The sequence below is a fragment of the Dickeya oryzae genome, from assembly GCF_009372235.1.
GTDB lineage: Bacteria > Pseudomonadota > Gammaproteobacteria > Enterobacterales > Enterobacteriaceae > Dickeya > Dickeya oryzae.
The window spans coordinates 394,641-452,311 of record NZ_ML762920.1 but is presented as its reverse complement, the minus strand read 5'-3'; the positions used below and the strand labels follow the sequence as shown (position 1 = coordinate 452,311).

47 protein-coding genes (1 of these 47 only partly in view) are annotated in these 57,671 nt (G+C 54.4%); 31 read left to right on the top strand and 16 right to left on the bottom strand.

Annotated elements, in window-relative coordinates; genetic code table 11:
* Nucleotides 1-235: 235 nt before the first annotated feature.
* The 9 genes from FAZ14_RS01950 to FAZ14_RS01910 all read left to right on the top strand — a co-directional run bounded on the left by FAZ14_RS01950 (nt 236) and on the right by FAZ14_RS01910 (nt 7,754).
* On the top strand, nt 236-1,297 hold the full coding sequence (locus FAZ14_RS01950; RefSeq protein ID WP_016940836.1) for a malate/lactate/ureidoglycolate dehydrogenase: 1,062 nt from the start codon (nt 236-238) through the stop codon (nt 1,295-1,297).
* Between the two features lie 114 nt (nt 1,298-1,411).
* A complete protein-coding gene (hinT, locus tag FAZ14_RS01945) occupies nt 1,412-1,762 on the top strand; it encodes a purine nucleoside phosphoramidase (protein ID WP_016940835.1) in 351 nt (116 codons plus the stop codon).
* Nucleotides 1,763-1,768: 6 nt separating this feature from the next.
* On the top strand, nt 1,769-2,167 hold the full coding sequence (locus FAZ14_RS01940; RefSeq protein ID WP_016940834.1) for a YcfL family putative periplasmic lipoprotein: 399 nt from the start codon (nt 1,769-1,771) through the stop codon (nt 2,165-2,167).
* Nucleotides 2,168-2,188: 21 nt separating this feature from the next.
* Complete coding sequence (gene lpoB / locus FAZ14_RS01935) at nt 2,189-2,782, top strand: penicillin-binding protein activator LpoB (protein ID WP_038926163.1); 594 nt, start codon at nt 2,189-2,191, stop codon at nt 2,780-2,782.
* On the top strand, nt 2,760-3,614 hold the full coding sequence (locus FAZ14_RS01930; RefSeq protein WP_153507966.1) for a phosphotransferase: 855 nt from the start codon (nt 2,760-2,762) through the stop codon (nt 3,612-3,614). The genes lpoB and FAZ14_RS01930 overlap by 23 nt, the downstream gene beginning before the upstream one ends.
* Nucleotides 3,615-3,671: 57 nt before the next feature.
* On the top strand, nt 3,672-4,697 hold the full coding sequence (gene nagZ, locus FAZ14_RS01925) for a beta-N-acetylhexosaminidase (RefSeq protein WP_016940831.1): 1,026 nt from the start codon (nt 3,672-3,674) through the stop codon (nt 4,695-4,697).
* Between the two features lie 33 nt (nt 4,698-4,730).
* Nucleotides 4,731-5,273, top strand: coding sequence for an alpha/beta hydrolase YcfP (ycfP, locus tag FAZ14_RS01920; protein ID WP_016940830.1), 543 nt, complete (start codon nt 4,731-4,733; stop codon nt 5,271-5,273).
* Between the two features lie 290 nt (nt 5,274-5,563).
* Nucleotides 5,564-6,871 carry an NAD(P)/FAD-dependent oxidoreductase gene (locus tag FAZ14_RS01915; protein WP_016940829.1) on the top strand — a complete coding sequence of 436 codons (1,308 nt, stop codon included), beginning with the start codon at nt 5,564-5,566 and terminating at the stop codon, nt 6,869-6,871.
* A 343-nt stretch (nt 6,872-7,214) separates the two neighbouring features.
* Entirely contained in the window at nt 7,215-7,754 is a 540-nt protein-coding gene (locus FAZ14_RS01910) for a glycine zipper 2TM domain-containing protein (protein ID WP_016940828.1), read from the top strand.
* Nucleotides 7,755-7,833: 79 nt separating this feature from the next.
* Here FAZ14_RS01910 and FAZ14_RS01905 read toward each other — a convergent pair whose 3' ends face one another.
* Nucleotides 7,834-8,907, bottom strand: a complete 1,074-nt coding sequence (locus FAZ14_RS01905; protein WP_016940827.1) for a LacI family DNA-binding transcriptional regulator — start codon at nt 8,905-8,907, stop codon at nt 7,834-7,836.
* A 300-nt stretch (nt 8,908-9,207) separates the two neighbouring features.
* Between FAZ14_RS01905 and FAZ14_RS01900 the strand changes: the two genes are divergently transcribed.
* From FAZ14_RS01900 to FAZ14_RS01890, 3 genes are all read left to right on the top strand, one after another.
* Complete coding sequence (locus FAZ14_RS01900; protein WP_016940826.1) at nt 9,208-10,506, top strand: MFS transporter; 1,299 nt, start codon at nt 9,208-9,210, stop codon at nt 10,504-10,506.
* 62 nt (nt 10,507-10,568) lie between these two features.
* A complete protein-coding gene (locus FAZ14_RS01895; RefSeq protein ID WP_016940825.1) occupies nt 10,569-12,947 on the top strand; it encodes a glycoside hydrolase family 31 protein in 2,379 nt (792 codons plus the stop codon).
* A 243-nt stretch (nt 12,948-13,190) separates the two neighbouring features.
* Nucleotides 13,191-14,006 (top strand): arylamine N-acetyltransferase family protein, encoded by an 816-nt coding sequence (locus FAZ14_RS01890; RefSeq protein WP_153507965.1) that lies wholly within the window; start codon nt 13,191-13,193, stop codon nt 14,004-14,006.
* A gap of 41 nt (nt 14,007-14,047) precedes the next feature.
* Here FAZ14_RS01890 and yegD read toward each other — a convergent pair whose 3' ends face one another.
* The 3 genes from yegD to mfd form a co-directional block, all read right to left on the bottom strand.
* Nucleotides 14,048-15,397, bottom strand: coding sequence for a molecular chaperone (yegD, locus tag FAZ14_RS01885; RefSeq protein WP_153508156.1), 1,350 nt, complete (start codon nt 15,395-15,397; stop codon nt 14,048-14,050).
* 93 nt (nt 15,398-15,490) lie between these two features.
* The gene (locus tag FAZ14_RS01880; RefSeq protein ID WP_153507964.1) at nt 15,491-17,023 is read right to left on the bottom strand and encodes an EAL domain-containing protein; all 1,533 of its coding nucleotides are present in this window, start codon (nt 17,021-17,023) and stop codon (nt 15,491-15,493) included.
* 375 nt (nt 17,024-17,398) lie between these two features.
* Nucleotides 17,399-20,851 (bottom strand): transcription-repair coupling factor, encoded by a 3,453-nt coding sequence (gene mfd, locus FAZ14_RS01875; protein ID WP_194287056.1) that lies wholly within the window; start codon nt 20,849-20,851, stop codon nt 17,399-17,401.
* A 128-nt stretch (nt 20,852-20,979) separates the two neighbouring features.
* Between mfd and lolC the strand changes: the two genes are divergently transcribed.
* From lolC to cobB, 5 genes are all read left to right on the top strand, one after another.
* Nucleotides 20,980-22,185: a lipoprotein-releasing ABC transporter permease subunit LolC gene (gene lolC / locus FAZ14_RS01870; protein WP_016940820.1), complete on the top strand. Its 1,206-nt coding sequence runs from the start codon at nt 20,980-20,982 to the stop codon at nt 22,183-22,185.
* Complete coding sequence (gene lolD, locus FAZ14_RS01865; protein ID WP_016940819.1) at nt 22,178-22,885, top strand: lipoprotein-releasing ABC transporter ATP-binding protein LolD; 708 nt, start codon at nt 22,178-22,180, stop codon at nt 22,883-22,885. The genes lolC and lolD overlap by 8 nt, the downstream gene beginning before the upstream one ends.
* Nucleotides 22,882-24,129, top strand: a complete 1,248-nt coding sequence (gene lolE, locus FAZ14_RS01860; protein WP_016940818.1) for a lipoprotein-releasing ABC transporter permease subunit LolE — start codon at nt 22,882-22,884, stop codon at nt 24,127-24,129. Before lolD ends, lolE begins: the two co-directional genes overlap by 4 nt.
* Before the next feature lie 68 nt (nt 24,130-24,197).
* Nucleotides 24,198-25,124 carry an N-acetylglucosamine kinase gene (gene nagK, locus FAZ14_RS01855; protein WP_016940817.1) on the top strand — a complete coding sequence of 309 codons (927 nt, stop codon included), beginning with the start codon at nt 24,198-24,200 and terminating at the stop codon, nt 25,122-25,124.
* Between the two features lie 99 nt (nt 25,125-25,223).
* Nucleotides 25,224-26,054 (top strand): Sir2 family NAD+-dependent deacetylase, encoded by an 831-nt coding sequence (cobB, locus tag FAZ14_RS01850; protein WP_016940816.1) that lies wholly within the window; start codon nt 25,224-25,226, stop codon nt 26,052-26,054.
* A gap of 18 nt (nt 26,055-26,072) precedes the next feature.
* Here the strand turns inward: cobB and FAZ14_RS01845 are convergent, their stop codons facing one another.
* Nucleotides 26,073-26,312: a hypothetical protein gene (locus tag FAZ14_RS01845; RefSeq protein ID WP_016940815.1), complete on the bottom strand. Its 240-nt coding sequence runs from the start codon at nt 26,310-26,312 to the stop codon at nt 26,073-26,075.
* 255 nt (nt 26,313-26,567) lie between these two features.
* On the opposite strand from FAZ14_RS01845, the gene btuC reads away from it, so the two are divergent.
* From btuC to FAZ14_RS01795, 10 genes are all read left to right on the top strand, one after another.
* Nucleotides 26,568-27,569, top strand: a complete 1,002-nt coding sequence (gene btuC / locus FAZ14_RS01840) for a vitamin B12 ABC transporter permease BtuC (RefSeq protein ID WP_085930100.1) — start codon at nt 26,568-26,570, stop codon at nt 27,567-27,569.
* 154 nt (nt 27,570-27,723) lie between these two features.
* Nucleotides 27,724-28,275, top strand: a complete 552-nt coding sequence (locus FAZ14_RS01835) for a glutathione peroxidase (RefSeq protein WP_016940813.1) — start codon at nt 27,724-27,726, stop codon at nt 28,273-28,275.
* Nucleotides 28,276-28,277: 2 nt separating this feature from the next.
* Complete coding sequence (gene btuD, locus FAZ14_RS01830) at nt 28,278-29,048, top strand: vitamin B12 ABC transporter ATP-binding protein BtuD (protein WP_016940812.1); 771 nt, start codon at nt 28,278-28,280, stop codon at nt 29,046-29,048.
* Nucleotides 29,049-29,201: 153 nt separating this feature from the next.
* Nucleotides 29,202-29,666 (top strand): NlpC/P60 family protein, encoded by a 465-nt coding sequence (locus FAZ14_RS01825; protein WP_016940811.1) that lies wholly within the window; start codon nt 29,202-29,204, stop codon nt 29,664-29,666.
* A 44-nt stretch (nt 29,667-29,710) separates the two neighbouring features.
* Nucleotides 29,711-30,727 carry a lipoate--protein ligase gene (locus FAZ14_RS01820; RefSeq protein WP_016940810.1) on the top strand — a complete coding sequence of 339 codons (1,017 nt, stop codon included), beginning with the start codon at nt 29,711-29,713 and terminating at the stop codon, nt 30,725-30,727.
* A 329-nt stretch (nt 30,728-31,056) separates the two neighbouring features.
* A complete protein-coding gene (locus tag FAZ14_RS01815) occupies nt 31,057-31,791 on the top strand; it encodes an EAL domain-containing protein (RefSeq protein ID WP_016940809.1) in 735 nt (244 codons plus the stop codon).
* A 254-nt stretch (nt 31,792-32,045) separates the two neighbouring features.
* Nucleotides 32,046-33,497, top strand: coding sequence for a protein adenylyltransferase SelO (locus FAZ14_RS01810; protein WP_153507963.1), 1,452 nt, complete (start codon nt 32,046-32,048; stop codon nt 33,495-33,497).
* A gap of 340 nt (nt 33,498-33,837) precedes the next feature.
* Nucleotides 33,838-35,541, top strand: a complete 1,704-nt coding sequence (gene ldtD, locus FAZ14_RS01805; RefSeq protein WP_153507962.1) for a L,D-transpeptidase — start codon at nt 33,838-33,840, stop codon at nt 35,539-35,541.
* A gap of 199 nt (nt 35,542-35,740) precedes the next feature.
* A complete protein-coding gene (gene mepK, locus FAZ14_RS01800; protein WP_038903990.1) occupies nt 35,741-36,289 on the top strand; it encodes a peptidoglycan L,D-endopeptidase MepK in 549 nt (182 codons plus the stop codon).
* A gap of 112 nt (nt 36,290-36,401) precedes the next feature.
* Nucleotides 36,402-37,040 carry an MBL fold metallo-hydrolase gene (locus tag FAZ14_RS01795; RefSeq protein ID WP_038926177.1) on the top strand — a complete coding sequence of 213 codons (639 nt, stop codon included), beginning with the start codon at nt 36,402-36,404 and terminating at the stop codon, nt 37,038-37,040.
* Between the two features lie 94 nt (nt 37,041-37,134).
* Here FAZ14_RS01795 and FAZ14_RS01790 read toward each other — a convergent pair whose 3' ends face one another.
* From FAZ14_RS01790 to pncB, 5 genes are all read right to left on the bottom strand, one after another.
* Entirely contained in the window at nt 37,135-38,325 is a 1,191-nt protein-coding gene (locus tag FAZ14_RS01790) for an amino acid aminotransferase (protein WP_038926178.1), read from the bottom strand.
* Nucleotides 38,326-38,811: 486 nt separating this feature from the next.
* Nucleotides 38,812-39,930, bottom strand: a complete 1,119-nt coding sequence (locus FAZ14_RS01785) for a porin (RefSeq protein ID WP_276529258.1) — start codon at nt 39,928-39,930, stop codon at nt 38,812-38,814.
* A gap of 557 nt (nt 39,931-40,487) precedes the next feature.
* Nucleotides 40,488-41,597 (bottom strand): porin, encoded by a 1,110-nt coding sequence (locus tag FAZ14_RS01780; protein WP_276529257.1) that lies wholly within the window; start codon nt 41,595-41,597, stop codon nt 40,488-40,490.
* A gap of 292 nt (nt 41,598-41,889) precedes the next feature.
* Nucleotides 41,890-43,290, bottom strand: a complete 1,401-nt coding sequence (gene asnS, locus FAZ14_RS01775) for an asparagine--tRNA ligase (RefSeq protein WP_038903995.1) — start codon at nt 43,288-43,290, stop codon at nt 41,890-41,892.
* Nucleotides 43,291-43,476: 186 nt separating this feature from the next.
* Nucleotides 43,477-44,682, bottom strand: a complete 1,206-nt coding sequence (gene pncB, locus FAZ14_RS01770; RefSeq protein WP_016940800.1) for a nicotinate phosphoribosyltransferase — start codon at nt 44,680-44,682, stop codon at nt 43,477-43,479.
* Between the two features lie 660 nt (nt 44,683-45,342).
* Here pncB and pepN point away from each other — a divergent pair.
* Nucleotides 45,343-47,958: an aminopeptidase N gene (gene pepN, locus FAZ14_RS01765; protein ID WP_153507961.1), complete on the top strand. Its 2,616-nt coding sequence runs from the start codon at nt 45,343-45,345 to the stop codon at nt 47,956-47,958.
* A 103-nt stretch (nt 47,959-48,061) separates the two neighbouring features.
* On the opposite strand, the gene ssuB is transcribed toward pepN, so the two are convergent.
* Genes ssuB through ssuE form a run of 5 tightly spaced genes read right to left on the bottom strand, consistent with a single transcriptional unit; the run spans nt 48,062 to nt 52,374 of the window.
* Nucleotides 48,062-48,850, bottom strand: a complete 789-nt coding sequence (gene ssuB / locus FAZ14_RS01760) for an aliphatic sulfonates ABC transporter ATP-binding protein (RefSeq protein ID WP_038903998.1) — start codon at nt 48,848-48,850, stop codon at nt 48,062-48,064.
* Nucleotides 48,847-49,638: an aliphatic sulfonate ABC transporter permease SsuC gene (gene ssuC / locus FAZ14_RS01755; protein WP_016940796.1), complete on the bottom strand. Its 792-nt coding sequence runs from the start codon at nt 49,636-49,638 to the stop codon at nt 48,847-48,849. The genes ssuB and ssuC overlap by 4 nt, the downstream gene beginning before the upstream one ends.
* Before the next feature lie 11 nt (nt 49,639-49,649).
* Nucleotides 49,650-50,798, bottom strand: a complete 1,149-nt coding sequence (gene ssuD, locus FAZ14_RS01750) for an FMNH2-dependent alkanesulfonate monooxygenase (RefSeq protein ID WP_153507960.1) — start codon at nt 50,796-50,798, stop codon at nt 49,650-49,652.
* A gap of 31 nt (nt 50,799-50,829) precedes the next feature.
* Nucleotides 50,830-51,789 (bottom strand): sulfonate ABC transporter substrate-binding protein, encoded by a 960-nt coding sequence (locus FAZ14_RS01745; protein WP_153507959.1) that lies wholly within the window; start codon nt 51,787-51,789, stop codon nt 50,830-50,832.
* A gap of 30 nt (nt 51,790-51,819) precedes the next feature.
* A complete protein-coding gene (ssuE, locus tag FAZ14_RS01740) occupies nt 51,820-52,374 on the bottom strand; it encodes an NADPH-dependent FMN reductase (protein WP_038926186.1) in 555 nt (184 codons plus the stop codon).
* A gap of 459 nt (nt 52,375-52,833) precedes the next feature.
* Between ssuE and pyrD the strand changes: the two genes are divergently transcribed.
* Together pyrD and FAZ14_RS01730 are read left to right on the top strand one after the other, a co-directional pair.
* Entirely contained in the window at nt 52,834-53,841 is a 1,008-nt protein-coding gene (gene pyrD, locus FAZ14_RS01735) for a quinone-dependent dihydroorotate dehydrogenase (RefSeq protein ID WP_016940792.1), read from the top strand.
* Nucleotides 53,842-54,117: 276 nt separating this feature from the next.
* Nucleotides 54,118-54,672 (top strand): cell division protein ZapC, encoded by a 555-nt coding sequence (locus tag FAZ14_RS01730; RefSeq protein ID WP_016940791.1) that lies wholly within the window; start codon nt 54,118-54,120, stop codon nt 54,670-54,672.
* 117 nt (nt 54,673-54,789) lie between these two features.
* On the opposite strand, the gene FAZ14_RS01725 is transcribed toward FAZ14_RS01730, so the two are convergent.
* Entirely contained in the window at nt 54,790-55,893 is a 1,104-nt protein-coding gene (locus FAZ14_RS01725) for a YcbX family protein (protein ID WP_153507958.1), read from the bottom strand.
* Nucleotides 55,894-56,077: 184 nt separating this feature from the next.
* Here FAZ14_RS01725 and rlmKL point away from each other — a divergent pair, with 184 nt between their 5' ends.
* Nucleotides 56,078-57,671 carry the 5' portion of a bifunctional 23S rRNA (guanine(2069)-N(7))-methyltransferase RlmK/23S rRNA (guanine(2445)-N(2))-methyltransferase RlmL gene (gene rlmKL / locus FAZ14_RS01720; protein ID WP_038926188.1) on the top strand. It continues 530 nt past the right edge of the window, so the window shows 1,594 of its 2,124 coding nt (coding positions 1-1,594); its start codon is at nt 56,078-56,080; the stop codon falls past the right edge of the window.

Below are 57,671 nucleotides of genomic sequence, written 5' to 3'. Positions count from 1 at the left end.
CGTTTCCCCTCGCAGGATATTCAGCAGTAGGATGATTGATGCTGCCGCGTGTCATGTAACCGTTGGCATTAACATCACCGACAGCGCGATAACCAACGCCGCCCTGAATAACGATATTGATATTGTTGAGATAACTCTATCGTTGGAATAACAACATCGTTGAATAACAAGATAGTTGAATAACAACATTGTTCATCAGCGGCGTATCACAACATCACTTTTCAGAGGGAACAGGATGCAGATTTCAGCTGAGCGCTTGACGCAGATAGCGTATGAACTGTTACGTCATGCCGGGTGCGAGCATGATGAGGCTGAGTGTGTGGCGCACCACCTGGTTGGCGCGAACCTCAAAGGACACGACAGTCACGGAGTCGGCATGTTGCCGGAATACGTCAGTTTTATCGCCGCAGGTAACATGCACCCCAATACGCCAGCCCGGTTGGTGCAGGATGGCGGTGCGATACTGCAGTTTGCGGGCGATCGCGGGTTTGGGCAACGAACCGGCCGTGAGGCGATGCAGGCGGCGATTGAGCGGGTGAAAACCACCGGTGTGTGCCTGATGACGTTATCGTCAACCTGCCATTTGGGACGGATCGGGACGTACGGTGAAATGGCGGCGCAGGCTGGCCTGATTTCAATTCATTTCGTTAATGTCAGTGATATTGCACCGCTGGTAGCACCGTTTGGCGGCAGTGACGCACGCTTTGGCACCAACCCCATTTGTATCGCCTTCCCGGGCAGTGACAACAACCCTGACTTTATTCTGGATTTTGCCACCAGCGTGGTAGCGCTGGGTAAGACACGCGTAGCCTGGCTGGCGGGGAAAACCTTTGATGAGCCGGTGATGCTAGACCGTGATGGTCAGCCGAGCGCAGACCCTCGCGTCATGTGGGAAGGGGAGCAAACCGGTGCGCTGCTACCGATCGCACGCCACAAAGGTGGCGGTCTGATTCTGGCTGCGGAACTACTGGCGGGTATTTTGTCCGGTGGCGGCACTATCCATCCGGGTAACCCGCGCGAAGGCGCGATAGTAAACAACATGACCACGATTCTGATTGACCCAACGAAGCTGGTGGGCATGTCATGGCTGCAACAGGAGTATGATGCCATGCTGGCTTATGTGCGCGCGTCGCGCGTGCCGGACTCGTCCGCGCCGATCCTGATTGCCGGAGAGCCTGAGCGTCAGGCGCGTGCGCAACGTCTGGCTGATGGTATCGTCATTTCCGAAGGTGAGTGGCGGAAAATTACCGATGCCGGGTGCTCGTTGGGGATGTCAGCGGCATTTTTTGCGGCGTAATACCTTGCTTAAGGCATGGCATACGCTGACAAAGAGAGTTGAAAAACAGTAGATTTATCACTCATACTGCAAGCCGCTTCGCGCAAGAGCGCTTGTTTTTAAAGGAACTGTGTCATGGCTGAAGAAACCATTTTCAGTAAGATCATTCGTCGGGAAATCCCCGCCGATATCGTTTATCAGGACGAACTGGTGACGGCTTTTCGCGACATCGCCCCCCGCACACCCACCCATATTTTGATTGTACCGAATGTACTGATCCCCACGGTGAATGAGACCGCGCCAGAGCACGAGGCCGCGCTTGGTCGAATGATCACGGTTGCGGGTAAGATTGCGCATCAGGAAGGCATTGCGGAGGACGGCTATCGTTTGATCATCAACTGCAATCGCCACGGTGGGCAGGAGGTGTATCACATTCATATGCATCTGCTGGGCGGTCGCCCACTGGGGCCGCTGCTGGCTGGTTGATAGGTCATGCGTAAGGTATTACCCGAAAGCGTGTTACCGGGCATATTGGTCGCCCTGCTACTGGGGATGTCACTCGTCGGGTGTGGCAGGACGACCAGCCTGAACATTAATTCCAAACAGACATTGGTGCTGGATGCCGCAGTACTGGCTGCGGGCATTCGTGCTTCGAATCCGTCGTTGTCGCGTGATAATGCAGCTCAGCAGGCGTCGGCTCGTGTCAGCAACACGTCTACACAGCCGGTAACGCTGCACTATCAATTTTACTGGTATGATCGTCAGGGGCTGGACGTACCGCCGCCGGGTATCAACCAGACGGTGGTGATCCCTGCTCATACGGATATCTCCCTTGTGGCCACGCATGCTAATCCGGCAGCCAGCCAGGTGCGGCTTTATCTTTTTCTCTGATGCGTGATTGAGAGGACAGACATGAAAAAATATCTTGGCATCGTGCTGATGGCGCTGGTGATCGCAGGCTGTAGCAGCCGCGAGCCACAAACAGAACAACCGGCGTCTATCGAGCCCGTCGCGCCACCTGTACCGGTGAAACCGACGTTGCCGCCATCAGAAAGTCAGCCGTTGCCGACACCGCCGAAAATTCAGGTACCGGTGCTCAATTGGTCTGCTGCGGTAACGCCGCTGGTAGGGCAAATGGTGAAAACCGACGGTATTGCGAAAGGCAGTATTCTGTTGGTGAACAAAATTAAAAATAACACCAATGGTTCGCTACAGTCTGCTCAGGCGACCACGGCGTTATACAACGCGTTGGCAGCATCGGGACAATTTACGATGGTGTCGCATGAACAGTTAGGTGTAGCCCGGCAATCGTTAGGTTTGTCCGAAGAAGATAGCCTCGAATCGCGTAGCAAAGCGGTGGGCCTGGCCCGTTATGTCGGTGCGCAGTATGTGCTGTACGCGGATGCCAGCGGTGATGTCAAATCACCTGATTTGGCGATGCAACTGATGCTGGTGCAGACCGGTGAGATAGTCTGGTCCGGTAATGGCTCGGTTCGCCAGCAGTGAAGCGTTGCATGCGCTGTTGCAGCAGGCTCTGCCGGCGGTAGCCACCGCCGGTTTTCATTTGCAGTCGGTCTGTGGCCTTAGCCAGCAGAGTTGGCGTGTGCAATCTCCGGCGGGGATATGGCTGGCGCGTGGCGAAACACCGCAAGGGCGGCAGTTAGGAACTTCCCGCCAGCGTGAGTTCCGCGTGCTGCGTCAGTTGAGCGGACACGCGCTGGCACCGCGCCCGGTATGCTGGCGTGATGGCTGGTTGTTAGTCGAGTGGCTGGCAGGCTTGGAGGTGGATGCCAGCCAGTTTTCGCTCTTGCTCACCGAAGGAAGGCTGGCGGCGTTAATCGCGCGTTTGCATCACCAACCACGTTACGGTTATCCGCTGGCGTTGAAACGCCTGATAGCACATCACTGGCTGCATATGGACCCGGCAAGGCGTTCACCGCAGTTGAAGCGCGTCTGTCGGAGGCTTATCGATAGGCCACTACCCACACCGCTATTGATGGCACCGCTGCATCTGGACGTGCATCCCGGCAATCTGCTGTGTACCACGGCGGGCTGGCGGCTGATTGACTGGGAGTATGCGGCAGACGGCGACATTGGGCTGGAACTGGCATTGTTGTTTCGGGGATGTGAGCTGGATGGGGCGCAGCAGCAGGATTTTTTACAGGCTTACTGCCGTCACTGGCGCGGTTTGTCTCTGACGTCGTTGCGCCAACAGGTGGCGCGCTGGCAATATTGGGCGGATTACCTGGTCTTAATGTGGTTTGAAGTCCGCTGGCGGCAAACCGGTGAGCAGAGCTACCGTCAGACCGCCGATGCATTGCGTCGGGCAGGCGGGTAGCGCTATGGCCGGTTTTGCGGCCATCAGGCTGATTGTAATTAACAAAAAGAGGTTTTTGTGGGTCCGTTAATGTTAGATGTGGCTGGTTATGAGCTGGACGCGGAAGATCGTGAGGTGCTGGCGCACCCGCTGGTAGGGGGCGTTATCCTGTTCAGCCGCAATTTTCACGATGCTGACCAGTTGGCTGAATTAGTCCGCCAGATGCGGCGTGCCTCGCGTGAACGCTTGGTGGTGGCTGTCGATCAGGAAGGCGGCCGGGTACAACGCTTTCGTCACGGCTTTACTCCATTACCGGCTGCCCAGTCTTTTGCTGCATTGAATCCATTGGAGCAGGCACAGCAACTGGCACAAGAAGCGGGCTGGGTCATGGCGGCGGAAATGATCACCCTGGACATTGATATCAGCTTTGCGCCGGTGCTGGATGTGGGACATCGGAGTGCGGCAATCGGCGATCGTGCTTTCCACGACGACCCGGATACCTTGCTGGCCGTCGCGGAGCATTTTATCGCGGGTATGCGTGCCGCCGGTATGAAAGCGACAGGTAAGCACTTCCCCGGACACGGCGCGGTCACGGCGGACTCCCACAAGGAAACGCCTCAGGATAACCGTCCGCTGGCGCAGATTCGTGAACGGGATATGCGTGTCTTTCGGGAGTTGATAGCCCGACAGCAGTTAGACGCCATCATGCCTGCGCATGTTATCTACCGCGATGCGGATCCTCGCCCGGCCAGCGGGTCGCCGTACTGGCTGAAACAGGTGTTGCGTCAGGAGTTGGGATTCGGCGGCATTATTTTCTCGGATGACCTGTCGATGGAAGGGGCGGCGGTGATGGGCGGCTACGCTGAGCGTGCCCAGGCCGCGTTGGACGCTGGCTGCGATATGATTTTGGTGTGCAATCAGCGCCAGGGAGCCATCAGCGTGTTGGATAATCTGTCGGTGGTCAAAGTACCGGGGCTGGAGACGCTCTATCATCGGGGAATGATCACGCGTCGGGAACTGCTGAATTCATCGCGCTGGAAGCAGGCGACGTCGCAGTTGACGGCATTGAGTGAACGCTGGCAGGCACATAAAGCCGCCGGTTAATCACCGCTAAACAAGGCTGGAGGGAAGGCACAGATGATCATCTATTTGCACGGTTTTGATTCAAGCAGTCCGGGTAATCATGAGAAAGTGCTGCAGTTGCAGTTCATCGACCCGGATGTCCGACTGGTGAGCTACAGCACCCTGCATCCGCGACATGATATGCAGCATCTGCTCAGGGAAGTCGACAAGATGCTGCAATCCAATGAGGATAATCGCCCGTTGATTTGTGGCGTTGGACTGGGGGGATTTTGGGCTGAACGCATTGGCTTCCTGTGCGATATCCGTCAGGTCATGTTCAACCCTAATTTGTTCCCGCAAGAGAATATGGCTGGTAAAATCGATCGCCCGGAAGAGTACGCTGATATCGCCACCAAATGCGTAGAGAATTTCCGTGAGAAAAACCGCGATCGCTGCATGGTGGTTTTATCACGTCATGACGACATGCTGGATAACCAGCGCAGCGCCCGCCTGTTGGGCGAGTATTACGAAATCATCTGGAACGACATCGAAGGCCATAAGTTCCGCGATATTTCTTCACACCTGCAGCGCATCAAAGCCTTTAAATCATTAGGCTGATCCCTTCCTGTCGCTTTCTATCGTTGCCGGATTCGCTCAGTGCGGGTCTGGCAGCCTGTTTTTCCTCTGCCGACCTCTTTTGCTAACCTATTGGTTATCAATATCTAATTTTTCAGGCTGACTATCTGTAACTAAAGTAAATTGATTTAAATCAATTTTGGTATGACCAAATGACCTTACATGATATTCTCATGACAAATATCCCATTCAATCATTTATAACCATATGTAATTTAAGGATATTATTTACTCTTTGTTAACTATTGGTTTACAAATTTTCAGGGGGTCATTTTGACATCATTGCCAATCAAGAAAATCGTGATTGTCGGCGGCGGTGCCGGCGGACTGGAACTGGCGACCAGCCTGGGGCGCAAGCTCGGTCGCAAGAATAAAGCGGAAATCACACTGGTGGACCGTAATCACAGCCACCTGTGGAAGCCGCTGCTGCACGAAGTGGCGACCGGTTCGCTGGATGATGACATGGATGCGTTGAGCTATCTGGCGCATGCCCGCCATCATCATTTCAATTTCCAACTGGGTATGCTGACCGATATTGATCGTGAACAGCGTACTATCCAGTTAGCCGAGATCCGCAATGATCAAGGGGAGTTGCTGGTCGCGGCCCGTTCACTGCCTTACGACATTCTGGTGGTGGCGCTGGGCAGTACCTCCAATGACTTTGGCACCCCAGGGGTCAAAGATCACTGCATTTTCCTCGATAACCCGAAACAGGCTCGCCGTTTTCACAACGAAATGCTCAACCTGTTCCTCAAATTCTCCGCCTCTCAGGGCGAAAAAGAGAGGGTCAATATCGCGATTGTCGGGGGCGGTGCCACCGGTGTGGAACTGTCTGCCGAGCTGCACAATGCGGTCAAACAGCTGCACAGTTACGGGTTTGACAGCCTTAGCAATCAAGCGCTGAACGTGACGTTGGTGGAAGCCGGTGAGCGTATTCTGCCAGCCCTGCCACCGCGTATTTCTGCGGCGGCGCATCATGAATTGACTCAACTCGGTGTTCGCGTACTGACCAAAACCATGGTGACCAGCGCTGAACAAGGCGGTCTGAATACCAAGGACGGCGAATTTATTGACGCTGACCTGATGGTATGGGCGGCGGGTATCAAAGCGGCTGATGCCATGAGGGAGATTGCGGGCCTGGAAACCAACCGCATCAACCAGTTGGTGGTAGAGCCGACGCTACAGACCACGCGTGATCCGGCGATTTTCGCCATCGGCGACTGTGCATCTTGTCCTCAGCCAGGTGGTGGCGTGGTGCCGCCGCGTGCGCAGGCCGCGCATCAAATGGCATCACGTTGCTACAGCAATATTCTGGCCTTGCTGAATGATCAGCCACTGAAAGCCTATGTCTATAAAGACCACGGCTCGTTGGTGTCATTATCCAAATTCAGCACCGTCGGTAGTCTGATGGGGAACCTGATGCGTGGCTCGGTGATGGTAGAAGGGCGCATTGCCCGATTCGTTTACATTTCGCTCTACCGTATGCATCAAATTGCGTTGCATGGCTATATCAAAACCGGCCTGATGATGCTGGTCGGTAGCATCAACCGGGTTATCCGCCCGCGCCTCAAATTGCACTAAGGCTGATACCGCTCGGCTTTGCCTTCAGGTTGCCCGCTACCCGGCGGGCAACCTGTTATTCCCCGCCAGACTGCATCTATTCCAGAATAAAATATTGCACTAACGCCAACTTAAGGTAAGAAAACTCTTAAATGTGACGGTTTTGTTATCTGACGCTCCCTTTTAAGGTAGTAATCCGATTGAGAGTACCGCAGGGATTCGGCAGACTTCATCGCATCAGGCGGCGTTGCGCACACGCTGCCCCCCCGCAAGCGGGGCTTTCGGGTCAGCCATCCGGCGGTGATAAACCGTACAAGGCACGGCGAGATGGACGGTGCGTGATTATTTATTCAGGAGGTTTCCTGTGAACAAGTCAATGTTAGCGGGTGTGGGTATCGGTATGGCGGCAGCGCTGGGCGTCGCCGCTGTTGCCAGTCTGGATGTGTTCGCATCCAGACCGCAGTTTGCACAGGTGCTGACAGCTACACCCATCAAAGAAACGGTGAAAACGCCGCGTCAGGAATGCCGTAATGTGACGGTGACGCGCCGTCAGCCGGTACAGGACGAAAACCGCCTTGCCGGTTCACTGTTGGGTGCGGTGGCAGGTGGCGTGTTGGGACACCAGATCGGTGGCGGGCGCGGACGCGATGTGGCAACGGTCGCCGGGGCGCTGGCCGGTGGTTATGCCGGTAACCAGGTGCAAGGGAATATGCAGGACAATGATGTCACCACCTCTACGCAGCAACGCTGCCAAACGGTGTATGACAAGTCACAAAAAGTGCTGGGTTATGACGTCACCTACAAGATTGGCGATCAGGAAGGCAAAATCAGGATGGATCGTGACCCTGGTACCCGTATCCCACTCGACAGCAACGGGCAGTTAGTCATCAACCAATCCAGTTGATGCGCCAGACTGACAGGCCCGCTACACCCTGACGGTATGGCGGGCCTGAAGCCCTGATCCTACCGATTTCACCCCCTCATCAGGCATCGTATAAATCCGTGTCTTGCACCGGCGAGTGGCGCTGACTTGGCCGAATACGCTTGACCGAACTTCTCACGGCCAGCGTACCGTTCAGCAACAGATTGCCGTGACCGCGACCCGGTTGCATCAACTGCAGTTGCAATAATCTGACGGCTTCCCGACCCAATTCTTCGCATGGAATCAGTATCGAGGTGAGCGGGATGTCATGCACCGCCGCCAGGTTGGCACCATCCATGCTCAGTACCGATATGTCTTGTGGTACCCGCAACTTTGCTTTATGCAGCGCATTAATCGCACCTACCGCGATGAAGTTGCCGCCCGCCAGTATCGCGGTAGGGTACTGCTCACGTGGGCAGCTGGCCAGAAACTCGGTGACAGCCTGTTCCGCTTCTGCGCTGCCGAAACCGCGGGGGGTGAGCAGGTGGCGCTCCTCGCTAAACGGTAGATTATGCTGTTGATACGCCTCGCGGATCCCCGTCAGCCGCCACTCCATGGTATAACGCCGCAGGCAGAGTAGGGTGAGGATCTGGCGGTGTCCCTGCTCAATCAGGTAATTGGCAGCAAATTCGCCAATAAGCTGGTGCGCAGGCGAGACACCGGACAACCTCATTTTGTGATCAAAGCAGTTCACCAGTATGCACGGTTTATTCAATTCTGCCGCCAGCGCGTGGATATACGGGTCATCAATACCGATCAATATCGCGCCTTCGGTTTCCGGCGCGGACATTTTCTCCAGAAAGAGTGAGACATCGCTGTCGTTCTCTGCCAGCCCGCAGTAACGCAGGCGAACGTCATGCGGGTCCAGCGACTCCTGCACCCCTTGCAATACCTTGTGATAAAAGATGTCGGCCCGGCTGTTAAAGGCCCGCTCTGGAGCGAACACGGTCAGGCTATTCAGTAATAAACGACCGGTAGCCAGGTTATCCATCACACCGTATTGCCGGGCGGCAGTGAGGATGCGCATCCGTGCCTCTTCACTGGTGTTGGATTTACCCGCCAGCACCCGCGAAACGGTACTGACGGAAAAACCGGTTTGCAGGGCAATATCGCGGATCCGGAGGTTTTTTTTCATTTTGTGATCCTGCTCAATTTGGCTGATGAAAAAATTTTCATAAGCAGAAGATGGTCGGTTTTAGGCATAAAAATGACCAAAAATAGCAGGTAATGACGCTATCATGAAAATAGTTGCAAAAAAGTGAGTATCTCCCGCTTTTTTATTTCCTTACGCTGAATATGTCGCGATTCTTCCGGTTATCTTCCACTGGAAGAATGGGTTTAAAAGACATAAAACTTTATAAAAATCTGAATATTAGAACATCAGGATGGTGTGTGCCGACAGGTATTCACCGAAATCCGCTGTAAGGAGATCACCATGAGTCTCGACGTTAATTCCTCTCCCGCTGTGAATGAAAAACGAAAATTCAAACAATTACGCTGGTGGGTTCTGGCGTTATTTCTGTTTGGCGTCACCGTCAATTACATCACCCGTAATTCACTGGGTATTTTGGCACCTGAATTAAAAACCGTTTTAAACATTACTACCGAGCAATACTCCTGGATTGTTGGTGCGTTCCAATTGGCTTACACCCTATTCCAACCGTTGTGTGGATGGCTTATCGACGTCATCGGCTTAAAGATGGGCTTCATGATTTGCGCGGTTATCTGGGCGCTGATGTGTCTGTTGCATGCCGGAGCTGGCAGTTGGATTCAACTCGCAGTCTTGCGTTTCATGATGGGGGGCGCTGAAGCCGCCGCTACACCTGCCAACGCGAAAACAATTGGCGAGTGGTTCCCTCGTCAGGAGCGCCCTGTGGCTGCCGGTTGGGCAGGCGTTGGGTTTTCCATTGGTGCGATGCTGGCTCCGCCGATCATCGTGATTGCCCACTCGCTGTTGGGCTGGCAGGGGGCATTCATTTTTGCCGGGGTGCTGGCCATGCTTTGGGTGGTGTTGTGGTGGCTGTTTTACCATGATCCGGAAAAACACCCGAACCTGAGTAAAGCCGAGCTGGCATTTATCCGTCAGGACAACGAACCGGCACCGGTGAAACAACCGTTTTTCACCGCCATGAAAACGGTGCTGAAAAACCGCCGTTTCTACGGTATCGCCATTCCGGCGTTTATGGCTGAACCGGCCTGGGCGGTGCTGAGCTTCTGGGTGCCGCTGTATCTGGCGAAAGAGCGCGGTATGGATTTGAAACAGATCGCCATGTTCGCCTGGCTGCCGTTTCTGGCCGCTGACTTTGGCAGTATCGCCAGTGGTTATCTGACCAAGCTCTACACGCGCTGGTTTGGTTGTTCACGGATTAATTCCGTGGTGGGCAGTTCGGTGACCGGCGCATTCCTGATGCTGTCGCTCGCACTGGTCAGCGTGACCCAAAACCCTTATCTGGCCATCATTTTGATCTCCATCGGCGGGTTTGGTCACCAGATCATTTCCTGCATGCTGAGCGCTGTGGTGGTGGATTCGTTCGATAAAGGCCAAATGGCGACCGTTAACGGTATGCGCGGTGCCAGTGCCTGGATTGCCAGTTTCCTGTTTTCGTTGTTGATTGGTGTGACCGCCGACAAGATTGGCTTTAATCCACTGTTTGTGGCGATGGGCTTTTTTGATTTGTTTGGCGCACTGTTTTTGGTGGCGTTCATTGCCGAGCGTCGTCAGCGCGCACATTGATAACGTTTCAATATTGATAACGTTTCAGTATTGACAGAATTTCCGAATAGACGAGTGATGTTATGAAGACATTGAAACACTGGGTATTGCACCATCAGGCCGAGGATCGGGTCGAGTTGCTGGTGGACGGCGCACATCGCTTTATGTTGTATGTGCTGGCGCCGGGGTTAATGCGGGTATTGATTAAGCAGGATGATGAACTGCGATTGAACCGTACCTGGAGTATCGCGCCGCAGCAGGATGATGTTCCGTGGCAGGGGCGGGTGCGCGAGAGCAGCGACGGCTTTGCCTTACCGGGGTATAGCTTATCCTGGCAAGGTGATGCGTTGCAGATAAGCACCGCGCAACTGCGGGTGACGGTACACCAGCCGCTGTGGTTGTCATGGGAATACTGTGATGCGCAGGGGAACTGGCAGCCGCTGGCCTCTGACCGGCCAACCGGCGCTTATCTGCTTAACCGTCACGGTGATGGTGTGGCGCACTACCAGCGCCGTACACCACAGGAACGTTGCTACGGGCTGGGCGAAAAAGCCGGGGATCTCAACCGCGCCGGTCGTCGCTTTGAATTCCGTAATCTGGATGCGATGGGCTATAACGCGCAAAGCACCGATCCGCTGTATAAGCACCTGCCGTTCACCATTGTGAACCAGCCCGGTGTCAGCTATGGCGTGTTTTATGACAACCTCAGTTCCACCTGGTTGGATCTGGGTAACGAGCTTGATAACTACCATCTGGCTTACCGTCGCTATCAGGCTGAGGCCGGGGATTTGGATTACTATTTCCTGCTCGGCCCGGCGATCCTGGATGTGACCAAAGCCTTTGTCCGGCTTACCGGTAAAACCTACTTTGGCCCTAAATGGAGCCTCGGCTACAGTGGGTCTACCATGCATTACACCGATGCACCCGATGCTCAGCAACAGCTGTTGTCGTTCATTGAATTGTGCCGCCAGCATGCTATCCCGTGTGATTCTTTCCAGCTTTCGTCTGGGTATACCTCGATCGGCAATAAGCGCTACGTGTTTAACTGGAACTACGACAAGGTGCCGCAGCCGGAGCAGATGAGCCAGGCGTTTCATGATGCGGGGCTGCATCTGGCCGCCAACATCAAGCCTTGCCTGTTGCAGGATCATCCCCGTTATCAGGAAGTGGCCGCGAAAGGGTTGTTTGTGCGTGATTCAGAATCGGATAACCCGGAGCGCTCCAGTTTCTGGGACGATGAAGGCTCCCATCTGGATTTCACCAACCCTGATACCGTTGCCTGGTGGCAGGAAAACGTCACCCGGCAACTGCTGGAAAAAGGGATTGATTCAACCTGGAACGACAACAACGAATTCGAAGTCTGGGATGGCGAGGCGCGCTGTCATGGCTTTGGGCAGCCGATTGCCATCAAGCATATTCGTCCATTGATGCCGTTGCTGATGATGCGTGCGTCTATGGAGGCGCAGCAGCGCTTCGCGCCTGAGCTACGTCCTTACCTGATTTCACGCTCCGGCAGCGCCGGTATGCAGCGTTACGTGCAGACCTGGAGCGGTGACAACCGCACCAACTGGCAGACACTGCGTTATAACACCCGCATGGGCGTCGGCATGAGCCTGTCTGGCCTGTATAACGTCGGGCATGATGTGGGCGGCTTTGCCGGTAATAAGCCAGACGCCGAACTGTTTGTACGCTGGGTACAAAACGGGGTGATGCATCCGCGCTTTACCATTCACTCATGGAATGATGACGCCACGGTTAACGAACCCTGGATGTACCCGGCGGTCACGCCGATTATCCGTGATGCCATTCAGTTGCGTTATCGACTGTTGCCGTACCTGTATACCTTGTTCTGGCAGGCCCATACGGATGACGAGCCGATGCTTCGCCCGATGTTTCTGGATCATGAGCATGATCCGCGCACCTTTGAGGAAAGCGACGATTTCATGCTCGGTAAAGATCTACTGGTTGCCAGCGTCGTGGAACCGGGGCAACGTCAGCGTCAGGTCTACTTGCCGGATAATCACGAGGGCTGGTACGACTTTTATCGCGGTGACTGGTTCAGCGCGGGACAAACGGTGACGCTGGATGCGCCGCTGGAACGTTTACCCCTGCTGGTCCGGGCCGGTGCCATGATACCGATGTCGGCGCGTACCGATTTTGTCTGCCCGGATAGCGACGACCAGCGCACCATGCTGCTTTTCCCGCTGATGGGGAATGGCACACGTCAGGGCCTGTTGTTTGAAGATGACGGGGAAACCCACCGCTGGCGTGATGGACAGGCGTTGTGGCTGCGTTGGGAGCTGAGTTGCAGTGCCGGACGTATTGACGTGACCTTCCACACGGAAGGGGCGTTTGTACCGGCGTGGCGTCAGTTGACCGTGCAGTTGCCGCCAGACGAGCAACGCGCGCTGTACATTAATGGCGAACGCACCACGCAGTACACACTGCCTTCCCAGCGCTAACCGCAGCGTGGGGTAGCCCCTGCCGACAGCCGCCTCTGTCGGCAGGGAGTCGTGACCGTTATCGCTTTATTGTCAGTCGAATAGTCAGTCCCGTTTATCAATAGACAGCGAAGGGGTATTATCGATAGCACATTGCCAATGATGTCTACAGCGTATACCCCACATCATTCAGGTTGCAGGACGATACACCAGCAACCTGAAGCAGGAAGGGAATAGGCTTTTATTCAGGCACCGGGAAGACATATGCTGAATAATTCGGAAGTTCAACGCTATCTGCAGCGCATTGGCGTCAGCGCCCTGCCTGCAGAACCGGCTTTACAACTGCGCACCCTTCATCTTGCTCACCTCACGCATGTTCCATTTGAAAATCTGGATGTGGTGTTCGGAAAACCGATACACCTGAATCCGTCTGCTATCTATCGAAAAATCGTTGATGACCGGCGTGGCGGGTTTTGCTATGAGCTTAATTACGGATTTTATTTGCTGCTGCAGGCGTTAGGGTTTGAGGTACACCTGTTGGCTGGTCAGGTGTGGAACGATGACGGTCACTATGGGCAGCCCTTCGATCATCTGTTTTTACACGTGACGCTGCCGCAAGCGTCCGTCATTGCTGATATCAGCTTTGGGGATTCATTCTGTGTGCCGGTGCCACTGTCGGGTGAGGTGTCGAGTGAAGCGTTTGCCCATTATCAGGTCGTGGCGGTGGAGGGCGGCTATCAGTTGCAGCAGCGGATGGGTGATAACGACTGGAAACCGCAATACAAGTTTACGCTGCATCCTTACCAACTAGCGGACTATGCCGGGATGGCGCACTACCATCAAACCTCGCCATTATCGCCATTTACCACCAAGGCACTTTGCACCCGCGTAACGGCACAAGGGCGATTAACCCTGTCGAATAACCGCTTGATAGTCACCCGGCACGGCCAGAAGAGCGAGCGTGTTATCGGTAGCCATCGTGATTATCTGGCGTGCCTGCAACAACAGTTCGGTATTGTGCTGACGGACGATTACGACAGCCAGCACTGGTTTGAGCGCCTTAGCGCCGCGGTGACCTGAGTCGCCAGCGGCAGTGTAAGGTTTTACTTTACCTGGCGGAACTAGCGAAACAGCGTCTGTGCCCAGCGGGCCAGACCGGCGGTGACAGAGCCAAAGTCATCGCCGCTTTCGATCGGGACATCGGGCAGGCAGTGGCTGATGGCAGTGCGTAGTAATGGCGAACGGGCGCTACCGCCAGTCAGGTAAATGACGTCCGGCTGCGTCTGGCTGCTTTCCTGCGCCTGAATAAGCTGGCGCTTAATGTGCTCCAGCGGCTGTGCTATCGCCTCTTCCAGCTGGCTTACGCTGACGTCGGTTGCCAGTTCGGGTGAGATAAACGGCAGACAGGCCTGCGAGATGTCTGCCTGCGACAAGGCAATTTTCTGTTCTTCTGCCAGCCGAACCAGCCGATAGCTGAGTCGCTGACGCCATACGGTCAGCAGGCGCGCTACCTGATCAGGTTCGCGGGCATCATGAATCAAATCACGCAGCAGCTTGCCACTGGCGTTACTGTAGAATTCGGCCTGTGCCGGTACGTCGTTGATAGCCACTGCATTCCACCACGGCAAGACCGGCAGGGCGGTGCCTTTTTCGGTGCTGCCGTTCATGCCCAGCAACGGGCAGAACTGCCTGAATGCCAGCATAATGTCCAGATCGTTACCCCCGACCCGGCAACCGCTGTGGCCGAGCAGGCTTTCGGCACGCTCCCGGCGATGACGCCACGTAGGCCCCATCAGTAGCATCGAACAGTCGGTGGTACCGCCGCCAATGTCGACCACCAGTACCCGTTTTTCCTGTTGCAGGGTCGCTTCAAAATCAAGACCAGCCGCCACCGGCTCAAACTGAAACGCCACCTGCCGGAACCCGGCGCGCCCGGCGGCACGCTCCAGAATACCCTGAGCCTGGCGGTTGGACTCTTCGCCCCCCATCCCCTGAAAGTTGATGGGCCGCCCGATGACCGCCTGTTCAATCGGCTGGTCAAGCTGTTGCTCGGCCTGACGACGAATATGCAGCATCATGGCGCAGACCAGATCTTCGAACAGCGCTATCTGCTGTGGTTTTAATCCGGTTGCGCCGAGAAACGACTTGGGTGATTTAACAAACCAGGTGTCTTGCGGGTCATCCATGTAGTGCGCCAGTGCGTCCAGCCCGAATCTGACGCTATCGGGTTGGACACGAATATCCTCTTCGCGATTGTGGCTGATGGCGCGTTGCAGTTGCCGGGCGTTTTCTCCCTCGGCTGCGACCTGATGATGTCGCCACAGCCACTCACTCACCGCTTCGCGACTGGGCGCGCACAACATAGATTGTAAATAAGGCGCTTGTTGCTCCAGTTGCAACAACCGTGGTGTTTCGTGTTCCATGACAGCCAGCGAACAGTTGGCTGTTCCGTAGTCAAAGCCGACAAACATGATTGTCATCCCCATGCCAGTAGAGAAGGGGCGGGAATTTACCGCTTGCTCCGGGGCTTGTAAAGAGACGCGGAGGATAAAAATCGTGTGTTGTCAGGGATTCTGCTCGCCATCGACGCTCTGTGTTTGAGTCAGCCAGGTACGTGCCAGTTCATCAAACGGCAAGGGTCTGGAGAAGAAATACCCCTGCATGAAGTTGATCTGCTTACGGGATAAGAATTCGGCCTGATATTCGGTTTCCACCCCTTCGGCGATCGTCATCAGTTTCATTTGCTGCGCCAGGTCGATAACACAGTTCACCAGCGTGCTGGATTGCGGATCGTTTTCGTCGATCATGCTGACAAACGACTGGTCGATTTTGATGACGTTGACGTGCAATTTTCTGAGATAGTCAAAATTCGAATAACCGGTACCGAAATCATCCAGTGCGATCAAGACACCGGCATCACTGAGTTTTTTGAAGAATGCGATGGTGTCCGGTGTAATGTCGACTTTTTCCCGTTCAGTAATTTCAATCATCAAATGCACGTTTTTATCGCCGAAAGCGGTGATGAAATTCTTGCAGTCAGTAATAAAATCGTCGGACTGGCAGTGCTGAGCGCTGATGTTGATCGCAATGTGTAAATTGTCTGGCAGCGAGTCCAGGTACGGCGTCAAATCGCGCACCACGCTACTCATGAGTGTCCGCGTCAGTGGGATAATCAGCCCACTTTGTTCGCACAGCGGAATGAAAACATCGGGGGAAATAAACCCGCTTTTCGGATGGTGCCAGCGCGCCAGCACTTCCACACCGTAGATTTCCCGTGATTCATTCGCGATAACCGGTTGGTAATAAGGCAACACTTCCTGATTTTCGATGGCGCGTCGAATACCGTCATAAGGCGAGTTAAAGCGTGTCGAATATTTATAGGCCAGCACACCGGAACCCAGCGCAATAAAAAACACCACCAGAAAAGTCATTTTTTCCTGATTCCAGAAATCGGCAATAGAATATTTATCGTTACTTGGAAACAGAATAGCGAAATGATAGTGGCTGGAGGGGGTAATAACAAAATTATGTAGAGCGTCTGGGGTAAGTGTTGATACTTTATTCTCGCGGGATATCCAGGTATTGCCGACGGATAAATAAAGGTCTCGTCGTTTACTCAGCAAATCGAGCACACTCGTCAGGTGTTGACCGTGAATGGCTACCCCCACACTGCCGGATGGGGTGTTACCGAGGTACATAATCAGGGTTCTGTCCGGTGTGACGGAGTTACCGGCCAGCAGTGCCAATTCCCGCATATGGAAACGCTCCAGTGCGGCGGGGCGGTTATCCACGCCATACAAGGATGAGCAGTACACCACGTCGTTTTTGATCAAGCTGACCGTGCGCAGGTGGCTGCCAAGGGCTGCCGTCATATTCAATTGCCGGATGACGTCAGGCGTGCAAGGGTAGGCCAGTAGCGGTTTGCTTTCCTCTACCGCGTCTTTAGCTTCATTGAGAATGTCTTCAATATTCCTGACCGCTCGTTGCGCATTGTCATACGCGCCCTGACGGTTAGTACGGTAGTCCTGATAATAAATTACCCATAAGCCCACGGCGAACATCGCTAAAAAAGTCAGAAAAGCGATTAGTTTATTCATTGGTTGTGGCCCTTGATCCGACCTTATCGTTGTTCTATATCCATCATCGTTACTATTGCAGGGATAACCCGTTCATCCGTGGACTTGCCCTGATGGGCCAACGCGGTGTACGCAAAAGGTAATACACGTTGTCCTGCAACCTGAATATTCTGGATATATATCGGCGATTATTCCTTTGATTTTAGTCGGGCCACAACAATTAGTTCAGAAAAGTCATCAATTCATTTATACCCGCGATACTTCACGTTGCTGGTGCGCTGGCTTTTTTACCCAGCCTATCAATGGGCCTCGCCCTACGGGGCAACGCATTGCGCGGTTCAACACGCAATGCGTTTTGTGCTGCAACCCGAATGATTTAGGTTTATAGCAACATCATCAGGCAGCGCACGTATGCTGCGCCATCTCCTCCAGCAGTTGAGTGATAAACGTCAGTCGTTTCGGGTATCCGCCCAGATCGTTAATGAATTTCAACCGGGTCGGGCCATCCAGTCGATACACTTTCGGGTCACGTTGTAACAGGCCGATAAGATGCGTCGGGTCGACGCGATTGTGCTGGCTGAATTCGATGAACCCGCCTTTGTCATTGCCTTCTATGCGTTTGATGCCGAGCGCCTGCGCCTGCTGGCGCAATGCCGCGACCTGTAGCAAGTGGCGGGCGGCGTCCGGCAAGGTGCCGAAACGGTCGATCAGTTCCGCTTTCAGGTCATCCAGTTCGTTATCGTTTTTGGCGCTGGCGATGCGTTTATAGAACGACAAACGGGTATTGACGTCAGGAATGAAGTCGTCTGGTAACAGTGCAGGCAGGCGCAATTCTACGTCGGTCTGACTGCTGAGCAGGTCGTCGAGCGACGGTTCTCGCCCCGCTTTGAGTGATTCTACTGCGCTTTCCAGTAACTCCATGTACAGCGAGAAACCAACGCTTTCCATCTGGCCGCTCTGGTCTTCACCCAGCAATTCCCCTGCACCGCGGATTTCCAGGTCGTGGGTGGCAAGGGCAAAACCGGCCCCCAAATCTTCCAGCGACGCGATAGCCTCCAGCCGCTTGTGGGCATCACTGCTCATCGCTTTAGGATTGGGAGTCAGCAGGTAAGCGTAAGCCTGATGGTGTGAACGACCAACGCGGCCACGTAACTGATGCAACTGTGCCAGGCCGAAATGGTCAGCACGCTCAATGATGATGGTATTGGCACTGGGGATGTCGATCCCGGTTTCAATGATGGTGGTACACACCAGCACATTGAAACGCTGATGATGGAAATCGTTCATCACCCGCTCCAGGTCGCGTTCGCGCATCTGCCCATGACCGATGGCGATACGCGCTTCCGGCACCAGTTCGCTGAGCCGCTGGGCGGCTTTTTCGATGTTTTCCACGTCGTTGTAGAGGTAATACACCTGCCCGCCGCGCAGAATTTCACGCAGCATCGCCTCGCGCACCACCAGATTGTCGTACTCACGCACAAAGGTTTTCACCGCCAGACGACGAGCGGGCGGTGTGGCGATGATCGACAAATCACGGATGCCGCTCATTGCCATATTCAGGGTGCGCGGAATCGGCGTGGCGGTGAGGGTCAGGATATCCACATTGGCGCGCATCGCTTTAATGCGCTCTTTGTGGCGCACGCCGAAGCGGTGTTCTTCATCGACGATCAATAACCCCAAATCCCGCCAGCGGACATCGCTTTGCAGTAATTTGTGGGTACCGATCAGGATATCCACTTTACCTTCCTGGGTTTGTTCCAGTACCTGTGTCTGTTCTTTCTGGCTGCGAAAGCGCGACAGCATTTCAATGCGCACCGGCCAGTTGGCGAAACGGTCTCGGAAATTGTCGAAGTGCTGCTGCGCCAGCAAGGTAGTCGGCACCAGTACCGCCACCTGCTTATGGTTTTCCACTGCCAGGAACGCGGCGCGCATCGCCACTTCGGTTTTGCCGAAGCCGACATCACCGCACACCAGTCGGTCCATCGCCAGCGGGCGGCACATGTCACTCAGCACGGCGTTGATGGCCTGCGCCTGATCCGGGGTGGTATCAAACGGAAAGCCCTGACAGAACAATTGGTACTGTTCGCGATCGTGTTTGAACGCGAAGCCGGTGTGCGCCGCGCGCTGGGCATACACATCCAGCAGTTCGGCGGCCACATCGCGCACTTTCTCTGCCGCTTTCTGCCGCGCTCGTGTCCAGGCGTCCCCGCCCAGTTTGTGCAGTGGCGCGCTTTCTTCCGCGCCACCGGCGTAGCGGCTGATCAGGTGCAACGAGGAGACCGGCACGTACAGCTTGTCTTCACCGGCGTAGTGCAGAATCAGGTATTCCGCCTTGATGCCGCCTGCTTCCAGCGTGGTCAGCCCGGCGTAACGGCCAACGCCGTGCTCAAGGTGCACCACCGGTTGACCTGGGCGCAGTTCCGCCAGATTGCGAATCAACGTATCGGTATTGATGGTACGGCGGCTGTCCTGACGCCGACGACTGACGCGCTCACCCAGCAGGTCGCTTTCGCAGATCAGCGCGCGCTGGCGCAGAGTGTCAATAAAGCCGTGTTCGCTGGCTCCTATCATCAGGTAACACCCTGGGGATGCCAGCTGTTCAAGACGTTTTACCGGCGTTGGCGATAACTTGATGCGAGACAGTAACTCTTGCAAGGTTTCCCGGCGGCCTTCGCTCTCCACCGAAAACACCACCTGCCCGTTAAACTGCTCCACGAAACGGCGTAGCGCATCCAACGGCGATTTATTCTGATGCTGAACTGCCAGGTCCGGCAGCGGCTGGTAGCCCAGATTCAGGTTGGCGGCTTTGTCCGGCAGCGTATCGCCGCGAAGCTGTACGCGTGGAAACTGCTTGAGCTCGGCGAACAGCGCATCAACCGGTAGCCACAGTGCATCCGGCGATAACAGTGGGCGCATCGGGTCGACGCGGCGGCTGTCATGACGTTGCTGAACATCCTGCCAGAAACGCTCGGCACCTTGCTGGATATCGCCGGTATTGACCAGCAGCGTACCCTCTGGCAGATAACTGAACAGCGCGGGCAGCGGCTGGTCGAAAAACAGCGGTTGCCAGTATTCGATCCCGGCGAGCAGGGTACCTTTACTCACCTGCTGATAGATGTGCTCGGCGTCGCGCCTGACCTCAAACTGCTCGCGCCACTGGCTGCGAAATAGCTCAATGGCGTTTTTGTCCGTAGGGAATTCCCGCGCTGGCAACAAATGAATCTGCTCGACTTCATTCAGGGTTCGTTGGGTATCGGCGTCGAACAGTCGCAGGCTGTCTATCTCGTCATCAAAGAAATCAATACGAAACGGCTCTTCGCTCCCCATCGGGAACAGGTCAAGCAACGCGCCACGGGTAGCGAATTCGCCATGCTCCATCACCTGATCGACGCTACGATAACCGGCCTGTTCCAACTGGCTGCGCAGCCGGTCACGAGACAGGCGCTGGCCTTTTTTCAGCATCAACGCATGGCCGTGCAGGAACGCGTGCGGACACACTTTCTGCATCAGGGTATTGACCGGCAAGATCAACACGCCGCGTGTCAGCGAGGGAAGCTGGTAAAGCGTAGATAGACGGGCGGAGACAATTTCCTGGTGGGGCGAGAAGCTGTCGTAGGGCAGGGTTTCCCAATCCGGCAGCGTCATGACCGGGTGGCCGGTAAATTGCTGAATTTCGTCGCGCAAGCGCAGAGCATTTTGCATGTCGGGCGTAATCAGCACCACCAGTCCGGTGTGGCGTTCAACGATTTCTGCACATTCGACGGCGCAGGCGGCACCGGTAAGCTGACCCAGCAGGCGTTGTTCGCCCGCTTTGCCAGGCAAGGTATAGCGATATTGTTCAGGCATCATCCGATTATCAGGTCTCGATATCCACTAAGAAAAAGTCGGGAAGAGAGAGGCTTAGGGTTCCATAAAGCGGTACTACCCTTTATTATCCTTGTTCACTTTGCTTTAGCAACCTCATCCAGACGGATTTCATGCATCAACCTGTCGCACTTTTTATCGGCCTGCGCTATATGCGAGGGCGGGCCGCGGACCGCTTTGGGCGGTTTGTTTCCTGGTTGTCCGCCATTGGCATTACCCTCGGAGTGATGGCGCTGGTCACCGTCTTGTCGGTGATGAACGGCTTTGAGCGGGAACTGGAAAACAGCATTCTGGGGCTGATGCCTCAGGCACTCGTCACGACGCCGCAAGGCTCCCTGAATCCTCAGACATTGTCTGCTGCGTCGCTCTCTGGTCTGACGGGCGTCAGGCGTATTGCTCCGCTGACGACCGGCGATGTGGTGCTGCAAAGCGCTCGCAGCGTGGCGGTAGGGGTGATGCTGGGTGTCAACCCGGATGAACAAGAGCCGTTGGCGAACTACCTGACGCATGGCGCGTCATTACAGCAATTGCAGCCAGGGCAATATCAGGCGATTCTCGGTGAACAACTGGCCAACCAGCTTGGCGTTAAACCCGGCGATCAACTGCGCCTGATGGTCACCAGCGCCAGTCAGTTGACGCCGATGGGGCGGGTGCCCAGTCAGCGTTTGTTTACCGTGGTCGGCACGTTTTATGCCCACAGCGAAGTGGATGGCTACCAACTGTTGGTGAACCAGCAGGATGCGTCGCGTCTGATGCACTATCCCCTTGGCAACATCACCGGCTGGCGGTTGTGGCTTGATCAACCTCTGGCGGTGGATACGCTGAGTCAGCAGACATTGCCGTCAGGAACGGTATGGAAAGACTGGCGCGAGCGCAAAGGGGAGTTGTTCCAGGCGGTCAGGATGGAGAAAAACATGATGGGGCTGTTGTTGAGCCTGATCGTGGCTGTCGCGGCGTTCAATATCATTACCTCACTGGGTTTGCTGGTGATGGAGAAACAGGGCGAGGTCGCCATTTTGCAAACGCAGGGGCTGACCCGGCGGCAAATCATGGCGGTCTTTATGGTTCAGGGCGGCGGCGCGGGTGTGGTGGGCGCGCTGGTCGGGGCGATACTGGGTATGGTGCTGGCCAGCCAGTTAAATACGCTGATACCGATGCTGGGGCTGTTGATTGACGGTGGTTCGCTACCGGTACAAATCCAGCCGTTGCAGGTGATCGCCATTGCGCTGGTCGCTATGCTGCTGGCGTTGCTTTCCACGCTTTATCCTTCCTGGCGCGCGGCCGCCACCCATCCCGCAGAGGCTTTACGTTATGAGTAATTCACCTTTATTGCAGTGCCGTCAGCTGTGTAAACGCTATCAGGAAGGCAACCTGTCGACTGATGTGCTGCGCGATGTGTCATTCGAGATGCAGAATGGCGAGATGATGGCGATTGTCGGTAGCTCCGGATCCGGTAAAAGTACCTTGTTGCATTTGCTGGGCGGGCTGGACGCGCCGACCTCCGGTGAGGTGGTGTTCAAGGGTAACACGTTGAATCAACTGTCAGCGGCGGCGAAAGCCGCGCTGCGTAACCGCGAACTGGGTTTTATCTATCAGTTTCATCATCTGCTGCCGGATTTCACCGCGCTGGAAAATGTGGCGATGCCGCTGCTTATCGGCAAGGTGGCCCCCAAAGAGGCCAAAGAACGCGCGCAAACCATGTTGGCGGCAGTCGGTCTGGCACAGCGCAGTCAGCACCGCTCTTCTGAATTGTCCGGTGGTGAGCGCCAGCGTGTGGCGATTGCCCGCGCGCTGGTGAATAACCCGTCACTGGTACTGGCGGACGAACCGACCGGTAACCTTGATCAGCGTACTACCGATGCCATTTTTGAGTTACTGGGTGAGTTGAACGTACGTCAGGGGACGGCGTTTCTGGTGGTCACCCACGACCTGAGTCTGGCCCGCCGTCTCGGCCGACAACTGGAAATGCGTGATGGACAGTTGCAGCAGGAGTTAACCCTGATGGGGGCGTCGCAATGACCTTTCCTCCGCTTTCGCTGCTGGTTGGGTTGCGTTTTAGCCGCGGGCGTCGTCGCAGCGGTATGGTATCGCTGATTTCGGTGATTTCCACCCTTGGCATCGCGCTGGGTGTCGCAGTATTGATAGTCGGGCTGAGTGCCATGAACGGTTTCGAGCGTGAACTCAACAACCGTATTCTGGCCGTTGTACCGCACGGCGAGATCGAAGCCGGTGAGCAGCCGTTTCGCCACTGGCAACCGTTGTTGCCGAAAATTGAACAGGTGCCCGGCGTTGCCGCTGCCGCACCTTACGTCAGTTTTACCGGCCTGTTGGAAAACGGTGCCAGCCTAAAGGCGATTCAGTTCAAAGGCGTGGACCCGCAACAGGAACTGAAGCTCAGTGCGTTACCCACCTTCGTGCAGGATAACGCCTGGTCGCGTTTTCATGCCGGGGCGCAACAGGTGATTATCGGTAAAGGCGTGGCGGATACGCTGGGTGTGAAAAGTGGCGATTGGGTCACGGTCATGATCCCCAATAGCGACCCGCAGATGAAGCTGTTGCAACCCAAGCGCATTCGCCTTCAGGTTGCCGGTATCCTGCAGTTGAGCGGTCAGTTGGATCATAGTCTGGCATTGGTGCCGCTGGCGGATGCCCAGCAGTATCTGGAGCTGGGCGATGGCGTGACCGGCATCGCCATCAAAGTGCAGGATGTATTCGCCGCACAGAAGGTGGTGCATGACGCCGGAGAGGCCACCAATCTCTTTGTGTATATCCGCAGTTGGATCGGCACTTACGGGTACATGTACCGCGATATTCAAATGATCCGTACCATTATGTATCTGGCGATGGTATTAGTGATTGGGGTGGCCTGTTTCAACATCGTTTCCACGCTGGTGATGGCGGTGAAGGACAAAAGCAGCGATATCGCGGTATTGCGCACGCTGGGCGCGGGCGATGGTCTTATCCGCGCGATTTTTGTCTGGTACGGGCTATTGGCCGGGTTGCTCGGCAGCATCGTCGGTACCGTGGTCGGGATTGTGGTCACGCTGCAACTGACGCCGATTATCCGTGGGCTTGAAACGCTTACCGGTCATCATTTCTTGTCCGGTGATATCTATTTCATCGATTTCCTGCCGTCCGAGCTGCACATGCTGGACGTGGTTATCGTATTGGGTACCTCGCTGGTGTTGAGTCTGATAGCCAGCTGGTATCCGGCCCGGCGCGCCAGCCGTATCGATCCGGCGCGGATATTGAGCGGTCAGTAATCTGAAACGCCATTGCCTTCGGTAATGGCGTTGTTTTTTGTCCGATGTGCGACGTGAAGGGAGCATCCATGTACTACGGCTTTGACATCGGAGGCACCAAGATAGAGCTGGCGGTATTTGACGCCGGGCTACAGCGTATCTGGCAAAAACGTATTCCGACCCCCCGTGATGATTATGAGCATTTGTTAAATGACCTGATGGCGTTAACACGTGAGGCCGATGCGCTGAGCGGGTGTCAGGGAACCGTAGGCGTCGGTGTGCCGGGCATGGAAAACGCGGATGATGGCACCTTGTTCGCCGCCAACCTGCCTGCCGCGATGGGGCGACCGCTGCGGGCCGACCTCAGTCGGCGATTGCAACGTGACGTTCGGCTCAGTAACGATGCCAATTGCTTTGCACTCTCAGAGGCCTGGGACAACGAATTTCGTGCTTACCCGGTGGTGCTGGGGATTATTCTCGGCACCGGCATGGGCGGTGGTCTGGTGGTGAATGGCCGGGTCGTTGACGGGAAAAACGGTGTCGCCGGGGAACTGGGGCATTTTCGTCTGCCGGTCGATGCGCTGGATATTCTTGGCGCGTCTATTCCTCGGGTGGCCTGTGGCTGCGGGCGTGCCGGTTGTGTGGAAAATTACCTTTCCGGGCGTGGATTTGAATGGTTGTACGCGCATTTTTACCATCGCACGTTATCGGCACCGGAGATTATCCACGCCTTCTACGCCGGCGATCCGCAGGCGCGAGCGCATGTCGATCGCTATCTGGCGTTGCTGGCGGTGTGTTTGGGAAATCTGCTAACGTTGATTGACCCGCATCTGGTCGTGTTTGGCGGTGGGTTGTCGAATTTCGATGAAATTTACCGTCAGTTGCCGCAGCGATTGCCAGACAGTGTGTTACCGGTGGCTCGCGTCCCGCGTATTGAGAAAGCACGACATGGCGATGCAGGCGGCGTGCGCGGCGCGGCATTGCTACACTTGATGAGTCCGTCGCTGCCGTCCTGATGTGTATGCGGCGATGGATAACCCCGCTCTCTGAGCGGACATAAAGCGAAACCGCTGTAAATCGGCAGCGGTACGCGTAAGACAGGCTAAGGAGCAGACATGCACTCGCGTCAACGATTACACCGTTTTCGGCAACGAAAACGTCTGCGTCATCAGCGTTTGTGTGCCCGCATTTTTCATCTTGATTATCTGGTGGTCAAAAACGTGAATAAACCACGTGTTGTTGTACTTACCGGAGCAGGGATTTCTGCTGAGTCCGGTATTCGCACGTTCCGTGCGTCGGATGGGTTGTGGGAAGAACATCGGGTGGAGGATGTCGCTACCCCGGAAGGGTATCATCGCGATCCGCAAACGGTGCAGAATTTCTACAATATGCGTCGTCGGCAGCTACAGCAGCCGGAGATTGCACCGAATGCTGCGCATCTGGCGTTGGCGGAGCTGGAAGCCGCGCTGGGCGACCATTTTCTGCTGGTCACACAAAATATTGACAACCTGCATGAGCGCGCTGGCAATAAGCGAATCATCCACATGCACGGTGAATTGCTGAAAGTGCGTTGCAGCCACAGTGGGCAAGTCTTTGAGTGGACAGACGATCTCTCTGTCGATGAGCGTTGCCATTGCTGCCAGTTCCCGGCACCGCTGCGTCCGCATGTGGTGTGGTTCGGTGAAATGCCGTTGGGTATGGACCACATCTACCACGCGTTGTCACAAGCGAATGTGTTCATTGCCATTGGGACATCAGGCCATGTGTATCCGGCGGCGGGGTTTGTACACGAAGCGCGGGTGCACGGTGCCCATACCGTGGAACTGAATCTGGAACCGAGCCAGATCCAAAGCCAGTTCGATGAACACATTTATGGCCCCGCCAGCAAGGTCGTCGTGGAGTATGTCCAGAGCTGGCTTGCGCGCCACGGGTTATCTGTAAGCTGAATCTCAACCTGAGTCCGCTTACCGTGCCGCCCAGCGCGGGCGTGTACTGAGCGGCGCGGGTTCGGCCTGTGGCGGATGCTCCTGCATCAGCGCGTCACGCCGGGCGCGCAGGCACTCCTCAAGCTGGTCGAACGGCAGGTTAGCCTCATGGTTATAGAAGCTGTATTCGCACTCGACGCAGGTGTCGGATGGCCCGCTATCCCGACTCTGGTTTTGGCGTCGGGCGCGATGCAGTATGCGCAGAAAGGATGCCAGCATAACGTTACTCCGTAGCAGGGTGGTGAAAGTCACTCTATTAAGGTAGTTGAGATTTCTTAGAACGAAAAATAATCAAATTAGATGAGATAATCACATTTCATACCATACCGCAGAGGGAGGCTGTCCGGGTTGCAGGCAGCGGGCTTTGCGGGCCGCTTTCCATTCTTTGGCGAAATTTCCCGGCATCAGCTTGATATCACTGTGGATATGCGCATTATGGTGCCATTATCCGATTTCTTCGTGACAGGCTATCTCATGCAGTCAACCCCGGCAGGTTATACCCAACTGAAACATCAGCAGCGGCGGCGTGATCGCCAGCGTTTGCTGGGGTTGTGGCTCTTACTGGCTGTTGGGGTGGCGGTGAGTCTGTGTGCCGGTGAGCGCTGGATTGCGCCGACACACTGGCTGGACCCGGAATCCTCGCTTTTTATCTGGCAACTGCGCTTGCCGCGCACGCTGGCAGTGATGCTGGTGGGGGCGGGGCTGGCAATGAGCGGTGCGGTTATGCAGGCGGTGTTTGATAATCCGTTAGCCGAACCCGGACTGCTGGGGGTTTCCAACGGGGCGGGTGTGGCGCTGGTTATCGCGGTGTTGCTTGGTCATGGCGTATTGCCAGTCTGGAGCCTCAGCCTGTGTGCCATCATCGGCGCATTACTGGTGACATTGCTGCTGTTGCGTTTTTCCCACGCGGGCGTTTCCAATGCGCGTTTACTCCTTATTGGCGTTGCACTGGGCATTATTTGCAGTGCATTGATGACCTGGGCCGTCTATTTCAGCACCAGTCTCGATCTGCGCCAGTTGATGTACTGGATGATGGGCGGTTTTAGCGGTGTGGACTGGCGTTACAGTGGGTTAATGCTACTGATGTTGCCGCTGTTAGTCTGGCTGGCGCGTTGTGGCGAGGTACTCAACCATCTGGCGCTGGGTGAGCAGGCGGCCCGGCAGTTGGGGGTCGCGGTATTGTACTGGCGTCATCTGCTGGTGCTGGCGATGGGGGCATTGGTCGGCATCAGTGTGGCGCTGGCTGGCGTAATCGGGTTTGTCGGGTTGGTTATCCCGCATATTTTGCGCTTGTGTGGGCTGACGGATCAGCGCTATCTATTAACCGGGTGTGGTTTGGCGGGTGCCGTCGTGTTGATGCTGGCGGATACGCTGGCGCGGACGTTACTGGCGACGGCAGAGCTGCCGGTTGGCGTGGTGACCGCCACACTCGGGGCTCCCTGGTTCATCTGGCTGTTGTTGCGCCATCAGGTGTGATTTCGCCTGTTATTCACCATGACCCCCGACAGAGCACCGGTTTATTAACACCACGCGGTTTACTCACACCAGGCGGTTTACTAACACCCACCGATGCGATGACATCCGTTGGGTAGACAACAATCGGTTGGTTAGACAACAACAGGAATAGACAATGAGCAATGACATCTACGCAATTCCCCTGCAAACCATCGACGGCCGCCAGACATCACTGGAAAACTGGCGTAATAACGTGCTGCTGGTTGTGAATGTGGCCTCAGCGTGTGGGCTGACCCGGCAATATGAAGCACTGGAGAATCTGTATGAAACCTATCGTGATCGCGGGTTCGCCGTGCTGGGTTTTCCTTCCAATGAATTCGCCGGGCAGGAGCCGGGCAGCAACGAAGAAATACAGGCCTTTTGTCGTGGGACTTTTGGCGTTGAGTTCCCGATGTTTGGCAAGATAGAAGTCAATGGCCGTGGTCGTCACCCCTTGTATCAGGCATTGATTCAGGCTCAGCCAGAGGCGCTGCGACCTCAGGGCAGTGAGTTCTACGAGCGTCGTGTCAGCCGCGGTCAGGCTCCTGTACACCCAGGTGATATTTTGTGGAATTTTGAAAAATTCCTGATTAACCGCCGTGGCGATGTCGTGGCACGTTTTTCACCAGACATGACGCCGGACGACAGTGCGATCATCAAAGCTGTTGAGCAGGCGCTGGCGCAGTAATCGTGACGCATCAACCCCTGCTGAGCCTTAATCACGTCAGTGTCACCGGGCGGTTGTCCTCGGTGACGCTAGGCTGCCATAGCGGTGAGCTGGTGCATATTATTGGTCCCAATGGGGCCGGTAAGAGTACGTTGCTGGCACTGATGGCGGGGCTACAGCCGGGAGAAGGCGAAACGCAGTTGTTGGGACAGGCAATGGCGGTGTGGTCGGCGCGCGCGCTGGCGAGAGTGCGGGCTTATTTGCCCCAGAACCACAGCGCGCCGACGTTAATGCCGGTATTCCAGTACCTGCAACTGCACCAGCCAGCGTTAAGCAAGGCGGATGAGGTGGATAGGGTGGTGCAGCGGCTGGCTGAGCGGTTGTCGTTAGCCGATAAACTGCGCCGTCCGCTGACCCGCTTGTCTGGCGGTGAATGGCAACGGGTCAGGCTGGCAGCGGTGTTGTTGCAGGTCTGGCCGACATTGAACCCCTCCGCCCGGCTATTGTTGCTCGATGAGCCCGTCGCCAGCCTGGATATCGCCCAGCGCGTCGCGTTGGATGCGTTGCTGGCTGAGTTATGCCGTGCCGGTATCACCGTGGTGGCGTCAGGCCATGATCTGAACCACACCTTGCACCATGCCGATCGCGTCTGGCTGTTGTCCGGTGGCGAAGTGGCCGCTCAGGGTACCGCTGTCGAGGTGATGCAGCCAGAAACGCTATCGTCGGTTTTTGGCGTCGCTTTTACCGATTACGTACTGGAAGGGCGCCACTGGATGCTGGCGCAACAGGAGTGACAAACGGTGGGATAGACGGCGAGATAATCGCTGTAACGTACCGTTAAGGCAGAAAAATTCTCTGTTCTCGAACGATTAACGCCAACGCGTGAATGATAATATGTCGTAATTCGGTTTTTGTGGGGCATCCCCGGTAACAGTGAGCATAACGGCATGAGGTTCTGGAGAGTCTGGCTAGCAGTGATGGCATTGTTTCTGGCCGGGTGTAGCAGTCATGTTCCGCAGAGTACCCGCTTGGGTGATACCAGCGAGGTGCGCTCGCAACTGCACGCCCAACTGGCGCAGTGGCGTGGTACGCCGTATCGCTATGGCGGGCTTGATCACAATGGTATTGATTGTTCCGGTTTTGTTTATCTGACATTCCGTGACCGATTCGGTCTCACGTTGCCGCGCTCTACCGAGGAGCAAACTGAAATCGGCACCCGCGTTGACCGCAGTGACTTATTGCCCGGTGATCTGGTCTTTTTCCGTACCGGCAGCGGCGAAAACGGGCTGCATGTCGGCATCTACGACAGTCATGACCAGTTTATTCATGCTTCTACCAGTCACGGTGTGATGCGTTCATCGCTGAACAACGTTTACTGGAAACGGGCCTACTGGCAGGCCCGCCGCATCTGATATTACGGCCGCCTGACGGTGGCCGCTGTTTTCGGAGCCTCGTCATGCCCGCACTGCGTTTGTTGATTTCCGACTCTGTCGACCCTTGGTTCAATCTGGCCGTGGAAGAGTGCATCTTTCGTCAGATGCCGCCGACGCAGCGAGTGCTGTTTTTGTGGCGAAATGCCGAAACGGTGGTGATTGGCCGGGCTCAGAATCCGTGGAAAGAGTGTAACACCCGGCGGATGGAGCAAGATGGCATCAAACTTGCCCGACGCAGTAGCGGCGGCGGCGCGGTGTTTCATGACCTGGGCAATACCTGTTTCACCTTCATGGCGGGTAAACCCGGTTACGACAAAAGTGTCTCCACAGGGATAATCTTGCGCGCGCTGTCTGTGCTGGGCGTGTCGGCACAGGCGTCGGGCCGTAATGATCTCGTGATTGAGACGGCGGATGGCGTCAGGAAAATTTCTGGTTCGGCCTATCGGGAAAGTATTGACCGGGGATTCCATCATGGAACCTTGCTGCTTGACGCTAACCTGTCGCGTCTGGCGGATTACCTCAACCCGGATAAAAAGAAATTGCAGGCGAAAGGTATTGCCTCCGTACGTTCACGCGTGGCGAATCTGGTGGAGTTATTGCCGGATATTCGCCATGAAACGGTGTGTAACGCCGTGATACAGGCATTTTTCGACCATTATCAGGCGCAGTGTCAGCCGGAGATTATCTCGCCGGATGCGTTCCCTGATCTCCCCGGGTTTGCTGAGCGGTTCGCCCATCAAAGCAGTTGGGAATGGAATTTTGGTCAGGCTCCGGAGTTTAGCCATACGCTGGATACCCGTTTTGACTGGGGTGGCGTAGAACTGCATTTTGATGTGGAGCGAGGTGTCATCACGCGGTGCCAGCTGTTTACCGATAGCCTGAATCCTACCCCGTTGGAGGCATTGGCCGACCGATTGAACGGGGTATTTTACCGTCCCGAAGCACTGCTGGCGGTTGGTGAACAATTGGCTGGAGATTATCCGCAACAACACGATGAAATACATGCACTAACTGTCTGGCTATCGGAAAACGTGCGTTAATAATTTGAAATCTGTATTAGGGCTTTGTCTGAAAAGTGAAAAGCGGATTGTTTTCCGACAGGATCAAACGATAAATTAACATCGGTTTCGGCAGTAACCAAAATGGTATTCGCGTGAAAAGGACGAGGATTATTTATCATATTTTCTTACGGGTGTTGAGGCATGGATTGGTGATTAAACGTCATGCCATCGACCCGTCTTGAATATTATTGTTAATAATCTTTAATGTTTCTGGAGTGATAGCGGCGAATAGGGTCAGGTCAGACAATGCTCATCTTGTCTGACTGCTCGTTACGGCGGGTTCATCTTTTAACTCTGGCTATAACACTATGCGTATCCAGCTTGCAGTTGACTATGTCAGTCAGTACCACTTTTCTCCTGTCTATCACCTGGACTCACAGTTACTGGCACTGGAGATGAGCGGGCGGTTCCAGAACGAATCAGGCGGGTTCTCCGTTCCCCAGGAGATCTTACTGGGGGTGTTGAATCGCCGCCAAAAGCAGACGTTACTCACAGAGCAACTCGCGATCCTCAAAGAGAAATCAGCCTGGTTTATCCATCATCGGGTTGCCGTGGTACTAAAAATCGACCACACGCTGACGGAGTTTCTGATTGAGGATACGTTACTGGGACGAAAGTTTCGTGCGCTGCCTTTCCTGCAACTTGAAATTAATGAGAATTTTCCCGATATATCATCCGGACGAGATAACCCTTTGCTGATGAAATTAAGTCAGTCGTTCCATTTATGGCTGGATGACTTTGGTTCCGGCAAAATGAATATGAAACCCTTTTATGATGGTGTCATTTCCAGTGTGAAAATGGATGCGGCATTTACTAATAAATTATTAACGCGTCCTGTTTGTGTGTCTATTATTAACCCTATGTTACTGGCAATGAGAAAACAATGCCCCTCGCTCAAGGTGGTCGCAAAAGGGATAGATAATGTCGCGGGTTTTGAGAAGGCGCTTGAACTGAATGTTAACGCCGTTCAGGGGCAGTTATGGCCTGCTGTGTCGCCAGAAGCACTGGATAATGCAGTGATGCCGGTAGCCTGTTACGGTTGACCGCTATTCTCAGTCAGGTGATCACAATCCTCGGTTGATCACTATCCTTATGACTACTATCCCGGCGGATGCCGCACTCAGTGCGGTGTGGCATCTATCATGGCTATGTTGGCCCGGTTATATGATGCGCCCGCTTGTATCTTCCTATCCGACGTAACGCTTCTGTTGGTGTGTTCCTGTCGGCTAATAGCCCTGTAGTTACTCCGTGTTAATTCCCCCCTTGCAGTTCTACACTGATGAAAAAGGGGGAAGTTATGCCACATGACCTGCCGTTCAATAATCATTACCACCAGCAACTGCCCGGATATTATACCGAGCTGACGCCGACGCCTCTGCATGGCGCGCGGTTGTTGTATCACAACGCGCCCCTTGCTCAGGAACTCGGGTTATCTGCCGACTGGTTTGAAGGCGATAATCAGCGTATCTGGAGTGGCGAGCGGCAGTTACCCGGTATGGCTCCGTTGGCTCAGGTGTACAGCGGCCATCAATTCGGTGTCTGGGCCGGGCAACTCGGTGACGGGCGCGGTATCCTCCTTGGACAACAGCAACTGGCAGATGGCCGCACGCAGGACTGGCACCTCAAAGGTGCCGGGTTGACCCCCTATTCGCGTATGGGTGACGGACGGGCCGTTTTGCGTTCTGTTGTGCGCGAGTTTCTGGCATCGGAAGCGTTACACCACCTCGGTATTCCCACTACGCGCGCGTTAACCATCGTCAGCAGTGATCATCCGGTGCGACGTGAGCAGGAAGAACGCGGGGCGATGCTATTGCGGGTGGCGGATAGCCATGTCCGTTTCGGGCATTTCGAACATTTCTATTACCGGCGCGAACCTGAGCAAGTCCGTCAGTTGGCCGATTACGTCATTGCCTGTCACTGGCCTCAGTGGCAGCAGGACGCTGATCGCTATTATCTGTGGTTCAGTGATGTGGTGGAGCGAACGGCGAGGCTGATTGCACACTGGCAGGCGGTTGGGTTCGCTCACGGTGTGATGAATACCGACAACATGTCCATTCTCGGGTTGACCATCGATTATGGTCCATTCGGGTTTATGGATGACTACCAACCCGATTATATCTGTAATCACTCGGATCATCAGGGGCGTTACGCCTTCGATAACCAACCCGCGGTGGCGTTATGGAACCTGCACCGACTGGCGCAGTCACTGTCAGGGTTGATGCCCGTAGAGCGGTTGCAGCAGGCGCTGGAGGGGTATGAACCTGCATTGATGCAGCGATTCGGTGAGCTGATGCGCGCTAAACTAGGGTTTGATACGCCGCAAGCGCAGGATAACGATCTGCTGGTCGGCTTGTTGCAACTGATGAAGCGGGAGCGGGCGGATTATACCCATATTTTCCGCCTGTTATCGGAAACGGAACGGCACAGCAGCCACTCCCCGCTGCGTGATATTTTTATCGACCTGGCGGCATTTGATGGGTGGTTCAGTGCCTATCGTCAACGGCTGATGCTGGAAAGTGCGGATGATGCCGAGCGTCAGCAACGGATGAAACAGGCTAATCCGCGTTATATTTTGCGTAATTATCTGGCCCAACAGGCGATTGACCTGGCAGAAAAAGAGGATGTCAATGTACTTGCCCGTCTGCACCAGGCGCTGCAACAACCGTATGCCGAGCAGCCTGATAAGGCTGATCTGGCCGCGTTACCGCCAGACTGGGGTAAGCATCTGGAGATTTCTTGCTCCAGCTAAAGGCGTTTTGACGGTGTGCAACACGAGTGAAGAAAAACACGATAACTGACTGTATGATGATGGAAATTACGGGGCCAGGGGACTCGTTATTTCCTATGACACGCCGTAAAATCAATGTAAGCCAAAGCTGAATGCTATTGTTTTTCCTGATGCCGGTTCAACGACACGGTCAAGGTAACAACGTGGTCAGGGTGTTGATGCATGACCGTCGTGTGTGGTAACCGAGAGTCGGTGTGATGATAACGCGGATGTGAAACCATCCTGGCTGACAGCAACAACGCCAGTGGCTAAAAAACGGCGTCATAAAAGCCGTGTCATTTTAAGTACAGGGGATAACTGGATGTTGGTAGTCAAACGAAATACGCAAAGACAGCTTTTGCAAGTAGCCGGTTTGATTTGGTTGGGTAGCGTATTGACTTCGTTTTCCGTTCAGGCGGCGTCACCGACGGTGTCCGGTAATGTGGCGGCGTCAGCGGTGAGCCAAAATCACACCTCCCAACATGGTGCCTCTATCACGGCAGGCTTGCCCGCCGGCATTTCCCCTCACTACCTGAACGAGCTGACGGCGCTCTATTCGCGCCAGCATCGGCGGCCACTGTGGGGCGACACGCAGGCGATTAAAGCCTTCCAGCAACAACTGGCGGAGGTGGCGCTGTCCGGTGTGCAGCCACAGTTTGCCACCTGGGTGAGCTGGTTAACCGATCCGAAACTGAACGGTTTTGCCCGTGATGTGGTGCTGTCTGATGCCATGCTGGGGTATATGCAATTTGTTGCCGGGGTAGAGAAAAATGGCAACAGCTGGCTATACGGCAGTGTTCCTTACAAACTGGCGCTACCCTCGACAACGATGATTGAACAATGGCAGCAGGCGATGGTGTCAGGTAATGGGGCCGCGTTTATTGCGTCACTGGCGCCTCATCATTCTCAGTATGCGAAAATGCATGTGGCACTGAAAGACATGCTGATGGATAAACGTCCCTGGCCGAAGCTGATGCTGGCGGATTCGTTGCGCCCCGGTGATGAAAGTAACGCGTTACCGGTACTGAGAGAAATTCTGTTGCGCACCGGCATGCTCAGTAAGAATAGTGCGGCGATGCCGCTGTTTAATGATGCCTCGTCAGGCAATGCATCCCCGTTGCGTTATGACGGCGAGCTTGTCGAGGCGGTAAAACGTTTCCAGCATTCACAAGGGTTGCAGGACGATGGTGTCATTGGCAAGCGCACCCGTGACTGGCTCAATGTATCATCGCAGATGCGTGCGACATTGCTGGCGTTGAATATCCAGCGGTTACGGCTGGTACCGGATAATGTGAACAGCGGTATTATGGTCAACATCCCTAACTACTCGCTTACCTATTATCAGCATGGGGCGGAGATATTGTCGTCCAGAGTGATCGTCGGCCAGCCTAAACGCAAGACGCCGCTGATGAGCACTTCACTGAGTAATGTGGTGATGAACCCGCCGTGGAACGTGCCTACCACGCTGACGCGTCAGGATATCATTCCCAAAGTGATTCAGGACCCAGGGTATCTGCAGCGACACGGCTATACCGTGTTGTCGGACTGGACCGAGAGCGCTCAACCTATCGATCCGTCAATGATTGACTGGCCGATGATGTCAGCCAGCAACTTCCCTTATCGCTTGCGTCAGGCACCGGGCGACAGCAATTCGTTGGGGCGCTATAAATTTAATATACCCAATACGGATTCTATCTACTTGCATGACACGCCTAACCATGCGCTATTCCAGAAAGATATTCGGGCGCTGAGTTCCGGGTGTGTGCGTGTTAACAAGGCGTCTGAACTGGCGGCGTTATTATTACAGGATGCTGGCTGGAACAATGCCCGTATTTCCTCAACCCTGGAGCAGGGAAACACGACTTACGTGGCAGTGCGTCAGCGGATACCGGTGAACTTTTACTATCTCACCGCCTGGGTGGCTGACGATGGCAAGCCCCAGTTCCGCACAGATATTTACAATTATGATGACACGGTGAAAACCGGCGCTCTGGCTTTGTCTAAAGTGGGATTATTATTACAGTAACTATCCGTAATTCGGGCAATTCCTGAATGACGGCGGCGGGGTAGCGCAGTGAAAGCCAGTGAACGTGGGCGTCAGCATCTGGGTAAAGCGGGTTGACGGGCCACGCACTGGCAGTTAAGGTGCAAAGCGGTACATTTATACACCGTTTTGGCTTGTTATTTTTCGCTTCGCTTCTTTTAGCCCAGGGTATGCAATCTTTATGGAATATATTGATAATCATCGACGCAAATGGCTGGCGATCGGCGGCGCGGCGTTAGGGATGGCGCTGTTACCGGGCCAGGCGCTGGCCTCGCTTTCCACCTCGCGCCCACGCATTCTCACGCTGAACAATATCAACACCGGTGAACGCATTAAGGTCGAATTTTTCGACGGGCGGCGTTATAACAAAGCAGAGTTATCCCGATTGAATCATTTTTTCCGTGATTATCGGGCCAATAAAGTGAAAACTATCGACCCCGCGCTGTTTGATCAGCTATACCGCCTGCAGGTCATGTTAGGTACGACCAAGCCGGTACAGCTGATCTCGGGTTACCGTTCTTACAGCACCAATGAAGATTTACGGTCGCACAGTAAGGGCGTGGCGAAACAGAGCTACCACACCCAGGGAAAAGCCATGGATTTCCATATTGAAGGTGTCCAACTGGCGAATATCCGAAAAGCGGCGCTGAAAATGCGCGCCGGTGGTGTAGGGTACTACCCGCAGAGCAATTTTGTGCACATCGATACCGGCGCGGTTCGTACCTGGTAGTATGGGTACCGGCTGGTAGTATTCGTACCTGATAGCATAAATGCAGGTGCCAGCCGGGCAATATCGGTGGTTTTATTCCCTGAATAAGGATGTCGAGTAAAAACGGAGCGGTATGAAGTACCAAATTATTCCTGTTACGGCCTTCAGCCAAAATTGCACCCTGCTGTGGTGTGAGAAAACGTTGCAGGCCGCTATTGTTGATCCCGGTGGCGAAGCAGACAAAATCAAACACGTCGTGGCGCAGACAGGGGTGACGGTCACCCAGATTCTGCTGACGCATGGTCATCTGGACCATGTCGGAGCCGCCGCCACGTTGTCCGAATACTTTCAGGCACCTATCGTTGGCCCCCAGCGTGAAGACGCTTTCTGGCTTGATGGATTGCCCGCGCAGAGCCGCATGTTCGGTTTGAGTGATTGCGCTGCGTTAACGCCAGCCCGCTGGCTGGAAGACGGTGATACCGTTACTGTGGGTGAGTGCGTATTATCGGTGTTGCATTGCCCTGGGCATACGCCAGGTCATGTGGTGTTTGTCGATAAGCAGGCGCGTTTTGCTCAGGTGGGGGATGTCATTTTTCGAGGCGGCGTAGGGCGTAGCGATTTCCCTCAGGGGAACCATCAGGCGTTGATAGCCTCTATCCGCACTAAGCTGTTCCCTTTGGGGGATGATATCGCGTTTATCCCGGGGCATGGTCCCATGTCTACCTTTGGTGAAGAACGTCGTACCAATCCGTTTGTGCGTGATACCGAGTAATAACCGCGCTATCCGCCAATAGAAAAGCCAGCAGTGATGCTGGCTTTTTTGTCATTGCGTGCGCCCTGCTAACAACAGGGCGATGGCAGGCTGTTTACAGTACGGCGACGATGGCTTCGCACAGCGGAGCCATGTTCTCCGGCGTCATACCGGCTACGTTGATACGGCCTGAGTTCACGGCGTAAATACCGAATTCGTTACGCAGACGCAGCACCTGGTCTTTATTGAGACCACTGAAGGAGAACATGCCATTCTGGTTGATAATAAAGGAGAAGTCCTGAGTCGCGCCTTTTTCCTGCAATGTGCTGACAAACAGGTGACGCATGCGCTGGATGCGTTCACGCATTGCCGTTAATTCCTGCTCCCAGATGTTACGCAGCGATTCGTTAGACAACACGGTCGCGACTATCGCCGCACCGTGTGACGGCGGGTTAGAGTAGTTGGCACGAATGCCTGCTTTGACCTGGCTGAATGCCGTATCGGCAATAGCGGCGTCAGCCGCCACAATCGTGCAAGCGCCGACACGTTCGTTGTAGAGGCCAAAGTTCTTGGAATAGGAACTGGCGACAATCAGCTCTTGATGTCTGGTGGCAAAAATACGCAGGCCTTCAGCGTCTTCCTCAAGACCGCGAGCAAAACCCTGATAGGCGAAGTCAAACAGCGGTAGCCAGCCTTTCTCTTGTGCCAGTACAGCCAGTTGTTCCCACTGTTCTTTCGTCGGATCGATACCAGTAGGGTTGTGGCAGCAGCCATGGAACAGAACGACATCACCCGCCTGGGCTGCGCTCAGGCTGGTCAGCATGCCGTCAAAATCCAGCTTGTGGTTAGCTGCATCGTAGTAGGTGTAATCACAGACTTCGAGGCCGACAGCTGCAAAAACGTTTTTGTGGTTCGGCCAGCTTGGGTTGCTCACCCAAATGCGCCTGGCGCTGGTCTGGTTGGCAATGAAGTCTGCCGCCACGCGTAAGCCACCGGTGCCGCCCGGCGTCTGTGCGGTGCGTGCACGTTTATTCGCAATGATGTCACTCTGCTTACCAAATAACAGTTCCTGAGTGCAGCGGGCGAATTCCGGGATGCCATCAATACTCAGGTAGTTTTTAGTGGTTTCTGTTTCCAGCAGTAACTGCTCTGCTTTTTTTACGCTGGTGAGTACAGGTGTCTTGCCGGTTTCGTCTTTGTAGACCCCAATCCCCAGGTTGATTTTGTGGGGGCGTTCATCAGCACGAAACAAATCGGCCAACCCCAGAATCGGGTCAGCAGGTGCGGCAGAGATTTTTTCAAACATTGCGAAGTAATCCATGACAGAGAATAAACAGAAATAGCAGGTTAACGCCAGCGTTCGGCTTTGCCAACCGTTTGCATCAAAAGAAACGGAAATAATGAGAGCGGTGGGGCAGTCGGGATTTTTTCCCGATACTCATGACAAAGGCAGCGTATCCACTGTCGTTATCGTGTGTATCGGGAATCGTGCGGGTTGTCAGCACGGATATACCAGACCGGTGAACAGGGTGTCATCGGTCTTTCTGGCAACGGAGGGGCTGTTCTTTACTTTGTTGTGGTTTTATTAGTTTTAGATGTTTTTTTCAAGACTGACGTCAGAGGTGTGTATCAACAGGAGTTCGTATCACTGTGGAATGTAACGGGTGAGGGACCGGCCCTTTCACAGGGTAAGAATCAGAATGCAATTCTCATGCAAAGGGAATCTGGTAAGAAAAAGCCGGGGCGTGGTCCCCGGCTTTACGCAACATCACTTCAGAGAAGTGGTGTTGGATTAGAACTGGTAAACCACACCTACAGCAACGCGATCGTTGGTTGCCATTTTGTATGCATTGCTGTTGCTCAGCAGGTTCATGTCATACTCGGTATAGGCTGAGAAGTTCTTATTGAAGGAATAGGTCAGACCATAGCTGATGTACTTAACGATGTAATCGCTCTTAGTGATCGCAGCAGTTTCGTCTTTCGCTTTAGCAGAAACATAACCGATAGACGGTTTCAGACCAAAGTCAAATGCGTACTGAGCAACGGCTTCAAAGACTTGTGTTTTGTCAAACGCTTGGTTGTCGCCGTAGGTATTTCCGGTTTTGAAGGAGCTGAAACTAACGTAGGTCAGGTTACGGTATTCACCGTAGGTGGCTGCCACATAGATGCCGTTGGCATCGTATTTCAGGCCAGTTGCCCATACTTCTGCATCGGTGCCACGGCCATCATAGTTTGCACTCTCAGTACCGGCAGCACCAGTTTTCTTGGTAGCACGATTAACATGACCATAAGACCCGGTAATCCCTACACCAATCGGAGAGGTATAGGAGGTTGACACAGCATAGCCGGCACCGAGGTTGTTTCTGGGATCTTTGGAGTCAGTATGTTCAGACTGGTAGCTCAGGCCGAAATTCAGGCCGTCAACCAGACCAAAGAAGTTTTTGTTACGGTAGTTAGCCACACCAGCGCTGCGACCAGTAAAGCTGTTGGTGTAACCAGAGTCGCCACCCCATTCCGGCAGTACGTCAGTATAAGCGATACCATCGTAAGTCACGTTACGGTTACGACCGTAATCCAGAGAGCCGAAGTTGGCAAATTTCAGACCGGCATAAGCATAACGAGTGTTACCATTTGCACCGTTAGTATCTTCAGAGTATTTGGCGTTGAACTGATATTCCAAACGGCCGTAACCAGTCAGATCGCTGTTGATTTTGGTTTCACCCAGGAAACCCAGACGAGCATAGGTTTTGTCGCCGCTGTTGCCAGTATCTTTGGAGAAGTAGTGCAGGCCGTCAATTTTACCGTTCAGGTCCAGCTTGTTGCCGTCTTTGTTATAAACTTCTGCTGCGTTGGCGGCACCAGCAGCCAACAGTGCCGGGATGACCACTGCCAGAATATTACGATTCATCATTATAAATAATCCTCATTGTATTGGTTCACGCCCACTCATTTTTGCAAACATTCGAACTGAACTTCTGCATTGTGGCGGTGTCTCTGTGTCCAGACGCAGTGTTTCATTCACAATGATGATTATCCACTCCACAAATGATACTAATTACTGGTTTATGAAACATTATGTTTTATTATGTTTCTAAATGTAAATTTAGAGGTGGGTCACACTCTATGTCGTGGCATGTTTTTATCTGAAGAGTGGTTTTTACCCATACTTCCATATTATTCATTTCTTTATCATAAGGTTATGATTCTTCTTTGTAAGAAAAAACACGCATAACTGAAATGTTTTTTTCATGTTTACTATGATTTTTTGTCATGAATGCTACGTATACTATGCGTAGCGGTTTTTTTTATGGCTTGGCGAGTTGCTGGCTATGTGCCAATAACGTGATCGACAAAAAATGTCATCACCTGAGAAGTGCACGATGGTGTGAAAATAAAAATGCCGATCAAAGTTGATCGGCATTTAGGACGTCAGTTTTACGACAGAGTCGTTAACTGATAGCAACTAGATTAGAACTGGTAAACTACACCGACAGCAACACGGTCGTTGGTGTTCAACCCATAAGCGTTATTGCTTTTGATCAGGTTGATGTCGTACTCAGTATAGGTAGAAAAGTTCTTGTTGAACGCGTAGGTCAGGCCCAGGCTAACGTATTTGGTGATGTAATCGTTAGTAGCTTGATTGTTATCTTTCGCTTTCGCGGAAACATAAGCTACAGACGGGGTCAGACCGAAGTCAAAGTTGTACTGAGCAACAGCTTCAAACACTTTGGTTGTATCCAGCGCCGCTTTCTGCTGTCCATTTGAATCTGCAGTACTTACATTACCAGCTAAGAATGTATTGCCTTTAACGTAGCTCAGGTTATGGTATTCGCCATAAGTAGCTGCAACATAAACGCTGTTTGCATCATATTTCAGACCGGTTGCCCAGGCTTCCGCTTTTTTACCCCGACCGTCAGCCATCTGAGCTTGGGTACGGTTAGCCTGAGTATACGAACCAATTACACCCACGCCAAACGGTGAAGTATAGCTGGAGGACATCGCCCAGCCAGCACCGGTCTGTCTTGCGACGTCTTTAGACTCGTTATGAGCACTCTGGTAACCCAGTGCGAAATCCCAGCCATCAACCAGGCCGAAGAAGTTTTTGTTGCGGTAAGTCGCAACACCCGCGTTACGGCCAGTCAGGTTATCCTGATAACCCTGGTCACCGCCGAACTCCGGCAGTACGTCGGTGTAAGAGATGCCGTCATAGCCGATAGCACGGTTACGACCATAGTCAATAGAGCCGAAATCACCAAATTTCAGGCCGGCATAAGCGTAACGGGTTTTACCTTTGCCACCGTTAGTATCTTCAGCATTCTGGGCGTTGAACTGGGTTTCAAAACGACCGTAACCAGTCAGATCGCTGTTGATCTTGGTTTCGCCAGTGAAGCCCAAACGCGCGTAGGTCTGGTCGCCGCTGTTGTCGCCGCTGTTGTCTTTGGAGAAGTAATGCAGACCGACGATTTTACCGTTCAGATCCAGCTTGTTGCCGTCTTTGTTGTATACTTCAGCTGCGTTAGCGGCACCAGCAGCCAACAGCGCAGGGATTACCACTGCAAGAATATTGCGCTTCATCATTATTACCCTCATTGGTGTTATATAAGACATCTGCATCACAGTAAAAAACTTAACGGAACTTATTGCGAATGCAGTTGTCTTCCTGTGTCTGTACGCAGTTTTCCATTCGTCCGTGCGTTAATCTACCGTTTAAATGATACAAATTCAAAAATGGAGTAACCATTGGAAAATATGTATTTCAATTTGTAAAAATCACGGAACTTTGTGAGCTATCTCTAAAACAAAAAAAAGAGCACCGTTTCAGGTGCTCCTTCTTGTTACATATATCTGTTTTTCTTATGTTATTTTTTGCTTAGAACGTGGCATTACGCGGCGTACGTGGGAACGGAATCACATCGCGCACATTTTGTACACCGGTTACATACGCTATCAAACGTTCAAAACCGAGACCAAAACCCGAATGCGGGATGGTGCCGTAACGACGCAAATCGCGATACCACCAGTAGTCTTCTTTACTGAGACCCATCTCTTCCAGACGGATATCCAGTTGTTCCAGACGCTCTTCACGTTGTGAACCGCCGATAATCTCGCCGATGCCCGGTGCCAGTACGTCCATCGCCGCCACGGTTTTACCGTCGCTGTTCATGCGCATATAAAAGGCTTTGATGTCTTTCGGGTAGTTCTTCACCACGACCGGGGCCTGGAAGTGTTTCTCTGCCAGATAGCGTTCGTGCTCAGAGGAGAGATCGATACCCCAGGACACCGGGTTCTCGAACGTCTGCCCGCAGTTTTCCAGAATCGTGATGGCGTCGGTGTAATCCACCTGGGCGAAATCAGAGGTGACAAAACGCTCCAGACGGCTGATGGCATCTTTATCTACGCGTTCTGCGAAGAATTTCATGTCGTCAGCACGTTCTTCCAGTACGGCCTTGAACACAAATTTCAGCAAGTTTTCCGCCAGCGCTGCAACGTCATCCAGTGTCGCAAAGGCGACTTCCGGTTCAATCATCCAAAACTCTGCCAGGTGGCGGCTGGTATTGGAGTTTTCCGCACGGAAGGTCGGCCCGAAGGTATAGATTTTAGACAGGGCACAGGCGTAGGTTTCGCCGTTAAGCTGGCCGGATACGGTCAGAAACGCCTCTTTACCGAAGAAGTCTTCGCTGAAATCGACTTTGCCCTGATCGTCACGCGGCAGGTTTTCCAGGTCCAGCGTGGAAACCCGGAACATTTCACCTGCACCTTCGGTATCGGAAGCGGTAATGATAGGCGTAGAGACCCAATAGAAACCGTTCTGATGGAAGAAGCGATGGATAGCCTGCGCCAGCGTGTGACGCACACGGGCGACGGCACCGATCAGGTTGGTGCGCGGGCGTAAGTGCGCGACTTCACGCAGATATTCGATACTGTGGCGCTTAGCCGCCATCGGGTACGTATCCGGATCTTCCACCCAGCCGACGACCTTGAGTTCCGTGGCCTGCAGTTCGAAGCTTTGGCCTTCACCCGGAGATTCCACCACCTTGCCGGTGACTTCTACCGAACAGCCCGTCGTCAGGCGCAAAATGTCGCTCTGATAATTAGCAAGATTATTATTGACAACAGCCTGTAGCGAATCAAAGCAGGAACCGTCATAGACGGCAATAAAGGAAATACCGGCTTTAGAGTCTCTCCGGGTACGTACCCAGCCGCGCACGGTGACGTCACTGTCAACGGCGACACGGCCTTGCAGTACGTCGACTACAGGCACTACGCTCATAACATTCTCTCTATTGGTGAAATTTAATGGGTGAAATGTAATAGTTTACTACCCGAATACGGGCGTTTCGTTATGTTACTTGTCGTCGGGCAGGACACAAGCAGAAATCACCGGAACGTGGCAAGTTTTATGCGATTCCGGTGTTACTGGCTTAAAGAGTAGTCAGTCGTACAGGTGGTGTACGACTCAGGAGGCTTTTTTCACACGAGGCAGATCAAAGGCTTTACGCAGTGCACTGACAAAGGCCTGATCCTGACAAATGGTTTTTCCCGGGCTGTCCGACAGCTTGGCCACCGGTTTGCCGTTGCACTCCACCAGTTTGATAACGATATTCAGCGGTTTCACCCCCGGAATATCGCAGGTCAGGCGGGTGCCGATACCAAAGACGACGTTGATGCGTTGCCCAAAGTGGCGATAGAGATGCAGTGCTTTTTCCAGATTGAGATTATCGGAAAACACCAGCGTTTTCTCCATCGGGTCGATATCCAGCGCATGGTAATGGGCAATGGCTTTTTCACCCCATTCAATCGGGTCGCCGGAATCATGGCGCAATCCCTGATAGCGACGGGCGAATGAGCGATCAAAGTCGCGCAGGAACGCATCCATAGTGATGCAATCGGTGAGTGCGATGCCGAGTTGGTCGGGGTATTCCAACAGCCAGGCATCCAGTGCTGCCCGCTGGCTATTCGCCAGGGTCTGACTGATTTGCTGATGCGCCTGGAACCATTCGTGCGCCTGGGTGCCGACCGGCGTCAGTTGCAGGCGACGCGCCAGGTCATAATTGCTGGTGCCGATCAGGTAAGGAAATTGTGCTTTCAGGGTGCGCACGATCTGGTGCTGAACTTCACGAGAGAAGCGGCGACGGGTACCGAAATCCATCAGCTTAAAGCGGCTAAGGTCGACGCCGGCACTGTGCTGGCGGAAACTCGCCAGCGTATGGTGCAACTGGTTGAGTGCGGCATCGATATGCCCGCCCGGTGTCCGGGCACGGTGAACCACTTCGCTGATGACGGCCAGTAGCGGGACTTCCCACAAAATGACGTCGCGCCACGGTCCGGTGATACGAATATCCAGTTTACCCTGATGGTTGCGAACCTGGATCTGCGACGGGTTGAAGCGGAACGTCTTCAGCCAGTCGAGGTAGTCGGTGTTGAAAAATGGCAGCGAGGAGAGGTAGGCATACTCATCGTCATGCAACGACAAGTGGCTCATGGCCTCCACTTGTGCCCGAATCTCATCCGCGTAGTGACCTAACAGTTCATCACCGCGACAGCGAAATTCCGCCGCCACATGCACATCGTGGTAGTGGTGGAATACCGCCTGCTGCATATGCAGTTTGTAGGCGTCGGTATCCAGCAGTGAGGTTAGTATCGGGGCTGTGTGTAAAGTCATAATGCGTTACCGCATCCTCGTTTAATACAATTTACAAGCTAATGCAAGTGACTGTCATGGTCATCGGCAGCGAGAGCACGCTGTCTGTTCAACCGGGCTTATCACATCATATTGGGAGGATGAAGGCGAGATTCAATCGTGCGATTGTGACAAAAAAGTAGCTTTTTTTACGCCCCGTTTACCATGAGTGATTGAATTATAATGTTTTTTATACTAAACAATTTTACCCGAAAAATCCTGTCGTCACTGCATTCAGTCGGGGGTGACAGGAAAGTTTGCATTCCGGCAGTCACTCCCCTTTAATAGACGTAACAGCCTGTTGAATAACGGAACTGCGCATAAAGTAAACGGAATAGACCGCGTAACCCGATGATCATGTGGTGGCCTGAGAGCCCGCAGAGTGACATTTTACCGGGTTCGCTGTTTAACCTTGTTTACTGTGTGAATATATAAAGGACGGAATCGTCGCCTGGCGAATGTTACAGATGATGGACATCCGATAACATCTGGTGTGCCCGCAGCATAAAACCGTTCTTCAGCGATAACAGGCTTTGTAAATAGCATGCTTCGTGAATAACGTGCTTCATGAACAAGGACGCGGATGGGCTGCCGGAACACGTCTTACCGCCACTATTACTGCTGTCATTAAGGTAATCAGTCATGAGTCAACAACCACAAGTCAAATACCGGCACGATTACCGTGCGCCGGACTACACCATTACCGACATTGCACTGGATTTTGATCTGCATCCGCAAAAGACCCGGGTGGTGGCCGTCAGTCAGGTCGTGTTGCAAGGAGAAAAGGGCGCGGCGCTAAAACTGAATGGTGAAGGGTTAACCCTGCTGAGTATCCAGGTCGATGGGCAAGACTGGCAGGCATATCGTTTACTGGACGACGGTCTGGAACTGACCGGTGTGCCGGAAAAATTCACCCTGCGGATTGAAACGGAGATTAACCCAGCGGCGAACAGTGCGCTGGAAGGGTTGTATCAGTCCGGTGATGCGCTGTGTACGCAGTGTGAGGCCGAAGGGTTCCGCCACATTACCTATTATCTCGACCGGCCGGATGTTCTGGCGCGTTTCACCACCCGCATCACTGCCGACAAAGCGCGTTACCCGTACCTGCTTTCCAATGGTAACCGGGTTGGGCAGGGCGAGGCGGATAACGGACGTCACTGGGTGGAATGGCAAGATCCGTTCCCGAAACCCTGCTATCTGTTTGCGCTGGTTGCCGGTGATTTTGATGTGCTGCGCGACACTTTTGTCACCCGTTCCGGCCGTGACGTCGCGTTGGAACTGTTTGTCGATCGCGGCAACCTCGATCGGGCCGACTGGGCGATGACCTCGCTGAAGAATGCCATGAAGTGGGATGAAACCCGTTTTGGGCTGGAATACGACCTCGACATTTATATGATCGTGGCGGTGGACTTCTTCAACATGGGGGCAATGGAAAACAAAGGGTTGAACATTTTCAACTCCAAGTATGTGTTGGCCAAAGCCGAAACCGCCACCGACAAGGACTACCTCGGTATTGAGGCGGTGATAGCGCACGAGTATTTCCACAACTGGACCGGTAACCGCGTGACCTGCCGCGACTGGTTCCAACTGAGTCTGAAAGAAGGGCTGACGGTGTTCCGTGATCAGGAGTTCAGTTCTGACGTAGGGTCCCGCCCGGCTAACCGTATCGATAACGTGCGGGTGATGCGTGGCGCACAGTTCGCCGAAGACGCCAGCCCGATGTCCCACCCGATTCGCCCGGATCAGGTTATCGAAATGAATAACTTTTATACCCTGACGGTGTATGAAAAAGGGTCGGAAGTGATTCGTATGATGCACACGCTGCTGGGCGAAGAGAAATTCCAGGCGGGGATGCGGCTCTATTTTGATCGTCATGACGGCAGCGCGGCGACCTGTGATGACTTTGTGCAGGCGATGGAGGACGCTTCCAGCGTCGATCTGTCGCAATTCCGGCGCTGGTATAGCCAGTCCGGTACGCCGGTGGTGACAGTACGTGATGACTATGACGCGGCAACCCACCAGTACCACCTGCATGTCAGCCAGATGACGCCGGTTGGTGCCGACAAGCAAGCCAAACTGCCACTGCATATCCCGCTGGATATCGAACTGTACGATAGCGAAGGGAAGGTTATCCCGCTGCGTCAGAAAGGCCAAAAGCTGGGATCGGTACTGAACGTCACCGAAGCCGAGCAAACGTTCGTGTTTGATGAGGTTCCTTGTCAGCCGGTACCGTCGTTGCTGCGTGAATTCTCCGCGCCGGTCAAACTGAACTATCCGTGGAGCGATGAACAACTGACGTTCCTGATGCGTCATGCCAGCAATGCCTTTTCCCGTTGGGATGCTGCCCAGAGCCTGCTGGCGAACTATATTCGCCTGAATGTAGCGCGCCATCAGCAAAAACAACCGCTATCGTTACCGATGCATGTGGTAGACGCCTTCCGTGGCGTATTGCTTGATGATGGTCTGGATCCGATGCTGGCTTCGCAGATTCTGTCGTTGCCGAGCGAAAACGAAATGGCGGAACTGTTTGAGGTTATCGACCCGGAAGCTATCGCCGCGGTGCGTCAGTCACTGACACAGACGCTGGCGCAGGAAATGGCGGACGAACTGCTGGCGGTATACCGTGCCAATAAACTGCCTTCTTATCGTGTTGATCAACAGGACATGGGTAAACGCGCCCTGCGTAACCTGTGCTTGCACTATCTGGCGTTTGCCGGGAGAGAACAGGCTGACAAGCTGGTGGCGGTGCAATTTGCGCAGGCGGACAACATGACGGATTCGCTGGCGGCGATGGCGGCCTCGGTAGCGGCGCAGTTGCCGTGCCGGGACGGTTTGCTGGCGGCGTTTGACGAACGCTGGCATCAGGATGGACTGGTGATGGACAAATGGTTTGTTCTGCAAGCCAGCAGCCCGGCCAGTGACGTGCTACACCGCGTTCGTGACTTGCTTAACCACCGCTCCTTTAGCCTGAACAACCCGAACCGGCTGCGCTCGCTGATAGGATCGTTCTGTGCGGGTAACCCGTCGGCGTTCCACGCTCAAGATGGCAGCGGCTATCAGTTCCTGACCGAGATGCTCACCGAGCTGAACACCCGCAACCCGCAGGTGGCGTCACGTCTGATTGAACCGCTGATTCGCCTCAAACGTTACGATGCGGCCCGTCAGGCGCTGATGCGTCAGGCGCTGGAAACCCTCAAAGGGCTGGAAAATCTCTCCGGCGACCTGTTTGAGAAGATAACTAAAGCGCTGGGGGCGTAATACCGCCCTATCCTGACGGCATCTGCCCGATGGAATAACGGTCATAAAAAACCACCGCTGCTCGCAGACGGTGGTTTTTTTACACCCGGAGCGGGTACACCTGTCAGGCGTGCGCCTGTGAAGGGTAGAGGGGCTCGCGAGCAGCAGGTGCTAAAATTCGCTCCAGCACTTGCGCTTCCAGCTCTGCCAGCCGGGCGGAGCCGCGACGGCGTGGGCGTGGCAGGTCAACCATGATATCCAGCCCGACGTGACCGTCTTCTATCAGGATAACCCGGTCGGCGAGGCTCACCGCCTCGCTGACGTCATGCGTCACCAGCACCACGGTGAACCCTTGTTGTAGCCACAATGATTCAATCAGCCCTTGCATCTCGATACGGGTCAGCGCGTCGAGTGCGCCCAGTGGTTCGTCCAGCAATAACAGGCCGGGGTGGTGGATCAGCGCCCGCGCCAGTGCCACTCGCTGCTTTTGGCCACCGGAGAGTGCCGTTGGCCAGTCAGCGGCCCGTGTCGATAATCCGACAGCCTCCAGTGCCTGATGCGCGTCAGGACGCCAGTCACCGCGCAACCCTAACCCGACATTGTCGATCACCCGTTTCCATGGCAGCAGGCGGGCTTCCTGAAACATCAACCGGATATCATCGCGCGCCTGATGAAGCGGGGCGCGACCGGCCAACAGTTCACCCTGGCTGGCGTGTTCCAGACCGGCCAGCAGTCGCAGCAGGGTGCTTTTACCGCAGCCGCTGCGACCGACTACCGCCACGAACTGACCGGACGGAATATGCAGATGTACGTCATTTAAGATGGTGCGCTGACCATAGCGTTTGGTCACACCGTTAATCAACACTGGCGTACCGACGTTCAGGCGCGCGGGTGGCGTAGGGGTGAATGTCATGCGTGTTCCTCCGTTCGTTGCCAACTGGGGTGCCAGCGTAGCCAGACGCGCTCCAGTGTCAGGGCGATGATATCCGCCAGTTTACCCAGCAGGGCGTACAGAATAATGGCTACCACCACCACATCGGTTTGCAGGAATTCGCGCGCGTTCATCGCCAGATAACCGATGCCGGAACTGGCAGATATTGTTTCCGCCACGATCAGCGTCAGCCACATCAAGCCGAGCGAAAAGCGCACACCGACCATGATCGACGGTAGCGCGCCGGGTAGCACCACCTCGCGGAACAGCCGAAAGCCCGATAACCCGTAACTGCGCGCCATTTCCAGCAAGCCGCTGTCGATGGTGCGGATGCCGTGGTAGGTGTTGAGGTAAATGGGGAACAGAGTGCCGAGCGCCACCAGAAAAATCTTGGCGCTCTCATCAATACCAAACCACAGGATCACCAGTGGGATCAGCGCCAGATGCGGCACATTGCGCAGCATTTGCATGGACGTATCCAGCAGGCGCTCACCCGTGCGGGATAACCCGGTAATAAACCCCAACACCAGCCCCAGCGTGCCGCCGATGGCAAACCCGGTTAGCGCACGCCAGGTGCTGATGCTAAGGTGCTGCCACAGTTCACCACTGCGGATAAGCCGCCAGAAGGTATGGGTGATTGCCTGCGGTGACGGCAGAATGCGGGTGGAAAGCCAGCCTGCGCTGGAAGCGAGTTGCCAGAGCACCACCAGCAGTAACGGCAGTAACCAGGGCGTCAGGCGTGCGGTGATCGGTGTCAGGATCCTCAGCATCGGTTTGCTCCTTAGCTTTGTGCCGCTTTGAGCAGCGGGACGAACTCGTTGCCGACGATTTCACCCTGTGAGCGCAGCGGCTGTGGCTGTGGCACCTCGGGTACCGCGACATCCAGATGCGGGAACAGCAGTTCGCCTACACGATAGGCCTCTTCCAGATGCGGGTAGCCTGACAACACAAAGGTATCGATACCCAAATCGGCATATTCCTGAATGCGCTGCGCCACCGTCGGCGGGTCGCCGATTAGAGCCGTCCCCGCACCGCCACGCACCAGACCGATGCCAGCCCACAAATTGGGGCTGATCTCCAGCTTGTCACGGCGACCGCCATGTAACGCCACCATGCGTTGCTGGCCCACGGAGTCAAAACGTTTCAGCGATGCCTGCGCTTCGGCGATGGTGTCGTCATCCAGCCGGGAGATCAGCCGATTGGCGGCCTGCCACGCCTCTTCATTGGTTTCACGTACAATCACGTGCAGGCGGATGCCGAACCGTACGCTACGCCCTTGTGCCGCGGCTTTGGCCCGCACACGTTCGACCTTTTCTTTCACCTGCTCGGGAGGTTCACCCCAGGTGAGGTAAAGCTCTACCTGTTCGGCGGCCAGATCCAGCGCCGCATCGGATGAACCGCCGAAATACAGCGGCGGGCGTGGCTGTTGTACCGGAGGGTAGTGCAGTTTGGCGCCTTTGACCTGAATGTGCTTGCCGTCGTAATCGACGGTTTCCCCTTCCAGTACCCGCCGCCAGATGCGGGTAAACTCGGCTGAAGCCTCATAGCGCTGTTCATGATCAAGGAACAGGCCTTCAGCGGCCAGTTCTTCCGGGTCACCGCCGGTCACCAGATTAAACAACGCCCGCCCGTTAGACAGTCTGTCCAGTGTGGCGGCCTGACGCGCGGCCAACGTTGGCGAGATAATTCCCGGTCGTAACGCCACCAGAAAACGCAAACGCTGGGTGACCGGGATCAGTGACGATGCCACCAGCCAGGAGTCTTCACAGGAGCGTCCGGTAGGGATCAGCACGCCGCCGAATCCCAGGCGATCCGCTGCCTGGGCTATCTGTTGCAGGTAACTGTAATCAACCGGGCGGGAATTTTCGCCGCGGCCAAAATAGCGGCCGTCACCGTGAGTAGGCAGAAACCAGAAAATATTCAGACTCATTCGTATCGTCTCCATGCAATCGTGCTGAGAATTAGGGGGTGACCGGCGCGTGCCAGATGCGGCTGGCGACATCCAGTCGGGTGGGGATCAGATGATTTTCGTAAAACAGATCAGCGGTGTGCTGCTGTGCCTGCAGGGTGTGTTCATCCACTGGCTTAATCACCGTAATTGGCCGGTGATCGAAATAGGTGCTGATGACAGCTTCCGGCAGACCCATGGCATTCGCCAGTAGCGTGACACTTTGCGCCCGCTGGCTGATGGTCAGGGCATCGGCCTGGGTCAGGGTGTTGAGCACCTGTTGCAGGAACGGACCGTATTGCCCGGCATAATGACGTGAGGCCAGATAGAACGACCCGGTCAGGTTCAGGTCAGTACCATCGGCCAGAACGCGGACACCCCCTTGCAACAGCGCTGCTGAATAGTAGGGATCCCAGATAGTCCAGGCATCGACGTTGCCTTGCTGGAACGCGGCACGGGCGTCTGCCGGTGTCAGATAGGCGGGCGTAATATCGGTGAAAGCCAGACCGGCTTTTTGCAGGTTACGCAGCAACAGGTTATGCGAGCTGGAGCCTTTCTGGAATGCTACTTTGCGGCCTTTCAGGTCGGCGACGGTCTTGATGGGGCTGTCGTCCCTAACCAGAATTACCTCGGCTTTGGGTTTCGGTGGTTCGACACCGATATAAACCAGATCGGCACCGGCTGCCTGGGCAAACAGCGGCGGAATATCACCGGTACTGCCAATATCAATACTGCCGATGTTTAGCGCTTCGAGCATTTGCGGCCCGGCGGGAAATTCAATCCAGCTAATTTTGGTATGCGGGAATTGCTTTTCCAGCAACTGGTGGGTTTTAGCCAGCACCAGGCTGACCGAACCTTTCTGAAAGCCGATGCGCAATTGTTCGGGGGCGTCGTCGGCATGGGCGAAAGTGGATACGCTAACAGCGGCGGTAAAAAGCAGCGTCAAGGCGGCGTGCTTAATCGAGGATAGCATGTGACTTCTTCCTTATAGATGAAACCGGAGTCAGGCGCTCTGACGCAGTGGTTCAGGCTGACGGCGAATCAATGCCTGAAAGAAAAGGTGCAACGCTTCTTGCAGACGCGTTTCCAGCACATCGTGGAAATGCGCAGTGCGATCGTAGTGACTTATCTGGCTGTCATCGGCAAATACGCCTTGCAGGATTTCCTGGGCTTTCAGCGCGTTTAGCACTGGCTTGAGGCTGTAGTCCATCGCCAGCATGTGAGCGACGGAACCAGCGGTAGACAGTGGCAATACCACTTTATGTTCCAGTGCCCGCTCTGGCAGCAGGTCCAGCAAGGTTTTCAGCGCGCCGGAGAACGATGCTTTATAAATTGGGGTAGCGACCAGCACACCCTCGGCGCTGGCGAGCTGTTCGTTCAGGGTTTGCAACGCCGGGCTGTCGAAACGGGCATTGAGCAGGTCTTCCGGCGGGAAATTATGCAGATGCCACGGCAACACCTCGACACCTTTGGCTTCCAGCCATTTTCCAGCGTGGTGTAGTAAAGCCGTTGACCGGGAAGGGTAGCGGGGGCTTCCTGCCAGCGTGATAACGCGCATAGTGACTCCTTATATACCCGTCATACTTCAAGTTGCAGATGCGTTGGCTTTCTTACTCGGCCCATCCCTGGGCCTCGCCCTTTCAGGGCCGCAGCGAGCTGCGTTCAAATCTGCTCCCGGCAGATTTGTCACTCACCCCAGTCACTTACTAATGTAAGCTCCTGGGGATTCGCTGCGTTGCCGCCTTTCTGCAACTCGAATTATTTTGGGTATAACCAAATGGTATCGTTTTTCACAATTTAATAACTGTTTGGCTAGTCTGGCAGAGGAGGGAGAGGGTCGGAAAATGATTTATTGTGGAATGAAAAGTGAAAAAACGGATAAAAAAGCTCCAACCCAGCAGCAAGAAAGGAAAACGATTGCGTTGTTGTGGCGTTTTTTAGCTCAGGTCAATTCCCTTTCGCCCGTTGATGGATGATAATACGCCCCCGGTTTATAACCGGGAATTCAGGAGAAGTCATGTATCCCCTCATTCGTAAAGCGTTATTCCAGCTCGACCCCGAACAGGCGCACGAGTTTACCCTGCATCAGTTGCGCCGTATCACCCACACCCCGTTTGAATGGCTGGTTCGTCAGTCAGTCCCTACCAAGCCGGTAACCTGCATGGGGCTGTCGTTTCGCAACCCGCTGGGGCTGGCCGCCGGGCTGGATAAAGATGGCGAGTGCATTGATGCGCTCGGCGCGATGGGGTTCGGCTTTATCGAAGTCGGCACCGTGACACCGCGTCCGCAACCGGGTAATGACAAGCCGCGCCTGTTTCGGGTGGTGGAGGCCGAAGGGCTTATCAACCGCATGGGGTTCAATAACCGTGGGGTCGATAATCTGGTGGAAAATGTCAAACAGTCGCGTTTTGGCGGCGTGTTGGGCATTAATATCGGCAAAAATAAAGACACGCCGGTAGAGCAGGGAAAAGAGGATTATCTGATCTGCATGGATAAGGTCTATTCTCATGCCGGTTATATCGCTATCAACATTTCCTCTCCCAATACACCGGGACTACGCACACTGCAATATGGTGATGCGCTGGATGATTTGTTACAGGCTGTAAAAGATAAACAGGCTGAGCTGCACGCCCGTTATCAAAAATATGTGCCGGTCGCGGTAAAAATTGCGCCGGATCTTTGTGAAGAAGAATTGATCCAAATTGCCGATAGTCTGGTACGCCATAATATCGATGGTGTGATAGCCACCAATACCACGCTCGACAGACAATTGATTCAGGGCTTGAACCATTGTGGGCAAACGGGGGGATTAAGTGGGCGTCCGTTGCAACTGCGCAGCACCGAAGTCATTCGTCGACTGTCACAGGAATTGCAGGGGCGATTGCCGATTATTGGCGTCGGCGGAATTGATTCTGTGGTCGCTGCCAGAGAAAAATTAGCCGCCGGGGCGACGCTGGTTCAGATTTATAGCGGATTTATTTATCGTGGACCGCGCCTGATTAAAGATATTGTTACCCACATCTGATTTTTCATTCCCGTTATATAGCGTTGGGGGTTTATTTATCCCCCGCGCTGGTCTATATTTTCTTCGTTTGTGCAAAAATACAGCATCATCGTGCCTGATAGGGTATTTTTAACGCTATCGATGACAACAGATAGCCTATACCCAGAATAATTCGAGCAGCAGGCAAGCTGATTACACCTAATTCATTTCGGTTGCTTATTGATGTGGCACCGATTATTCATCTTGGCCTGTTTTCCGGGACTTTGGCATCAGTAAGGCATAAATAAAGGTAATGTGATGAAATTAACCCCTGATGATAGCTGGCGCTGGTATTTCGATACCGATCAGGCGCGCCTGATGCTTGATCTGGCCAACGGCATGGTATTTCGTTCCCGTTTCTCTTCTTCAATGCTAACGCCGGATGCGTTTACGCCCAGCGTATTCTGTGTTGAAGATGCCGCACTGTTTTTCACTTATCAGGAGAAATGCCAGACACTGGCGTTATCGGCTGAAGCTCGGGCTGAACTGATATTGAACGCGCTGGTGGCGAATCGTTTCCTGAAACCGATGATGCCGAAAAGCTGGCATTTCGTGGCGCAACCCCAGGCTCAGGTAGTGGTGCAAACCGGCGATCAGGTTAGCGTACAACTCAATGAACGCCCGGAAACGGCGAATTTCATGGTGGTAGAGGCCGGTGATAAAGCCAGCCTGTGCGTGCTGGCGCAAGGGCAATTGACGCTCAGCGGGAAAGCGATGCAACTGGGCGATGCCATCAAAATCATGCACGACCGTCTCAGTCCAGCGGTGGAAGAAAACGACGAAACATCGGCGCGTTACGCCTTTGCCGGTTGAATATTGACGACGCGAGGCGTGTTGCCCCGCGCCATGCATAACCTGTCAGGTTAATGCTATTGATCAGGCAAATACTATTGATCAGGCAAATACTATCGATCAGATTAACGTCATTGATCAGGTTAACGTAATATCCCCAGCCGGAATGCAACTGCATGCCAGTATGGTTCCGTCCTCTCCCTGCGCGCTGGCTTTCAGCGGCGACACCTCACCGTCGTTGAGTGTCAGTCGGCAGCAACCGCACAACCCGGCCCGGCATGAATAAGGAACGCGAATTCCTTGCTGTTCCAGCTGCTCCAATAGAATTTGCTGGTTGTTGCCGGTAAAACGTGTCCCTTGATAGGTAATTTGTACCGGTTTGGCTGCACTGGGTGGCGGTGTCAGGCTTTCTGTGACGGCACCTGCGCCATAAGGACGGGGCGGTTTCGTCGACAGTACCTCGACGCTGTCGCCTGTGCGGATGATGCCGCTATTGCGGGCGATAAGATTGAGGCCAAAATCGACATCGCCGTTTTCCGCTGTTCGGTATTGTTGCAGCGTCGCCAGTGGCTCGCCTGCCGGATGTTTGCGTCCACGTTCTGGACTCACTGTGGTCAGCACACAGCGGCTACAGGGTTTTGCCACATCAAACATCACGTCGCCGATGCGCAGGGTCTGCCAACTGTCTTCAGCGAACGCCTCTGCACCACTGACCACCAGATTAGGGCGGAATTGCTCGATACGGATACCGGCACCGCAACGGTTGCGTACATCGTTAAACGATGCGTCGTTGACAAGCAGGAAGGGATAACCGTCGGCAAACCCCAGCGGGATATCCGGGTGGCGTTTGACACGGCGTGACAGCGTCGGCCCTTGCCAGCGTAGTTGTACCGGTCGTTGCAGATAACTGCTCAGCCAGTGGTTGACGGCATCGGGGGCGATCCGGGCCTGAAAATGATTACCCCAGACTTCTGTTGGCGCGGTGTCAGGGGCGAAATCGTCAAAGCGTACCAGACAGGTCTGCCCATCAGGCGCGGACAGGAACACCCCCTCGTGCGTCAGCGCTGGCGTGAACAGCACCAGTTGTGGAAACTGACGGGCAGTAATGAAGGTGCCATCGGGCTCGGTGATCATAAACATACGGTCAAACGCCAGGCCGCTGGGGCTGGCCATCGCCTGTGACAATTGCAGACCACGCATGGATTTAACCGGGTGAACAAAAAGCCGACTTAACACAATCACGGTGAGGGTTCCTTGCTGACGTAAAGCGGCAACTTTATGACAAGCCGCCGGGATTAGCTATAATGCGCCTCAATTTTCTTTATCGATGCCGGTTTTCTTGCCGGTGCGTTTTTTTCGAGGACGTTTTCTTTCGTTGAGAGCGTTCTTTTCAAGGTCGTCCTTTAGTGAAGGTAATCGTCGCGATATGAACTCTCTGTTTGCCAGCACGGCACGTGGTCTGGAAGAATTGTTAAAAAGTGAACTTGAAGCGCTGGGCGCGCAGCACTGCACGGTGGTGCAGGGCGGGGTGCACTTTCAGGGAGACGATCGGCTGTTGTACCAAAGCCTGATGTGGAGCCGACTGGCATCGCGCATCCTGCTGCCGCTCAACGAGTGTAAAGTTTATAGCGATCTGGACCTGTATCTTGGGGTGCAGGCGATAGACTGGAGTTCGGTGTTTGACGTCAATCATACCTTTGCCGTGCATTTTACCGGCACCAATGATGAGATTCGCAACAGCCAGTACGGCGCGCTCAAGGTGAAAGACGCGATTGTCGACAGCTTCAGCCGTAAAACCGGCCAGCGCCCGGATGTTGCCCGTCAGCAGCCCGATATCCGTATTAATGTTTTTCTGCAACGCGAGAAGGCCAGCATCGCGCTGGATCTTAGCGGCGAGAGTCTGCATTTGCGCGGCTACCGCGACATGGCCGGACAGGCACCGCTCAAAGAAAACCTGGCTGCGGCGATTGTGCTGCGTTCCGGCTGGGAAACCGGTACGCCGATGGTGGACCCGATGTGTGGCTCCGGTACGCTGCTGATTGAAGCGGCGATGATGGCGGCCGATCGCGCTCCCGGCTTGCATCGCCAGCATTGGGGTTTTCTGGCCTGGCAAAAACATAACCCAACGCTGTGGAAAAGCATTACCACTGAGGCACAGGAGCGTGCCCGAGCGGGTTTGCAGGCCACCACCTCTCGTTTTTTCGGTTCCGATATTGACCGCCGTATGGTGGAGATCGCCAGCAGCAACGCGCGCCGTGCTGGTGTCAGTTCCCTGATTCGGTTTGAAGCCCATGACGCTACACAGTTAAAGAACCCGTTGCCGCAAGGGCCGACGGGGACGGTGGTCAGTAACCCGCCTTATGGCGAGCGTCTGGAGAGCGAACCGGCGCTGATTGCGTTGCACAACCTGCTCGGTCGTAAAATGAAAAGCGAGTTCGGCGGCTGGAAACTGTCGCTGTTTAGCGCCTCGCCAGAATTGCTCAGTTGCCTGCAACTACGTGCTGATCGCCAGTTCAAAGCCAAAAACGGCCCGCTGGAGTGCGTGCAGAAGAATTACCAACTGGCGGCAAACGAAAACGGTGCGCCAGCTACGGCCACCTTTGCCGAGGATTTCGCCAATCGCCTGCGCAAGAATCTGCGTAAGCTGGAGAAATGGGCGCAGCAGCAGGGCATTGAGTGTTATCGCCTGTATGACGCCGACCTGCCGGAATATAACGTCGCGGTAGACCGTTACGGTGATCGGGTGGTGATTCAGGAATACGCACCGCCGAAAAGCGTTGATGCCCAGAAAGCGCGCCAGCGCCTGTTTGATGTGATTAACGCCACCCTGAGCGTACTGGGGTTGCCCGCCAGTCATCTGATATTGAAAACCCGCGAGCGTCAGAAAGGCAAAAACCAGTACGAAAAGCTGGCGGAGAAAGGGGAGTTCCTGCAGGTATCGGAGTTCAACGCCAAACTGTGGGTTAACCTGACCGATTATCTGGACACCGGGCTGTTTCTCGACCACCGCATCGCACGCC

Coding starts and splice junctions, on each gene's coding strand:
- FAZ14_RS01950 (WP_016940836.1), top strand. CDS start 236: ATGCAGATTTCAGCTGAGCGCTTGACGCAGATAGCGTATGAACTGTTA.
- hinT (WP_016940835.1), top strand. CDS start 1,412: ATGGCTGAAGAAACCATTTTCAGTAAGATCATTCGTCGGGAAATCCCC.
- FAZ14_RS01940 (WP_016940834.1), top strand. CDS start 1,769: ATGCGTAAGGTATTACCCGAAAGCGTGTTACCGGGCATATTGGTCGCC.
- lpoB (WP_038926163.1), top strand. CDS start 2,189: ATGAAAAAATATCTTGGCATCGTGCTGATGGCGCTGGTGATCGCAGGC.
- FAZ14_RS01930 (WP_153507966.1), top strand. CDS start 2,760: ATGGCTCGGTTCGCCAGCAGTGAAGCGTTGCATGCGCTGTTGCAGCAG.
- ycfP (WP_016940830.1), top strand. CDS start 4,731: ATGATCATCTATTTGCACGGTTTTGATTCAAGCAGTCCGGGTAATCAT.
- FAZ14_RS01905 (WP_016940827.1), bottom strand. CDS start 8,907: ATGAAAAAAAACCTCCGGATCCGCGATATTGCCCTGCAAACCGGTTTT.
- FAZ14_RS01900 (WP_016940826.1), top strand. CDS start 9,208: ATGAGTCTCGACGTTAATTCCTCTCCCGCTGTGAATGAAAAACGAAAA.
- FAZ14_RS01895 (WP_016940825.1), top strand. CDS start 10,569: ATGAAGACATTGAAACACTGGGTATTGCACCATCAGGCCGAGGATCGG.
- FAZ14_RS01890 (WP_153507965.1), top strand. CDS start 13,191: ATGCTGAATAATTCGGAAGTTCAACGCTATCTGCAGCGCATTGGCGTC.
- yegD (WP_153508156.1), bottom strand. CDS start 15,397: ATGTTTGTCGGCTTTGACTACGGAACAGCCAACTGTTCGCTGGCTGTC.
- FAZ14_RS01880 (WP_153507964.1), bottom strand. CDS start 17,023: ATGAATAAACTAATCGCTTTTCTGACTTTTTTAGCGATGTTCGCCGTG.
- mfd (WP_194287056.1), bottom strand. CDS start 20,851: ATGATGCCTGAACAATATCGCTATACCTTGCCTGGCAAAGCGGGCGAA.
- lolC (WP_016940820.1), top strand. CDS start 20,980: ATGCATCAACCTGTCGCACTTTTTATCGGCCTGCGCTATATGCGAGGG.
- lolD (WP_016940819.1), top strand. CDS start 22,178: ATGAGTAATTCACCTTTATTGCAGTGCCGTCAGCTGTGTAAACGCTAT.
- lolE (WP_016940818.1), top strand. CDS start 22,882: ATGACCTTTCCTCCGCTTTCGCTGCTGGTTGGGTTGCGTTTTAGCCGC.
- nagK (WP_016940817.1), top strand. CDS start 24,198: ATGTACTACGGCTTTGACATCGGAGGCACCAAGATAGAGCTGGCGGTA.
- cobB (WP_016940816.1), top strand. CDS start 25,224: ATGCACTCGCGTCAACGATTACACCGTTTTCGGCAACGAAAACGTCTG.
- FAZ14_RS01845 (WP_016940815.1), bottom strand. CDS start 26,312: ATGCTGGCATCCTTTCTGCGCATACTGCATCGCGCCCGACGCCAAAAC.
- btuC (WP_085930100.1), top strand. CDS start 26,568: ATGCAGTCAACCCCGGCAGGTTATACCCAACTGAAACATCAGCAGCGG.
- FAZ14_RS01835 (WP_016940813.1), top strand. CDS start 27,724: ATGAGCAATGACATCTACGCAATTCCCCTGCAAACCATCGACGGCCGC.
- FAZ14_RS01825 (WP_016940811.1), top strand. CDS start 29,202: ATGAGGTTCTGGAGAGTCTGGCTAGCAGTGATGGCATTGTTTCTGGCC.
- FAZ14_RS01820 (WP_016940810.1), top strand. CDS start 29,711: ATGCCCGCACTGCGTTTGTTGATTTCCGACTCTGTCGACCCTTGGTTC.
- FAZ14_RS01815 (WP_016940809.1), top strand. CDS start 31,057: ATGCGTATCCAGCTTGCAGTTGACTATGTCAGTCAGTACCACTTTTCT.
- FAZ14_RS01810 (WP_153507963.1), top strand. CDS start 32,046: ATGCCACATGACCTGCCGTTCAATAATCATTACCACCAGCAACTGCCC.
- ldtD (WP_153507962.1), top strand. CDS start 33,838: ATGTTGGTAGTCAAACGAAATACGCAAAGACAGCTTTTGCAAGTAGCC.
- mepK (WP_038903990.1), top strand. CDS start 35,741: ATGGAATATATTGATAATCATCGACGCAAATGGCTGGCGATCGGCGGC.
- FAZ14_RS01795 (WP_038926177.1), top strand. CDS start 36,402: ATGAAGTACCAAATTATTCCTGTTACGGCCTTCAGCCAAAATTGCACC.
- FAZ14_RS01790 (WP_038926178.1), bottom strand. CDS start 38,325: ATGTTTGAAAAAATCTCTGCCGCACCTGCTGACCCGATTCTGGGGTTG.
- FAZ14_RS01785 (WP_276529258.1), bottom strand. CDS start 39,930: ATGATGAATCGTAATATTCTGGCAGTGGTCATCCCGGCACTGTTGGCT.
- FAZ14_RS01780 (WP_276529257.1), bottom strand. CDS start 41,597: ATGATGAAGCGCAATATTCTTGCAGTGGTAATCCCTGCGCTGTTGGCT.
- asnS (WP_038903995.1), bottom strand. CDS start 43,290: ATGAGCGTAGTGCCTGTAGTCGACGTACTGCAAGGCCGTGTCGCCGTT.
- pncB (WP_016940800.1), bottom strand. CDS start 44,682: ATGACTTTACACACAGCCCCGATACTAACCTCACTGCTGGATACCGAC.
- pepN (WP_153507961.1), top strand. CDS start 45,343: ATGAGTCAACAACCACAAGTCAAATACCGGCACGATTACCGTGCGCCG.
- ssuB (WP_038903998.1), bottom strand. CDS start 48,850: ATGACATTCACCCCTACGCCACCCGCGCGCCTGAACGTCGGTACGCCA.
- ssuC (WP_016940796.1), bottom strand. CDS start 49,638: ATGCTGAGGATCCTGACACCGATCACCGCACGCCTGACGCCCTGGTTA.
- ssuD (WP_153507960.1), bottom strand. CDS start 50,798: ATGAGTCTGAATATTTTCTGGTTTCTGCCTACTCACGGTGACGGCCGC.
- FAZ14_RS01745 (WP_153507959.1), bottom strand. CDS start 51,789: ATGCTATCCTCGATTAAGCACGCCGCCTTGACGCTGCTTTTTACCGCC.
- ssuE (WP_038926186.1), bottom strand. CDS start 52,374: ATGCGCGTTATCACGCTGGCAGGAAGCCCCCGCTACCCTTCCCGGTCA.
- pyrD (WP_016940792.1), top strand. CDS start 52,834: ATGTATCCCCTCATTCGTAAAGCGTTATTCCAGCTCGACCCCGAACAG.
- FAZ14_RS01730 (WP_016940791.1), top strand. CDS start 54,118: ATGAAATTAACCCCTGATGATAGCTGGCGCTGGTATTTCGATACCGAT.